This window comes from Mesorhizobium kowhaii (assembly GCF_003253745.1).
Classification (GTDB): Bacteria; Pseudomonadota; Alphaproteobacteria; order Rhizobiales; family Rhizobiaceae; genus Mesorhizobium; species Mesorhizobium kowhaii.
Genome location: NZ_MZXV01000013.1, coordinates 1177636 through 1234507, shown reverse-complemented (window position 1 = coordinate 1234507; position 56872 = coordinate 1177636). Strand labels below are relative to the sequence as shown.

General features: G+C 63.2%; 51 protein-coding genes, 1 other RNA gene and 1 pseudogene (1 of these 53 cut by a window edge). 16 read left to right on the top strand and 37 right to left on the bottom strand.

Going from position 1 to position 56872, the window contains the following annotated elements:
* Window positions 1-135 precede the first annotated feature (135 nt).
* Window positions 136-1980, top strand: coding sequence for an aminopeptidase P family protein (locus tag B5V02_RS08605; protein WP_111543675.1), 1845 nt, complete (start codon window positions 136-138; stop codon window positions 1978-1980).
* 42 nt (window positions 1981-2022) lie between these two features.
* Here the strand turns inward: B5V02_RS08605 and B5V02_RS08600 are convergent, their stop codons facing one another.
* On the bottom strand, window positions 2023-2319 hold the full coding sequence (locus B5V02_RS08600; protein ID WP_111543674.1) for an AzlD family protein: 297 nt from the start codon (window positions 2317-2319) through the stop codon (window positions 2023-2025).
* Entirely contained in the window at window positions 2316-3032 is a 717-nt protein-coding gene (locus B5V02_RS08595; protein WP_111543673.1) for an AzlC family ABC transporter permease, read from the bottom strand. Before B5V02_RS08595 ends, B5V02_RS08600 begins: the two co-directional genes overlap by 4 nt.
* 188 nt (window positions 3033-3220) lie before the next feature.
* Between B5V02_RS08595 and B5V02_RS08590 the strand changes: the two genes are divergently transcribed.
* On the top strand, window positions 3221-4063 hold the full coding sequence (locus B5V02_RS08590; RefSeq protein WP_167458403.1) for a VOC family protein: 843 nt from the start codon (window positions 3221-3223) through the stop codon (window positions 4061-4063).
* 83 nt (window positions 4064-4146) lie between these two features.
* Here B5V02_RS08590 and B5V02_RS08585 read toward each other — a convergent pair whose 3' ends face one another.
* The 3 genes from B5V02_RS08585 to recN all read right to left on the bottom strand — a co-directional run bounded on the left by B5V02_RS08585 (window position 4147) and on the right by recN (window position 8980).
* Window positions 4147-4839, bottom strand: a complete 693-nt coding sequence (locus tag B5V02_RS08585) for a DUF2461 domain-containing protein (protein ID WP_111543671.1) — start codon at window positions 4837-4839, stop codon at window positions 4147-4149.
* On the bottom strand, window positions 4839-7043 hold the full coding sequence (gene ligA, locus B5V02_RS08580) for an NAD-dependent DNA ligase LigA (protein WP_111543670.1): 2205 nt from the start codon (window positions 7041-7043) through the stop codon (window positions 4839-4841). Before ligA ends, B5V02_RS08585 begins: the two co-directional genes overlap by 1 nt.
* 263 nt (window positions 7044-7306) lie before the next feature.
* On the bottom strand, window positions 7307-8980 hold the full coding sequence (gene recN / locus B5V02_RS08575; RefSeq protein ID WP_111543669.1) for a DNA repair protein RecN: 1674 nt from the start codon (window positions 8978-8980) through the stop codon (window positions 7307-7309).
* 57 nt (window positions 8981-9037) lie between these two features.
* Here recN and B5V02_RS40495 point away from each other — a divergent pair, with 57 nt between their 5' ends.
* Window positions 9038-9181 (top strand): hypothetical protein, encoded by a 144-nt coding sequence (locus B5V02_RS40495; RefSeq protein ID WP_167458343.1) that lies wholly within the window; start codon window positions 9038-9040, stop codon window positions 9179-9181.
* Here B5V02_RS40495 and B5V02_RS08565 read toward each other — a convergent pair.
* The 18 genes from B5V02_RS08565 to mraZ form a co-directional block, all read right to left on the bottom strand.
* A complete protein-coding gene (locus B5V02_RS08565; protein ID WP_111543668.1) occupies window positions 9165-10037 on the bottom strand; it encodes an outer membrane protein assembly factor BamD in 873 nt (290 codons plus the stop codon). The two genes, B5V02_RS40495 and B5V02_RS08565, sit on opposite strands and share 17 nt — an antisense overlap.
* 263 nt (window positions 10038-10300) lie before the next feature.
* Window positions 10301-11251: a UDP-3-O-acyl-N-acetylglucosamine deacetylase gene (gene lpxC, locus B5V02_RS08560; protein WP_111543667.1), complete on the bottom strand. Its 951-nt coding sequence runs from the start codon at window positions 11249-11251 to the stop codon at window positions 10301-10303.
* Between the two features lie 282 nt (window positions 11252-11533).
* Entirely contained in the window at window positions 11534-13207 is a 1674-nt protein-coding gene (ftsZ, locus tag B5V02_RS08555; RefSeq protein ID WP_111543666.1) for a cell division protein FtsZ, read from the bottom strand.
* A 66-nt stretch (window positions 13208-13273) separates the two neighbouring features.
* Window positions 13274-14581 (bottom strand): cell division protein FtsA, encoded by a 1308-nt coding sequence (gene ftsA, locus B5V02_RS08550; RefSeq protein ID WP_111543665.1) that lies wholly within the window; start codon window positions 14579-14581, stop codon window positions 13274-13276.
* Window positions 14578-15519 carry a cell division protein FtsQ/DivIB gene (locus B5V02_RS08545; protein WP_111543664.1) on the bottom strand — a complete coding sequence of 314 codons (942 nt, stop codon included), beginning with the start codon at window positions 15517-15519 and terminating at the stop codon, window positions 14578-14580. Before B5V02_RS08545 ends, ftsA begins: the two co-directional genes overlap by 4 nt.
* Complete coding sequence (locus tag B5V02_RS08540; protein ID WP_111543663.1) at window positions 15507-16433, bottom strand: D-alanine--D-alanine ligase; 927 nt, start codon at window positions 16431-16433, stop codon at window positions 15507-15509. Before B5V02_RS08540 ends, B5V02_RS08545 begins: the two co-directional genes overlap by 13 nt.
* 303 nt (window positions 16434-16736) lie before the next feature.
* Window positions 16737-17702 (bottom strand): UDP-N-acetylmuramate dehydrogenase, encoded by a 966-nt coding sequence (gene murB / locus B5V02_RS08535; protein WP_111543662.1) that lies wholly within the window; start codon window positions 17700-17702, stop codon window positions 16737-16739.
* Complete coding sequence (gene murC / locus B5V02_RS08530) at window positions 17699-19105, bottom strand: UDP-N-acetylmuramate--L-alanine ligase (protein ID WP_111543661.1); 1407 nt, start codon at window positions 19103-19105, stop codon at window positions 17699-17701. Before murC ends, murB begins: the two co-directional genes overlap by 4 nt.
* Window positions 19102-20229, bottom strand: a complete 1128-nt coding sequence (gene murG, locus B5V02_RS08525; RefSeq protein ID WP_111543660.1) for an undecaprenyldiphospho-muramoylpentapeptide beta-N-acetylglucosaminyltransferase — start codon at window positions 20227-20229, stop codon at window positions 19102-19104. Before murG ends, murC begins: the two co-directional genes overlap by 4 nt.
* A gap of 1 nt (window position 20230) precedes the next feature.
* The gene (gene ftsW / locus B5V02_RS08520; RefSeq protein WP_111543659.1) at window positions 20231-21382 is read right to left on the bottom strand and encodes a putative lipid II flippase FtsW; all 1152 of its coding nucleotides are present in this window, start codon (window positions 21380-21382) and stop codon (window positions 20231-20233) included.
* Window positions 21382-22782 carry a UDP-N-acetylmuramoyl-L-alanine--D-glutamate ligase gene (murD, locus tag B5V02_RS08515; RefSeq protein WP_111543658.1) on the bottom strand — a complete coding sequence of 467 codons (1401 nt, stop codon included), beginning with the start codon at window positions 22780-22782 and terminating at the stop codon, window positions 21382-21384. The genes ftsW and murD overlap by 1 nt, the downstream gene beginning before the upstream one ends.
* Window positions 22783-22790: 8 nt before the next feature.
* A complete protein-coding gene (mraY, locus tag B5V02_RS08510) occupies window positions 22791-23873 on the bottom strand; it encodes a phospho-N-acetylmuramoyl-pentapeptide-transferase (RefSeq protein ID WP_023765130.1) in 1083 nt (360 codons plus the stop codon).
* A 20-nt stretch (window positions 23874-23893) separates the two neighbouring features.
* Window positions 23894-25351, bottom strand: a complete 1458-nt coding sequence (locus tag B5V02_RS08505; protein ID WP_111543657.1) for a UDP-N-acetylmuramoylalanyl-D-glutamyl-2,6-diaminopimelate--D-alanyl-D-alanine ligase — start codon at window positions 25349-25351, stop codon at window positions 23894-23896.
* On the bottom strand, window positions 25348-26796 hold the full coding sequence (locus tag B5V02_RS08500) for a UDP-N-acetylmuramoyl-L-alanyl-D-glutamate--2,6-diaminopimelate ligase (protein WP_111543656.1): 1449 nt from the start codon (window positions 26794-26796) through the stop codon (window positions 25348-25350). The genes B5V02_RS08505 and B5V02_RS08500 overlap by 4 nt, the downstream gene beginning before the upstream one ends.
* Before the next feature lie 54 nt (window positions 26797-26850).
* On the bottom strand, window positions 26851-28560 hold the full coding sequence (locus B5V02_RS08495; RefSeq protein ID WP_111543655.1) for a peptidoglycan D,D-transpeptidase FtsI family protein: 1710 nt from the start codon (window positions 28558-28560) through the stop codon (window positions 26851-26853).
* A complete protein-coding gene (gene ftsL, locus B5V02_RS08490) occupies window positions 28557-28952 on the bottom strand; it encodes a cell division protein FtsL (protein ID WP_111543654.1) in 396 nt (131 codons plus the stop codon). Before ftsL ends, B5V02_RS08495 begins: the two co-directional genes overlap by 4 nt.
* Before the next feature lie 4 nt (window positions 28953-28956).
* Window positions 28957-29973 carry a 16S rRNA (cytosine(1402)-N(4))-methyltransferase RsmH gene (gene rsmH, locus B5V02_RS08485; RefSeq protein WP_111543653.1) on the bottom strand — a complete coding sequence of 339 codons (1017 nt, stop codon included), beginning with the start codon at window positions 29971-29973 and terminating at the stop codon, window positions 28957-28959.
* Window positions 29970-30428: a division/cell wall cluster transcriptional repressor MraZ gene (gene mraZ / locus B5V02_RS08480; RefSeq protein ID WP_111543652.1), complete on the bottom strand. Its 459-nt coding sequence runs from the start codon at window positions 30426-30428 to the stop codon at window positions 29970-29972. Before mraZ ends, rsmH begins: the two co-directional genes overlap by 4 nt.
* A 409-nt stretch (window positions 30429-30837) precedes the next feature.
* Between mraZ and B5V02_RS08475 the strand changes: the two genes are divergently transcribed.
* A complete protein-coding gene (locus tag B5V02_RS08475; RefSeq protein ID WP_111543651.1) occupies window positions 30838-31953 on the top strand; it encodes a cystathionine gamma-lyase in 1116 nt (371 codons plus the stop codon).
* A 53-nt stretch (window positions 31954-32006) separates the two neighbouring features.
* Here the strand turns inward: B5V02_RS08475 and B5V02_RS42215 are convergent.
* The 7 genes and pseudogenes from B5V02_RS42215 to B5V02_RS08440 all read right to left on the bottom strand — a co-directional run.
* A pseudogene (locus B5V02_RS42215) lies at window positions 32007-32162 on the bottom strand (type II toxin-antitoxin system RelE/ParE family toxin); the annotation flags it as partial.
* A complete protein-coding gene (locus B5V02_RS08465; RefSeq protein ID WP_167458402.1) occupies window positions 32159-32443 on the bottom strand; it encodes a type II toxin-antitoxin system ParD family antitoxin in 285 nt (94 codons plus the stop codon). The gene B5V02_RS08465 and the pseudogene B5V02_RS42215, both read right to left, overlap by 4 nt.
* Before the next feature lie 174 nt (window positions 32444-32617).
* Window positions 32618-33015: RNase P RNA component class A (gene rnpB, locus B5V02_RS08460), an RNA gene on the bottom strand.
* A gap of 78 nt (window positions 33016-33093) precedes the next feature.
* Window positions 33094-33795: a lytic transglycosylase domain-containing protein gene (locus B5V02_RS08455; RefSeq protein ID WP_111543650.1), complete on the bottom strand. Its 702-nt coding sequence runs from the start codon at window positions 33793-33795 to the stop codon at window positions 33094-33096.
* Window positions 33796-34005: 210 nt separating this feature from the next.
* Entirely contained in the window at window positions 34006-34761 is a 756-nt protein-coding gene (locus tag B5V02_RS08450; protein WP_111543649.1) for an N-acetylmuramoyl-L-alanine amidase, read from the bottom strand.
* The gene (locus tag B5V02_RS08445; RefSeq protein ID WP_111543648.1) at window positions 34758-35477 is read right to left on the bottom strand and encodes a J domain-containing protein; all 720 of its coding nucleotides are present in this window, start codon (window positions 35475-35477) and stop codon (window positions 34758-34760) included. Before B5V02_RS08445 ends, B5V02_RS08450 begins: the two co-directional genes overlap by 4 nt.
* Before the next feature lie 140 nt (window positions 35478-35617).
* Window positions 35618-35878: a hypothetical protein gene (locus tag B5V02_RS08440; RefSeq protein WP_111543647.1), complete on the bottom strand. Its 261-nt coding sequence runs from the start codon at window positions 35876-35878 to the stop codon at window positions 35618-35620.
* A gap of 192 nt (window positions 35879-36070) precedes the next feature.
* Here B5V02_RS08440 and B5V02_RS08435 point away from each other — a divergent pair, with 192 nt between their 5' ends.
* Genes B5V02_RS08435 through B5V02_RS08425 form a run of 3 tightly spaced genes read left to right on the top strand, consistent with a single transcriptional unit; the run spans window position 36071 to window position 41719 of the window.
* Entirely contained in the window at window positions 36071-39718 is a 3648-nt protein-coding gene (locus B5V02_RS08435; RefSeq protein WP_111543646.1) for a hydantoinase B/oxoprolinase family protein, read from the top strand.
* 31 nt (window positions 39719-39749) lie between these two features.
* Window positions 39750-41048, top strand: a complete 1299-nt coding sequence (locus tag B5V02_RS08430) for a BtaA family protein (RefSeq protein WP_111543645.1) — start codon at window positions 39750-39752, stop codon at window positions 41046-41048.
* On the top strand, window positions 41045-41719 hold the full coding sequence (locus B5V02_RS08425; protein ID WP_111543644.1) for a class I SAM-dependent methyltransferase: 675 nt from the start codon (window positions 41045-41047) through the stop codon (window positions 41717-41719). The genes B5V02_RS08430 and B5V02_RS08425 overlap by 4 nt, the downstream gene beginning before the upstream one ends.
* 330 nt (window positions 41720-42049) lie before the next feature.
* Here B5V02_RS08425 and B5V02_RS08415 read toward each other — a convergent pair whose 3' ends face one another.
* On the bottom strand, window positions 42050-43429 hold the full coding sequence (locus B5V02_RS08415; protein WP_111543833.1) for a serine hydrolase domain-containing protein: 1380 nt from the start codon (window positions 43427-43429) through the stop codon (window positions 42050-42052).
* A gap of 220 nt (window positions 43430-43649) precedes the next feature.
* On the opposite strand from B5V02_RS08415, the gene B5V02_RS08410 reads away from it, so the two are divergent.
* From B5V02_RS08410 to B5V02_RS08400, 3 genes are all read left to right on the top strand, one after another.
* Window positions 43650-44453, top strand: coding sequence for a glycoside hydrolase family 25 protein (locus tag B5V02_RS08410; protein WP_111543642.1), 804 nt, complete (start codon window positions 43650-43652; stop codon window positions 44451-44453).
* Window positions 44454-44755: 302 nt separating this feature from the next.
* Window positions 44756-45934 carry a lytic murein transglycosylase gene (locus tag B5V02_RS08405; protein ID WP_111543641.1) on the top strand — a complete coding sequence of 393 codons (1179 nt, stop codon included), beginning with the start codon at window positions 44756-44758 and terminating at the stop codon, window positions 45932-45934.
* A 54-nt stretch (window positions 45935-45988) separates the two neighbouring features.
* Window positions 45989-46372: a hypothetical protein gene (locus B5V02_RS08400; RefSeq protein WP_111543640.1), complete on the top strand. Its 384-nt coding sequence runs from the start codon at window positions 45989-45991 to the stop codon at window positions 46370-46372.
* A 65-nt stretch (window positions 46373-46437) separates the two neighbouring features.
* On the opposite strand, the gene B5V02_RS08395 is transcribed toward B5V02_RS08400, so the two are convergent.
* Entirely contained in the window at window positions 46438-47331 is an 894-nt protein-coding gene (locus tag B5V02_RS08395; protein WP_111543639.1) for a LysR family transcriptional regulator, read from the bottom strand.
* Window positions 47332-47462: 131 nt separating this feature from the next.
* Between B5V02_RS08395 and B5V02_RS08390 the strand changes: the two genes are divergently transcribed.
* Window positions 47463-48194, top strand: coding sequence for an SDR family oxidoreductase (locus tag B5V02_RS08390; protein WP_111543638.1), 732 nt, complete (start codon window positions 47463-47465; stop codon window positions 48192-48194).
* On the opposite strand, the gene B5V02_RS08385 is transcribed toward B5V02_RS08390, so the two are convergent.
* Window positions 48191-49411 (bottom strand): alanine racemase, encoded by a 1221-nt coding sequence (locus B5V02_RS08385; protein WP_111543637.1) that lies wholly within the window; start codon window positions 49409-49411, stop codon window positions 48191-48193. The two genes, B5V02_RS08390 and B5V02_RS08385, sit on opposite strands and share 4 nt — an antisense overlap.
* Window positions 49412-49621: 210 nt before the next feature.
* On the opposite strand from B5V02_RS08385, the gene B5V02_RS08380 reads away from it, so the two are divergent.
* Complete coding sequence (locus B5V02_RS08380) at window positions 49622-50539, top strand: DMT family transporter (RefSeq protein ID WP_111543636.1); 918 nt, start codon at window positions 49622-49624, stop codon at window positions 50537-50539.
* 463 nt (window positions 50540-51002) lie between these two features.
* On the opposite strand, the gene metF is transcribed toward B5V02_RS08380, so the two are convergent.
* Both metF and B5V02_RS08370 read right to left on the bottom strand, forming a co-directional pair.
* Window positions 51003-51920: a methylenetetrahydrofolate reductase [NAD(P)H] gene (metF, locus tag B5V02_RS08375; protein ID WP_111543635.1), complete on the bottom strand. Its 918-nt coding sequence runs from the start codon at window positions 51918-51920 to the stop codon at window positions 51003-51005.
* Entirely contained in the window at window positions 51920-52927 is a 1008-nt protein-coding gene (locus B5V02_RS08370; RefSeq protein WP_111543634.1) for an ArsR/SmtB family transcription factor, read from the bottom strand. The genes metF and B5V02_RS08370 overlap by 1 nt, the downstream gene beginning before the upstream one ends.
* A gap of 131 nt (window positions 52928-53058) precedes the next feature.
* Between B5V02_RS08370 and tsaA the strand changes: the two genes are divergently transcribed.
* Together tsaA and B5V02_RS08360 are read left to right on the top strand one after the other, a co-directional pair.
* Complete coding sequence (gene tsaA / locus B5V02_RS08365; protein ID WP_111543633.1) at window positions 53059-53583, top strand: tRNA (N6-threonylcarbamoyladenosine(37)-N6)-methyltransferase TrmO; 525 nt, start codon at window positions 53059-53061, stop codon at window positions 53581-53583.
* A complete protein-coding gene (locus B5V02_RS08360) occupies window positions 53580-53894 on the top strand; it encodes a DUF2293 domain-containing protein (RefSeq protein WP_111543632.1) in 315 nt (104 codons plus the stop codon). Before tsaA ends, B5V02_RS08360 begins: the two co-directional genes overlap by 4 nt.
* Window positions 53895-53908: 14 nt before the next feature.
* On the opposite strand, the gene B5V02_RS08355 is transcribed toward B5V02_RS08360, so the two are convergent.
* Window positions 53909-54412 carry a hypothetical protein gene (locus B5V02_RS08355; protein WP_111543631.1) on the bottom strand — a complete coding sequence of 168 codons (504 nt, stop codon included), beginning with the start codon at window positions 54410-54412 and terminating at the stop codon, window positions 53909-53911.
* 156 nt (window positions 54413-54568) lie between these two features.
* Between B5V02_RS08355 and B5V02_RS08350 the strand changes: the two genes are divergently transcribed.
* Entirely contained in the window at window positions 54569-55531 is a 963-nt protein-coding gene (locus B5V02_RS08350; protein WP_111543630.1) for a D-amino acid aminotransferase, read from the top strand.
* Between the two features lie 133 nt (window positions 55532-55664).
* The gene (locus B5V02_RS08345) at window positions 55665-56504 is read left to right on the top strand and encodes an SDR family oxidoreductase (protein WP_111543629.1); all 840 of its coding nucleotides are present in this window, start codon (window positions 55665-55667) and stop codon (window positions 56502-56504) included.
* Window positions 56505-56581: 77 nt separating this feature from the next.
* Here B5V02_RS08345 and B5V02_RS08340 read toward each other — a convergent pair whose 3' ends face one another.
* Window positions 56582-56872: the final stretch of an MOSC domain-containing protein gene (locus B5V02_RS08340; RefSeq protein ID WP_111543832.1), read on the bottom strand. It continues 327 nt past the right edge of the window; the window shows 291 of its 618 coding nt (coding positions 328-618); its start codon lies off the right edge, out of view; its stop codon occupies window positions 56582-56584.

Genomic DNA, 56872 nt, shown 5'->3' with positions numbered 1-56872 from the left:
CGGCAACGACCCAGCTTGGACCAAAGCCAGCCGGTTGTCAGTCAAGCGACGCTGTAGCAGGTTGCGGCAGCTGGAAATCGATTCCGATTTTCAAGCTCATGCGCTACATCAGCGCCGAATTCAGGGAGGCCCAAAATGTTCCAGACCTTCGATTCCGCGGGCGACCCGGCAGTCGGTAAGCCGCGCGTTGCGCTGCTGCGCCAGTGGCTGGCGGCCAACGGGCTGGACGGCTTCATCGTGCCGCGCGCCGACGAACATCAGGGGGAATATGTCGCTGATCGCTCGGCGCGGCTGAAATGGCTGACCGGTTTCAGCGGCTCGGCCGGTGTTGCCATCGTGCTGCGCGACCGCGCCTTCGTCTTTGTCGACGGGCGCTACACGCTGCAGGTGCGCCACGAGGTCGATCTAGACATCTTTTCGATCGAAAGCCTGGTCGACAACCCGCCAGCCGCCTGGCTGAAGGACAATCTCGGCAAGGGAGCGCGGCTAGGCTTTGACCCGTGGCTGCACACGATCAGCGAGGTCAAGGCGCTGCAGGCCTCGGCCGACAAGACCGGCGCGGTGCTGGTGCCACTCGACAAGAACCCGATCGACATCATCTGGAAGGATCAGCCCGAGGCGCCGGTGGCGCCGGTCGAACTCCACCCGATCGGCTTTGCCGGCGAGCTCGCCAAGGACAAGCTGGCGCGGCTGGCAACGGCGATTGCCAAGGACGGCGCCACCCATGCGGTGCTGACCGACCCCTCCTCCATCGCCTGGGCCTTCAACATCCGTGGCGGCGACGTGCCGCACACACCGCTGGCGCTCGGCTTCGCCATCCTCGCTGCCGACGGATCGCACCAGCTTTTCATGGACCGGCGCAAGTTCTCGCGCCAGGTCGCGGCCTATCTCACGCAGCTCGCCGAGCCGCATGAACCCGGTGAATTCGAGGCGGCGATCGTGGCCCTTGCCAAGGGTGGCGCGAAGATCGCCCTCGACCCGGTGCTGGCGGCCGACAGGCTGCGCATGCTGGTCGAAGACAATGGCGGCACGGTGGTTGCCGCAGCCGACCCCGCCCGCATTCCGCGCGCCACCAAGAACCAGGCCGAGATCAACGGTTCGCGCGCCGCGCATCGCCGCGATGGCGCCGCGGTGGCGAAGCTTTTGTGCTGGCTGGAGCGCCAAAAACCCGGCTCGCTTGATGAGATCACCGTGGTGACCAAGCTGGAAGAGGCGCGGCGGCGGACCGGCGAGGAAACCCAGATGCCGCTGCGCGACATCTCATTCGACACCATTTCCGGCGCCGGCCCGAATGGCGCCATCATGCACTACCGCGTGTCACGCGCCACCAGCCGCAAGCTGCAGGCCGGCGAGCTGTTCCTGCTCGATTCCGGCGGCCAGTATCAGGACGGCACCACCGACATCACCCGCACGGTGCCGATCGGCCAGCCGACCGAGGAAATGCGCGAACGCTTCACGCTGGTGCTGAAAGGCATGATCGGCATCTCGACGCTGCGTTTCCCCGCCGGCACGCGCGGCTCGGAAATCGACGCCGTCGCCCGCATGGCGCTGTGGAAGCACGGCTGCGACTTCGCCCACGGCACCGGCCATGGCGTCGGCTCGTACCTGGCGGTGCATGAGGGCCCGCAACGCATCGCCCGCACCGGCACCGAAAAGCTGCTCGAAGGCATGATGCTGTCCAACGAACCCGGCTACTACAAGGAAGGCTCCTACGGCATCCGCATCGAGAACCTGATCCTGGTAACGCCGGCGGAAGAGGTCGAAGGCGGCGACATCGCCATGCACGGCTTCGAGACGCTGACGCTGGCGCCTATAGACAAGCGGCTGGTGCGCACCGACCTGCTGACACGCGATGAACTGCACTGGCTCGACACGTACCATGCCCGCGTGCTGGCCGAGATCGGGCCGATGCTCGACGGCGAAACGCTGGCCTGGCTGGAAAAGGCCACCGCGCCACTGCCGCACGATGCGAAGATCTGAAGACGTGCCGGCGTGGAGTCCGTGTCCGATAGGACGCGGCGCTTAACCGACCAGATGCCGGCCAATGATCAACACGGCTGCACCAACCAGAAACATTGGCAGAAGCCCACCGCGCAGCGATACTGCGCCGGCGAGCCCCAGCGCAGCCCATTCCACCGGCCCGGCCCCGAGCGCGGCCGGCGCCACCAGCGTTGTCAGCACTGCTGCTGGTACAGCGTTCAAACCCGCCTCGACGCGCGGATGCACATGTTCGAAACGCGAGAGCACGAGGTGCCCGCCTACGCGCGTGGCATAAGTGACCAATGCACCCGCGAGTATGATCCACAGTGTCGTGCTCACAGCGCCGCTCCACGCTTCGGCATTGCAGCGGCAAACACAATTCCAGCGGCGGCACCAATCGACACATGCCAGGGTGAGCCGACAAATTTGTAAGCCAGGATAGAGGCGGCAGCGCTTATCAGGACGACCGGCAACCAAAGCGGCCGGTCACGAAATTCGGTCACCAGTCCGAGAAAATAGATGGGTAGCAGGAAGTCGAGGCCGATCGCATGCGGGTTGGGTATCAAGCCGCCAAACGTCGCGCCCGCTGCTGACAGCGCCACCCAGAGAATGTAGATCGGCAGCGCCATGCCCATATACCAGACGAACGTCACTTCTTCACCGCGCTCGCTCTTGACCTCCGCCTCGGCATATTGCGGATCGACGAGGAAGAAGTAGGCAATCGCTTGCTTGATCGGCGGCCAATGCGCAAGACGCGGGCCAACCGACGCCGAATAAAGCACGTGCCTGAAGTTTACCGCGAAGATCGAAAGCACGATCAGCCAAGGCGCGACCTGATGGCCGAACAGCTCAATGCCGACCATTTGACTGGCGCCGCCATAGATCGTCGCACTCATCAGCGTCGCTTCAGTCACGGACATGCCATTGTCAACCGCGAGCGCACCAAAGAGCAACGCAAAGGGCGAAGCCGCAACCACGGTCGGAATGCTCGCCCGGACGCCAAGCCAAAAATCGCTGGCGGGAGAATTTTCGGTCAAGGCCTCTGCTGACATCTCACGTTCCTAGGTCGCGCCGACATGTAGGTGTCTGCGATTGAAAAGTCAGTCGAATTCGCTTGAGCCGATAAATCAGCGAAACTGATGTCATGGACCAACGCCCAGCATTGGCTCAAACAACCAGAAGCTGTATGATTCTTCGGTCGTTTGACCGGAACAAACCGTCGTCTGTTGAGGGCAGGCCCATGAACGGCATAAACCACCTCGTTTTGGCAGCTCACGATCTCGACGCGCTTCGTTCTGCCTACAGCGAACTCGGTTTTACTCTGACCCCGCGCGGTCAGCACCCATTCGGCACCGGCAATTCGATCATTCAGTTGCACGGCAACTATCTGGAACTTCTGTCAGTCACGATTCCGCAGGACGTTGTCGAGCATGGAGAAGGCAAATTCTCCTTCTCGGCTTTCAATCGCGACTATCTGGCCCGACATGAAGGATTCTCGATGACGGTGCTGGATACGTCGGATGCCGCCGCCGACAGAGCGGCCTGGATGGCAGAAGGGTTGCGGACATATCAGCCCTTCGAATTCTCCCGCATGGCAAAGATGCCGACCGGCGAGGACGTTCGCGTCGGCTTTTCGCTGGCTTTCCTGTCAACGCCGGCGGCACCGTGGTTCGGCCATTTCGCTTGCCAGCATTTCCGGCCGGAATATTACGCGCAGCCACAATATCTTGGGCACGCCAACTCGGCGCAGACGGTTCGCGACGTCTGGCTTTCGGGCAAAGATGCACTTGAGCTTGCTGAGCATATGCGGGCTTTTACGGGCGTGGCTGCAGAAAAGGGAAGCGCAGGCAGCATTGTCTTCAATACCCTCACAGGGGCCATCATTTTGGCCAGCCCGCAGGCTTTTGAAGATGCCTTCGGCATGTCACCTCCCCACCCTGATGACGGCCCCCATCTTGCCGGACTGACCATCAGGTGCCGAACGCTCGAAACCTTCATCGATCTCGGGCTGCCGTGGGCCGGCAGTCGGCTCGTCCTGTCGCCGACGCGGGGCTTCGGAACTGCGGTCGCCTTTTCGACTTAACACCGCCCTGCAAGCGGTATGACTCATCTGATCCGTCTCGGCATCAGCTGACGACGAGCGAAGAAATATGAAGTGTGAGTTGTCTATTTCTCGGGGACCTTGCCCTCGATCGCCCTGCCCCAGTCGAGCAGCGGCCTGGCGCGAACGGTAAAATCGACGAGTTCGTCGACCAGCTCCGCCATATGGATTCCCGCCGGGTCGATCACATGCTGGACGACAAAATGCCGGTTGCGGATGGCCTCTGCCAGATCGGGTTCGCTGATATGCTCGAAGCCGCGTGGCATACGCTTCATGCAGCCTTCCGTCTCGAGTTCAAGGCTGTTTTTCTTCAGTGCCTTTACCACGGCGCGAAACTTGTCAGGTTGCGTCGCGATGGTTTTGCGCATCGCCAGCAGCAGCGCCGGCTCCGGCTGCCACCAGGCGACGTCGGCAAAACAGCGCTCCAGCCCGATATGCACGTAGAACACGCCCTGCTCCATCTTGGTGCCGTCGGGCGACAGGATTGCCGACAAATGCCGGTTGTAGGGCCGCTTGTCCTTGGCGAAGCGCACATCGCGGTTGATGCGGAACAGCGACTTCTTGCGATCGCCGCGCAGACCGAGCCCTGCTGCCGCGAACCGCTCCGTGAGCGTTTCGACCAGATCGCCGAAGGGATCGCGCAACTCCTTTTCGAACAGGTCGCGGTTTTCCAGGAACCACTCCCGGCTCTGATGGAAATCCAACGCCTTCAGGAACGGAATGGCCTTTGGGCCGAAACCCTTGAATGCACCTTCCATCACGCCTTGCCGATCCGCACCAGCCAGGCGTCCTCGTCGATCACCTCGACGCCGAGTTCGCTGGCGAGCTTAAGCTTGGAGCCGGCACCCGGCCCGGCGACCACCAGATCCGTCTTCGCCGAAACCGAGCCTGCGACCTTCGCGCCGAGACGTTCGGCCATCGCCTTGGCTTCCGGACGCGTCATCTTCTCCAGCGTGCCTGTGAACACGATTGTCTTGCCCGCGACCGCGCTGTCGGCCGAGATGGTCACGACATATGGCTTCGGCTTGACCTGCTTGAGCAGCGCATCCAGCACGTCGTCATTACGCTCGTTGCCGAAGAAATCGCGAAGCGCGTCGATCACCGTGTCGCCGATGCCGTTGACCGATGGGAAAACGGTATGCGGATCGTCGGCCGCCGCTGTCTCCTTGCCGACGCGGATCAACTCCTCGATGGTCGAGAAGGTTTTGGCAAGCACAGCGGCCGTGGTTTCGCCGATATGGCGGATGCCGAGCGCGAAGATGAAACGGTCCAGTTCCGGTTCGCGGCGCGAGTCGATGGCAGCGAACAGCTTGTCGAGGCCTTCGTAATTGCGGTCCTCGACGCTGCGTACATTCTTGCGCGTCTTGCCCGATGCGGCCTCGCGCTGCCTGGCCTGCTCCTCACGCCGCTCGGCAAGCGCCTTGGTGACGGCAGGACGGCGATCCCTGAGCGTGAAGATATCGGCGGCTGTCTTGATCAATCCCGCGTTGAAGAAGGTGTCTATGTTTTCCGCGCCGAGGCCTTCGATGTCCAAGGCACCGCGAGACACGAAGTGGCGCAATCCTTCCACGGCCTGCGCGGGGCAGATCAGTTCGCCGGTGCAGCGGCGGCGGGAATCTTCCTTGCCGGTCTTCTCGTTGATCTCGCGCGTCGCCGGCGAGCCGCAGATCGGGCAGGTGTGCGGGAACTCGTATGGCACGGCATCGGGCGGACGCTTGTCGATGACGACGCTGACGATCTGCGGTATGACGTCCCCTGCCCGCTGGATCACCACCGTATCGCCGATACGCACGTCGATGCCGTCGCGGATCGGCTGGCCCGTGCTGTCCAGACCCTTGATGTAGTCCTCATTGTGCAGCGTGACATTTTCGACCACGACACCGCCAACCGTGACCGGCGCCAGCCGCGCAACCGGCGCCAGCGTGCCGGTGCGGCCGACCTGGATGTCGATCTTCTGCACGGTCGTCATCGCCTGTTCGGCGGGGAATTTATGCGCAACCGCCCAGCGCGGCTCGCCAGTGACGAAACCCCATCTGCGCTGCAGCTCAAGCTGGTCGACCTTGTAGACGACGCCGTCAATGTCGTAGCCCAACGAAGAGCGCTGCTCCTCGATCCGATGATAATGCGCGATCAGCTCCTCGGCCGACTTCGCCCGCACCATCAGCGGACTGATCGCGAAACCCCAATCCTTGAACTTCTGCACGGAGCCGTACTGGGTCGGAGCGGGATCCTCCGACGTATAGCCCCAGGCATAGGCGAAGAATTTAAGGTTGCGGCTGGCGGTGACGGACGGATCCTTCTGGCGCAAGGAACCGGCCGCCGTGTTGCGCGGATTGACATAATCCTGGCCGCCAACCGCCGCCGAGCGTTGCTTCAGCGCCTCGAATTCCGCGTAGGTCATGTAGACCTCGCCGCGTATCTCGATGACCTCTGGCCAGCCCGAGCCCTTCAGCTTCGCGGGAATGTCGGCGATCGTCCTGAGATTGGCGGTGATGTCCTCGCCGACGGCGCCGTCGCCACGCGTTGCGCCCTGCACGAACACGCCGCCCTCATAGCGCAGCGAAGCCGACAAACCGTCGATCTTCGGCTCGGCCGTGAAGGCGATGTCGAGATCCTTGTCGCGATCGAAGAACCGCCGGCCGCGTTCGATGAAATCGGCGACATCCTCGTCGGTATAGGCCTTGGCGAGGCTGAGCATCGGCACCGCATGGCGCACCTTGGCGAAGCCTTCCGCCGGCGCAGCGCCGACCCTGCGCGACGGCGAATCCTCGCGCACCAGCGCCGGAAAGCGCTGCTCGATGGCAAGGTTGCGCCGTGTCAGCGCATCATATTGCGCGTCGGTGATTATCGGCGCGTCCTCGGTATGGTAGCGCCGGTCATGCTCGGCGATCTCTTCCGCCAGGCGCTTCAGCTCGGCTTCGGCTTCGCTTTCTGTCAGGGCATCGGCTGGTTTTTCGGACATGGTTTCAGACCCGGCTCAACAGTGTATGTCGCCCAAAAGTGCGCAGCAGTTTTGGGACAACGACATGCATAGAAACAAAGACCTAAAGCGCGTCGCGTAAATCCGATTCGACGCGACGCGCTTTAGTGGTCCGCGACCATAGATCAGCTTTCGGATTCAAGGGAGCAAAATTCTGATAAAACCGCGCCGAAACAGCGGGATGGCGCCACAAGCTGACTCTGTTGCCAAGTCCGGATTTTGCCAGCCTGGCGAACCGTGCGCCGTCAGGACGCGGCGGTGTTCTCGCGCAGCAGCCGCTCGGCCGCCGCACGCGCCTCGTCGGTGATGGTGGCGCCGGCGAGCATGCGCGCGATCTCTTCCTGCCGCGCCGGACGGTCCATCTCGGCAATGCCAGTCGCGACGCGGTCGGCGCCGCCCGACTTGGAGATCAGGAAATGCGTCGCCGCGCGCGCCGCCACCTGCGGCGCATGCGTGACCGACAGCACCTGAACGCGCTTCGACAGCCGCGCCAGCCGCTGGCCGATGGCGTCGGCGACAGCGCCGCCCACGCCGGTGTCGATTTCATCGAAAACCAGCGTCGGCGCCGAACCACGGTCGGCCAGCGCCACCTTCAGCGCCAAAAGGAAGCGCGAAAGCTCGCCGCCGGAAGCCACTTTCATCATCGGCCCGGGCCGCGTGCCTGGATTGGTGCGCACCCAGAACTCGATCTGGTCGATACCCTCTTCCATGCGGCTCTCGGCCTCGCTCTCCATCTCGACGATGAAGGCGGCGCGTTCGAGCTTCAGCGCCGGCAATTCGGCCATGACGGCCTTGGTCAGACCGACCGCCGCCGCATGACGAAGCGAGGACAGCTGTGCGGCGGCAATGTCATAGGTCTCGCGCGCCGCGGCAGCCTGCTTTTCCAGCCCGTGCAAGCGTTCCTCGCCGGCATCGAGATCGGCGAGATCGGCCGACATCGTGTCGCGCAATTGCGCCAGGTCGTCGACGGCCACGGTGTGCTTGCGTGATGCGGCGCGCAGCGAAAACAACCGCTCCTCCGCCTTCTCCAGCCGCTGCGGATCATATTCGGTGGCGCGCAGTGCTGCCTCGACCCCCGATTGCGCGGCGTCGAGCGACAGCATCGCCTCGTCGAGCGACTTGACCACGTCGTCGAGCAGGCCCGGCGCTTCGGTCACCTTGCGTTGCAAGCGTCTGAGCAGGCTCGCCAGTTGCGGCAAGGGCGAGGACGGGCCGGACAGCACATCTTGCGCATCATGGATTTCGGAAGCGATCTTCTCCGCCCGCATCATCGATGCGCGCAGCTCGGCGAGATCGGTCTCCTCGCCCGGCTGCGGATCCAGCTTCGTCAGCTCCGCCACCGCCGCACGCAGATAGTCGGCCTCGCGCGCGGCCGCCGCCACCTTGGCGCGGTGACGCGACAGCTCCTGCTCGCAGGCGCGCCAGTGCCGCCATGCCTCGCCGGTCGAGCGAACCGCGCCGAGATGGCCACCGAAGGCGTCGAGTACATCGCGGTGCGCGCCGGGATCGACCAAGGCGCGTTCGTCGTGCTGGCCGTGGATTTCGACCAGCGCGCGGCCGACATCGCGCATCAGCGTGACGCTCGAGGGCTGATCGTTGACGAAGACGCGAGTACGGCCATCGGCCGTCTGCAGGCGGCGCAGGATGATGTCGCCGTCATCGTCGATGGCGTTTTCGGCGAGCAGTGTACGGGCCGGATGGTTGCGCGGCACGTCGAAGACGGCGATGACCTGGCCCTGCGCCGCGCCATGGCGCACCAGCGACGCGTCGCCGCGCGCGCCGAGCGCCAGCGACAGGGCATCGAGCAGGATGGATTTGCCGGCGCCGGTTTCGCCGGTCAGCACGGAAAGACCCGGCTGAAAGTCGATATCCAGCTTCTCGATCAGGACGATATCGCGGATCGACAGTCTGGAAAGCATCAGAACCCGGACCTATTGCATGTCGCCCAAAAGTGGACCCGGTTTTGGGAGAACGACATGCACAAAAACAAAAGACTTAAAGCGGCACGCGACCATCTGGAGTCGCAGCGCCGCACTATCTTTTTGTTTGAGCGCCGGATCAATCCGAAAAAGCGCTTCGCACGCTTCGGTCCAATGCTCTGGGTCAGGCGCCGCCGGTGATCATCTTCCCGGCCTTGGATATCCATGAGCCGGCATTCTCGCGCGGCGCAAGCCCATTGCTCTGCAGTAGCTTGTAGGAATCCTTGTACCACGGGCTGTCGGGGTAGTTGGTGCCGAGCACGGCGGCGGCGGTCTGCGCCTCCGAGGTCAGGCCCATCGCGTAATAGCTTTCGGTCAGGCGGGCCAGGGCTTCCTCGACATGGCGCGTGTTGGAGTAGTTCTCCACCACGGTGCGGAAGCGCTTGACGGCTGCGATGTACTCGCGGCGCTCGAGATAGTAGCGGCCGATCTGCATTTCCTTGCCGGCCAGCTGATCGTTGGCGAAGCGCATCTTTTCCTTGGCGTCGTCGACATATTCCGATGTCGGCCAGCGCGTCACCAGGTCCTGCATTGTCTGAAGGGTCTGGCGCGCTTCCTTCTGGTCCTGCGTCACATCCTTGATCTGGCGGTAGTAGCTCAAGCCGATGATGTACTGCGCGTAGGCCGCGTCATCGGTCGACGGATAAAGCGTGAGATAGCGCTTGGCCGAGCCGATCGCCTCGTCGTAATTGCCCTGGCGGTAGTCGGCGAAAGCACCCATCACCATCGATTTGCGGGCGAATTCCGAATAGGGATGCTGGCGGTCGACGGCATCGAATTTGCGGCTCGCCTCTTGCAGGCGTCCTGCATTCAGATTGGCAAGGCCCTGATTGTAGAGAACATCGGCCGGCTCGGTCTGGTCGACATAGGTCGACAGGTCGATATCTTTCTCCGACGACATGCAGGCCGACAGGAAGAGCGATGGAACAACCACCGAAAGCGCCAGGAAAACAGCCCGCTGCGGCGCTTTCGATTGACCAACTCGCTTGAAGAACATGATTGGATTCCGCCCTTTCGGCGTTATTTCAATGCGTGTTGCATGCCGTTGTCCCAAACTTGGTCCCCACTTTTGAGCGACATGCACTAATCGAAGGCAGCAGCCATAAACCATAACCGCCTTGCCCGGCAACGCTATCGCCGGCCAATCGCACATTTTTGTGGCGATCGGACGCTGCTTGAAAATCCGTGCAATTTCACCAACAGGTGGTGCATTCGTGCAACACCTCTACCCGCCATGGAATCCGAAAAAAGTTAAGAAAATCAAATCATCCAGGGCGCGTAGAGCGGCGCGTTGACGGCGTTCATCTCGGCGGAGCGGCCACGCTCGCGGCGCGTCGTCTCGACGATCTCGAATGCCGTGCGATCCGACAGCAGCCGGCGCAGCGCAGCGGCATTCATCCTGTGGCCACCGCGATAGGAGCGGAAGCAGCCGATGAAACGGGCGCCGGCCAGCGCCAGGTCGCCCATGGCATCAAGCGTCTTATGGCGGACGAACTCGTTGGGATAGCGCAGGCCGCCCATGTTGATGACGCGGTTGTCGTCACCGATCACCAGCGAATTCTCCAGCGACGAGCCGAGCGCGTAGCCGGCGGCCCACAGCCGCTCGACGTCCTTCATGAAGCCGAAGGTGCGGGCGCGCGCGAGGTCGCGGCGGAAAATATCGGCGTTGAGGTCGGACGCGAACAGCTGCCGGCCGATCGCCGGGCTTTCGAAGTCGATCTCGATCTCGAAACGGGTGCCGTCATAAGGCTTGAACTCCGCCCACGAGGCGCCGTTCTCGATGCGAACCGGCTTAATGACCCTGATATAGCGTCGCTTGACCGACAGCGTTTCAACGCCTGCCTGGTCGATGGCTTCGACGAACGCCATGGCGCTGCCATCGAAGATGGGAACCTCGGAACCGTCGATCTCGATGGCGACATTGTCGATGCCGAGCCCGAACAGTGCTGCCATGATGTGCTCGACCGTGGCGATGTGTTCGCCAGCGGGATCACCAAGCATGGTGCACAGGTCAGTGGCCCCGACTTCGGAAACCAGGGCGCGGAATTCACGGCCCTGCTCTGCGCCATTGAAGAGCTGGAAGACGATGCCGGTGTCGGCATCGGCCGGCATAAAGCTGACGGAAACTTCCTTGCCGCTGTGGACGCCGGTGCCGGTAAGCGACACGCGCGTCTTCACTGTCGTCTGATAGTCGTGCAAGACAATCCCCATAAGCCCGTAATGCCTAGGTCCGCTTCTCCAGCCCGAGGGCGCGGCTCTTGTTGAAATCGGCAGGCAGGGCGACTTTCCCCCGAAAACCCGGCAAACCGACCATGGTAGGCAGCGAAGATAGTGTCGAGGGAGGGAGACTCCAAATCACGGTTTCTTACTCTTTGTAACCGCGAACCGGATCCTGCACGTCTCTGTAAGTGATTGAAAACACAATACTAAAAACGTTAACAGGCAAGCAATTCCTTGCCTGCCTGTTAACAATCGTTAAAGCTCGTTTACCGATCAGTTGGCCTGGCGGCGCAGGAACGCCGGAATCTCCAACTGATCGTCATCCTGAGTCGGCCTGACCTGCGGAGTCAGGCGGCCCTGCTCGTCCAGTTGACCGCGGCGCGGCGCGTAGAGCTGCGCGTCTTGGCTGGCAAGTCGGCGCACTTCGGGCGCTGCCTGGCGCAGCTTGGGTTCGCGCGGCTGCGCCGGCTGCAGCCGTGCAGGCTCTTCCTCGCGACGGGTCAGGCCGTTGGTCAGGCGCTTCAGAAGGCCCATCGGTCCGCTGTTGTTCTCGTGGTCGACCGGGCGGCTCTTGGCATCCACCTCGGCCTTGACGACCGGCGGAAAGTCCTCGACGCGCGGCATCCGCTGCGGCGCCATCGCAACCGGCTGCGGAGCTTCACGCTGCAGCATTTCGCGCGGCTGCTGAGCCGGCTGCACCACTGGCTGCGGCATCGGCTGTGCTGGCGGCGCCTGGAAGATCTTGCTCTGCGGGCGGAAATCCTCTGCGTGGGTAACGGGAGCCGGACGAGCTTGCGCCATGGCTGCGGCATTTGCTTCGGCCAGTTGGATGGCCTCGGCGACCGGGTCGACGGCGCGCGGTTCGTAAGCTGCCTGCTGGACCGGCGCCGGGCGGCTTTCCACCGCGGCGACGGCCGGCCGGCTGACCGGCTTCGGAGGTGCGGTGCGGATCGAGATCGGCGCTGCGGCGATTTCAGCCGCCGACTTGTCGATGCCGGTGGCAACCACCGAGACGCGGATGACGCCTTCGAGTTCTTCGTCGAAGGTGGCGCCGAGGATGATGTTGGCATCCTGGTCGACTTCCTCGCGGATGCGGGTCGCCGCTTCGTCGACTTCGAACAGGGTCAGGTCGCGGCCGCCGGTGATCGAGATCAGCAGGCCCCTGGCGCCCTTCATCGAGGTCTCGTCGAGCAGCGGGTTGGCAATGGCAGCCTCAGCGGCGGCCATCGCGCGGCCCTCGCCCGAAGCCTCGCCGGTGCCCATCATCGCCTTGCCCATCTCGCGCATGACCGAGCGGACGTCGGCGAAGTCGAGATTGATCAGGCCTTCCTTGACCATCAGGTCGGTGATGCAGGCAACACCGGAATAGAGCACCTGGTCGGCCATGGCGAAGGCGTCGGCGAAGGTGGTCTTGTCATTGGCCAACCGGAACAGGTTCTGGTTGGGGATGACGATGAGGGTATCGACGCATTTCTGCAGCTCTTCGATGCCCAAATCCGCCGTCTTCATGCGGCGCTGGCCTTCGAAATGGAACGGCTTGGTGACGACACCGACGGTGAGGATGCCCTTTTCGCGGGCGGCACGCGCCACGACCGGAGCAGCACCGGTACCGGTGCCGCCGCCCATACCGGCGGTGACGAAGCACATATGGGTGTTGGACAGATGATCGATGATCTCGTCGATGCATTCTTCCGCCGCCGCGCGCCCGACTTCCGGCTGCGATCCGGCACCAAGGCCTTCGGTGACATGGGCGCCGAGCTGGATCAGCCGATCGGCCTTCGACATGGTCAGCGCCTGCGCGTCGGTGTTGGCCACCACGAACTCGACACCGCGCAGACCGGCGGTGATCATGTTGTTGACGGCATTGCCGCCGCCGCCGCCGACACCGAACACGGTGATGCGCGGCTTAAGCTCGGTGATGTCCGGCTTCTGCAGATTGATGGTCATTGTCTCCGTCCTTTGCCTTTCACGCCGCTTCGCCGCAGCGGCCGCCTATGGGGCTGTCCCCGTCAATTAGAAACTGTCTCTCAACCACTGACTCATGCGATGCAGTTTTCCGCCCGTTCCGGTCATCCTGAGACCGGAAATTCCTTTCGCCGGATGGCTCTCGAAGCTTGCCATCTGCGGATAGATCAGAAGCCCCACCGCGGCCGAGAAGGCCGGTCCCTTTGCCGCTTCCGGCAAGCCGGCCACGCCGAGCGGGCGGCCGATGCGCACATTGCGTCCGAGGATCCGGCGCGCCGCCTCCGGCAGGCCGGCAAGTTGGCTGGCGCCGCCGGTCAAGACAACACGCTTGCCCACCGCATTGCCGTAGCCGGATTTGTTCAGCCGGTCGCGCAGCAGTTCGAGCGTCTCGTCGATGCGCGCGCGCACGATGCGCGTCATCACCGAGCGCGGGATCTGCAGCGGCACGTCACCGTCGTCGCCGATCGGCTGGATCGAGACCAGGTCGCGGTCGTCGGCGCTGCCCGGCAATGCCGAGCCATGCATCACCTTCAGCCGCTCGGCAGCGTCGAGTGAGGTCGACAGGCCCTTGGCCATGTCCAGCGTGACATGGTTGCCGCCGATGGCAATGGCATCGCCATGGACGAACTTGCCTTCCGAAAACACCGAGATGGTCGTCGTGCCGCCGCCCATGTCGATGCAGGCCGCACCCATTTCGAGTTCGTCATCGACCAGGGCAGCCAGCCCGCTGGCATAGGGCGTCGCCACCATGCGCTCGACCGAAAGGTGCGAACGGTTGATGGAAAGCTCCAGATTGCGCATCGGCGCGGCGTCGCCGGTCAAGACATGCATGTCCACACCGAGTGCGTCGCCGACCATGCCGCGCGGATTACGCACGCCGCGCTCGGCATCGAGCGAGAAGCCGACGGGGAGCGAATGGATCACCTCGCGTTCGGCCTTGAGTGCCTGCTTGGCGCCGGCGCCGAGCACTCGCTTGATATCGGCCTCGTCTGCCTCGTGGCCGCCAAGGTTGATGGTGGCCGAGAAGGCTTCGCTCTTCAGCCGGCCGGCGGTCATGTTGACGATCAGCGAATCGACCGTCAGCCCAGCCATGCGCTCGGCCGCGTCGACGGACAGACGGATGGCATGCTCGGCGCGGTCGAGATCGACGACGACACCCGATTTCACGCCTTGCGACTTCTGATGGCCGATGCCGATCACCTGGATCCGGTGCGAACGGCCGCGCAACAGCTTGCCGTCATCGCTCGGCTTCAGCTTGGCCACCATGCAGCAGACCTTGCTCGAACCGACATCCAGCACCGTCAGGGTGCCGGACCGGCGCGACGAGGCATCGCCATGACCGCCAAGCCAGCTCATATCTTCGTCTCCGGCTTGCGCTTCAGGCTTTTTGGTTTTTCGTTGAGGGCGGCTTCGCGCTGCGTCGCCGCCTCGGGCGTCAGCTGCACGACCAGCCTGTCGGTCAGGCGCATGTCGACGGCAGCGATGTCGCGCGACAACAGCCCCTTGTCCTGGTCCATCTTGACGAGCTCGGCGATCGCCTGATCCTCGCCATCCTCGGGAAGCTTGACGGTGATGCCATTGTCCAGCTTGAGGTCCCAGCGCCGTTCGCCGACGCGGACATAGCCTTTGATCCGGTTCGCCAGATCTGGGTATTTTTCGACCTTGGCCAGGAAATCCGGCGCCTTGGCCGGCGCGCCGACGCCGATCAGCAAAGGCAACAGCACCTGCTTGCCGCCGGAGAACGGCGCGATCACGGCGCCATCCTTCTCGATGACCGAGAGCTCATCGCCTTGCTGCCAGAGTGCGAAGGCCTCGCGCTCCTCGACGCGCACTTCCAGCGTGTGCGGATAGACCTTGCGCACCGCCGCGACCTCGATCCACGGCAGGCCGGAAATCCGTTCGCGCGCCGCCTCTGCGTCGAAACCGATCAGCGAGGTCCAGCCGTCGAGTTCGAGCCTGTCGAGGATGTCGATCTCGGAGGTCTGGCGATTGCCGACTACCTTGACCTGATCGACGGCAAAGCCGGTGCGAGCAGTGATGCTCTGCACGATGCCGTCGACGTGGCCGCCGAGATAGGCGCCATAGGCACTGCTCGAGGCAAGCAGTACGGCAGACATCATGGCCGCGGAGAAGCGCGGCGCCTGGAATTCACCAACCCCCAGGCGCGCCAGAACGCGCACCGGGCGGCGAAGCACACGCGGCAGCACGAAATGGTCGAACGACAACGGCAGGCCGAACAGCGCCGGCCCGGCCGCGCCCTTCCCCTCACCTTGTCCCCATTTCAACGCAGACACGAAGCGTCCTCCACCATCCAACTCAACAAATCGCCAAACGAGTGCCCGGCCTGGGCGGCGATTTCAGGCACCAAGGACGTCGGCGTCATACCCGGCTGGGTGTTGACCTCGAGCCAGACAACCTCGCCGTTTTCGGAATGCCGATCGTCATAACGGAAGTCCGACCGGGAAACGCCCCGACAGCCGATCGCTTGGTGAGCCTTGAGCGCCAGTGTTTGTATTTTTTGGTAAATATTCGGTGAAACTTTTGCGGGGCATTCGTGCTTTGATCCCCCAGCGACATATTTTGAATCATAGTCGTAGAAGGAATGACCGGTCGGGATGATCTCGCAGACCCCCAGCGCCACATCGCCCATTACGGCGCAGGTCAGCTCGCGGCCGTGGATGTAGCGCTCGACCATGACGGTATCGCCATATTTCCACTCGGACGAGCCGATGATCTGCGGCGGATGCGACTGCCCCTCATGCACGATGACGACACCGAAGCTTGAGCCCTCATTGACAGGCTTGACCACATAGGGCGGCTTCATCGGGTGCTTGCTCTGGATGGCGAAGCGGCTGGCGACCTTCGATTCGGCAACAGGGACGCCGACCGACTTGGCAACCCGCTTGGCCTGTTCCTTGTTCATGGCCAGCGCCGAGGCGAGCACGCCGGAATGAGAATAGGGAATGCCGAGATATTCGAGGATGCCCTGGATGGTGCCATCCTCGCCAAACGGGCCGTGCAGCGCATTGAAGGCGACATCGGGCCGGAGTTCGGCAAGCACAGAGCCGACATCGCGCCCGACATCGACGCGCGTGACCTGGTAGCCTTCCTTCTCGAGCTCATCGGCACAAGCCTTTCCCGAGGACAGGGACACGGGCCGCTCGGACGAGATACCACCCAGCAGGACGGCCACATGCTTGCTTTTCATTCCCCGTCATCCCCTCTCACGGCGGACCAAAAACCAAGATTTCCGCAACATTGAGTCCGAGTCTCCCGGCAGGTTGCCCCCCCAGACGGAAAAACGCGGGTAACGCGTCGAACGACTCAAATCAGGAAACGCTTTGGAGCAGAGAATCAGAGAGTTGATTCACTGGCAAGTACTTACGATTCCGAGAGATTCACTTTCTGAGAAAATGGATGCGAAAACCGCATCGTTGAGTCTTTGCGGCAACGGTCACGGGCTATTTTCGGCCTCGTTGAAGTTCATGCATCACGTGAACTTCAACACACGCTAGAGGAGTTGCCCGAGAAACTCCTGGACCGCATGCCCGGGCCGGAAATTGCCGATGCGCTTGATTTCCCATTGCAGCCGGATGCCCGAATTCTCCAGCACCCGCGTGCGCACCGTCTCGCCGAGATATTCGAGGTCGTAGCCGGTCGCGGTTCCCGTGTTGATCATGAAGTTGCAATGCATCGGCGACATCTGTGCACCGCCGATCATCAGGCCGCGGCAGCCCGCCTTGTCGATCTCCTTCCAGGCTGACGTGCCTTCGGGATTCTTGAAGGTCGAGCCGCCGGTCTTCTCGCGGATCGGCTGCACGGTCTCGCGGTGGTTCTGCACCGCATCCATCGCCGCCTTGATTGCTGTCTTGTCTTCGGCAAAGCCCTCGAACACGGCCGAGGTGAAGATCAGCCCGGACGGTGCCGCCGAATGGCGATAGCCATAGCCCATCTCGACATTGCTCAGCGTTTGCACATTGCCCTTGCGGTCGAGCGCACGCACCTCGACGACGCGCTCGCGCGTCTCGACGCCATTGGCGCCGGCATTCATCCGCAGCGCGCCGCCGATGGCGCCCGGAATGCCGTGATAGAAATGGAAGCCGCCAATGCCGGCTTCGAGCGCCACAGCGGCGACGCGCTTGTCGGGCGTCGCTGCCCCCGCCTTGATTGTGGTCGGCGAAATAATTTCGGCCTCGCCAAACCCCTTGGCCGAAAGTCTGACAACAAAACCCGGAATGCCACCGTCCCGGACCAGAAGGTTCGAGCCGACGCCGACGATGGTCAGCGGGATCTCTTCGGGAACGGCTTTGAGGAACGCCGCGAGGTCGTCCTCGTCGGCCGGCTGGAACAGCACTTCGGCCAGCCCCCCGGCGCGAAACCAGGTGATCTTGTCCATCTCGGCATTCGGCGTCAGGCGGCCACGCAGGCCGGCAAGCCGGTCGCCAAGTCTGTCGATCAGGGCCTGGCCGTGCATCATGAGACCGTCCCGCCAAGCTCCTTGGGCAGCGCATAGGCCCATTGGGTGATGTTGCCGGCGCCGAGGAAAACGACGAAGTCGCCGGGCTTGGCCAGATCACGGATGATTGGCGCGATTGCTGCCGGACCTTCGATGTAGCGCGCGTCGCGATGGCCGCCGGCGCGAATGCGCGACACCAGCGCATCCGATGTCACGCCTTCGATCGGCTCTTCGCCGGCCGCGTAGACCGGCGCCACCATCACCGTGTCGGCGTCGTTGAAGCAGGTGGAAAACTCGTTGAACAGATCGTGTAGCCGGGTGAAGCGATGCGGCTGGGCAATGGCGATGACGCGGCCCTTGGTGGCGCTGCGCGCCGCCTTCAGCACCGCCGAGATCTCGACCGGGTGGTGACCGTAATCGTCGAACACATCGACGCCGTTCCACGAACCGGTATGGGTGAAGCGGCGCTTGACGCCGGCGAAGGACGACAGGCCCTTCTTGATCGCCTCGGCGGACAGGCCGAGCTCATGCGCGACAGCGATCGCCGCTGTCGCGTTGGAGACGTTGTGACGGCCGGGCATCGGCAGGCGCAGGCCGGCGATCGTCGTCTGGCCACCGCTCTTGCGGTTGCGGATCACCACGTCGAATTCCGAGATGGCACCCACCATCCGGTGGTTGGTGAAGCGCACATCGGCCTGAGCATTCTCGCCATAGGTGATGACGCGGCGATCCTCGATGCGACTGACCAGCGCCTGCACTTCCGGGTGATCGGTGCACATCACGCCAAAACCGTAGAACGGCACGTTCTCGACGAACTGCCGAAACGCCTCGCGCACCTTGTCGAAGCTGCCATAGTGGTCGAGATGCTCGGGATCGATGTTGGTGACGACGGCGATCTCGGCCGGCAGCTTGAGGAAGGTGCCGTCGCTCTCGTCGGCCTCGACCACCATCCACTCGCCGTCGCCCATGCGGGCATTGGTGCCATAGGCATTGATGATGCCGCCATTGATGACGGTCGGATCGAGCCCGCCGGCGTCGAGCAGCGTGGCAACCATGGAAGTCGTCGTCGTCTTGCCATGCGTGCCGCCGATCGCCACCGCCTGGCGAAAGCGCATCAGCTCGGCAAGCATCTCGGCACGGCGCACGATCGGCAGCAGCTTCTCGCGCGCGGCCTTCAGCTCGGGGTTGGTTTTCTTGATCGCCGTCGAGACGACGACAACCTCGGCATCGCCGAGATTTTCGGCCTTGTGGCCGACGAAACATTCGATGCCCTTGTCGCGCAGCCGCTGCACATTGGCGCTGTCGGCCTGGTCGGACCCCTGCACCCTGTAGCCGAGATTGTGCAGCACTTCGGCAATGCCGCTCATGCCGATGCCGCCAATACCGATGAAATGCACAAGGCCGATGGTCTGCGGCATCTTCATACGTGCGTCCCCTTCCTGAAGTCTGAAACGGTTTTTTGGGACGCAATAGCCTCTGTGAGATCGGCGAGCAACCGTGCCGCGTCGGGCCGGCCGGCCGATTTCGCTCCTGCCGCCATGGCCGCCAGGCGCTCAGGGCTGTCCATCAGCCCGCCGAGGAGGGTCGCGATGCGCTCGGGCGAAAGCGAGGATTGCGGGTGCACTTCGCCACCTCCGGCGGCGGCAAGGGCCGCCGCATTCGCCGCCTGGTCGTGGTCGAGCGCATAGGGATAGGGCACAAGCAGCGCCGGCCGACCGATGACAGCGATCTCCGAGACGGTCGAGGCGCCGGAGCGCGAGATCACCAGATGCGCCGTCGCCATGCGCTGCGCCATATCGGTGAAGAAGGGCGAGACTTCGGCGGCGACGCCAAGTGCGGCATAGGCCGCCTTCACCCGCGCAACGTCATCGGCGCGTGCCTGCTGGGTGATCACCAGCCGTTTGCGCTGCGCTTCGGACAGCATGGCGATGGCCGCCGGCACTGCATCGGAAAAGAACTGGGCTCCCTGGCTGCCGCCGAACACCAGCAGCTTGAACGGCTCCTCCCCGGTCGATGCCGCATAAGGCGTCTTGGCCGCTTCCAGCACGGGAGGCCGGACCGGATTGCCTGTCGTCACCGTCTTGGCGCCGGCTGCACTGGTGTCCTGCGGCAGGAACCCGCCGGCAATCGCGTCGACACGCCCGGCCAGCGCCCGGTTGGCGCGCCCCATCACCGCGTTCTGCTCATGGATCAGCGTCGGCACCTTGCGCCGCGTCGCCGCATAGAGCGGCGGCAAGGTCGGGTAGCCGCCAAAGCCGACGACGGCATCCGGCTTGATCCTGGCGATGACGGCGGAGGCCTGGCGTACGCCGCGCCAGATTTTCCAGAAGGCACCAAGCAGGGCGATGGGATTCTTCGAGCCCATCGTCGCCGACTGGATCGGATGGATGGCGGCCGCCGGGAAATGGGCAGCGAACCGCTCGGCGCGGTCGTCGGTGGCCAGATGCACCGTCCAGCCGCGCTCGTTCAGCTCGTGCGCCAGGGCTTCAGCCGGGAAGAGATGCCCCCCGGTTCCACCCGCAGCGAGAAGGATGACACCCCTCGCCATATCACTCCGCCGGCAGGGCGCGCTGCGAGAGGGCAAAGCCCATCTGCTTGCGCTTTTCGGGCCGCTTGCGCGTCAGCGCCAGCACCATGCCCATCGAGATGGCGATGGCGATCTGCGAGGAGCCGCCATAGGAGATGAAAGGCAGCGTCATGCCTTTGGCCGGCACCAGCTGTAGGTTGACGCACATGTTGATGACGGCCTGCAGGCCGAAAACCGTGACCAGCCCGCCGACCGCGTAGCGGGTGAAGTCGTCATGCTCCTTCAGTGCCGTGTTGAGGCCGCGCAGCACGATGAAGGCGAAGATCGACATGATGAAGAAGCACATGATCAACCCGAATTCCTCGCCGGCGACCGAAAAGACGAAGTCGGCATGGCTGTCCGGGATGACCCGCTTGACCGTGCCCTCGCCCGGCCCGACACCGAACCAGCCGCCATTGATCAGCGCCTCGCGGCCCATGTCGACCTGGAACGTGTCGCCTTCGCCGGTGAGGAACTTGTCGATGCGCAAGGCAACGTGGGGAAACACCGAATAGGCGGCGAACACGCCACCGACGCCTGCGCCACCAAGCGCGATGATCCACAGCCATGGCAGCCCGGCCATGAAGAACATCACACCCCAGGTGCCGGTGACCAGCATGGTCTGGCCGAGATCCGGCTGCGCGACCAGCAGCGAGACGACCAGCGCAAGCAGCAGCATGGCAAACAGATTGCCCGGAATGTCAGGCTGGCGCTTGTGTTCGGCGAACAGCCAGGCGCACATGATGACGAAGGCGGGCTTGAGGAATTCCGACGGCTGGATCGACAGGCCGGCAAGCGAGACCCAGCGCCGCGCGCCCTTCACCTCGACGCCGATATAGAGCACCGCCACCATCAGCACCAGCATCAGGCACAGCATGATCAGCGCCATGCGCCGGATCTGCCTGGATTCCAAGAAGGACACCGCCAGCATGACGCAGAGCGCCGGCACGGTGAAGATGATCTGCCTTGTGGCAAAGTGGAAACTGTCGAGGCCGATGCGCTCGGCCACCGCCGGGCTGGCGGCGAAGGACAGCACGATGCCGAGCCCCATCAGCGACAGGAACGCCGCCAAGAACCAGCGATCGATCGTCCACCACCAGGTCGCAACCGGACTTTTGTCGAGACGGCTCTGCATTATCGTGCCCCTCCGATGGGTTTCACACCCTCGATAGCATTCGCAGCTTGCCTGAAGGCTTCGCCGCGGACTTCGAAATTCTTGAACTGGTCGAAACTGGCGCAGGCCGGCGACAGCAGCACCACCACTTCGCTGCTGTCGTCTTGAGCCGCGTCATGCGCGGCATGTTCGACCGCAGCGGCCAGTGTGCCCGATATTTCGTAGGGCACGGCCTCGCCCAGGGTTGCCGAAAAGGCGGGCGCCGCCTCGCCGATCAGATAGGCCTTGGCGATGCGCGGGAAGAAGCCGCGCAACGGCTCGATGCCGCCCTCCTTGGGCAGGCCGCCGGCGATCCAGTAGATGCGCGGAAAGCTCGACAAAGCCGGTGCTGCCGCATCGGCATTGGTCGCTTTGGAATCGTTGACGAACAGCACATGGTCCTTGCGGCCGACCTGCTCCATGCGGTGCGCAAGGCCGGGAAAGCTTTCCAGTCCGGATTGGATTTCGCCAAGGTCCAGCCCGACCTTGAGGCAAGCAGCGACCGCCGCCAGCGCGTTTTGCGCATTGTGCTGGCCGCGCAGCGAGCCGATGCCTTGGAGGAAAGCGACGCGGCTGTAGCGGCCGTGCACCGCCTCCATCAGGTTGCTGCCGTCGGCGAAATAGCCGTCGGTGAGCGGCAGCCGTTTGGAAATGCGGATGACATGCCGCCCCGCCCGCTCCAGCCGCTCGGCGATCTGCGCGCACCAGGAATCGTCGATGCCGATGATCGCCGTCTCGCTGCCAGCCACCAGCCGCTCCTTGATCGAGGCGTAGTGCTGCATGGTGCCGTGGCGATCGAGATGGTCGGGCGTCAAATTGAGCAGGATGCCGGCCGTCGGGTTGATCGAGGGCGCGAGATCGATCTGGTACGACGAGCATTCGACGACATAATGCCGATTGGGCTCAGGCGGATCGAGCGTCATCACCGCGCGGCCGATATTGCCGCCCATCTGGGTGTCGCGTCCCGCCGCTTTCAGGATATGCGCGGTCAGCGCGGTCGTCGTCGACTTGCCGTTGGTGCCGGTGATGGCGATGAACGGTGCTGCCGGCGCGGCGAGCATCCGCTCACGACAGAAAAGCTCGATGTCGCCGATGATCTCGACGCCGGAACCACGCGCCAGCTCCACTGTCCAATGCGGCTTGGGATGCGTCAGCGGCACGCCCGGCGACAGCACGAAAGCCGAGAATTTCGCCCAGTCGGCACCACGCAAATCGCCGGTTGCAATGCCGGTAGCCGCCGCCTTGGCAACGCTGTCGGGATTGTCGTCCCAGGCCAGCACGTCCGCCCCGCCGGCGATCAGCGCGCGCGCCGTCGCGATCCCCGAGCCACCGAGCCCGAAGAGCGAAACGCGCTTGCCTGCGAAGGATGCGGCGGGGATCAAGCGGCCTCCTATCTCAACTTCAGGGTGGACAGGCCGACCAGCGCCAGGATGACGGCGATGATCCAGAAGCGGATCACAACCTGGCTTTCGGTCCAGCCCAGCTTTTCGAAATGATGATGGATCGGCGCCATCAGGAACACCCGCTTGCCGGTCATCTTGAAATAGCCGACCTGAATGATGACCGACAGGATTTCCACGACAAACAATCCGCCAACAATGACCAGCACGATCTCGTGCTTGGTGGCGACCGCGACCGTGCCGATCAGGCCGCCCATCGCCAGCGAGCCGGTGTCGCCCATGAAGATCGCGGCCGGCGGCGCGTTGAACCAGAGAAAGCCGAGGCCGGCGCCGATGACCGCGCCAAGCACGACCGCCAGTTCGCCGGTGCCGGGCACGAAATGGATCTGCAGATATTCGGCGAACACGGCGTTGCCGGAGAGATAGGCGATGACGCCGAAGGACGCCGCCGCGATCATGATCGGCACGATCGCCAGCCCGTCAAGCCCGTCGGTCAGGTTCACCGCATTGCCGGCTCCGACGATGACGAAGCAGGAGAACGGAATGAAGAACCAGCCGAGATTGATGATGAATTCCTTGGCGAAGGGGAATGTCAGCGACGACGAGAACGGCGCCTGGCCGTTGTGCATGATCACCCAGGCGGCGATGCCGGCAATGACGAATTCAAGCGCCAGCCGTGCCTTGCCGGAAAAGCCGAGATGCGACTGCTTGGTCACCTTGAGATAGTCGTCGTAAAAGCCGATCGAGCCGAAGCCGAGCGTCACCAGCAGCACCACCCAGACATAGATGCTCGACAGGTTCGCCCACAGCAGCGACGAACCGATGATGCCGGACAGGATCATCAGCCCGCCCATAGTCGGCGTGCCGGCCTTCTTGAAATGCGTCTGCGGCCCGTCGGCGCGGATCGGCTGGCCCTTGCCTTGCCGCAGCCGCAGCGAGTTGATGATGGTCGGTCCGAAGATGAAGACGATCAGCGCCGAGGTGATCAGCGCCCCGCCGGTGCGGAAGGTGATGTAGCGGAAGACATTGAAGACCGAGATCTTGTCCGCAAAATCGACGAGCAGTGTGAACATTGCGCTTATCGTCCCCCGACCTAGGTCTGTTTGCTGGTTGTCGTTTCAGCCGGGAACTTGCCCAGCAGCGCATCGACCAGTTTTGCAAAACCGATGCCCTTCGACGATTTGATCATCACCACGTCGCCTGGCTTCAGCGCGGCAAGCAGCACCGGCTTAAGCTCCTCGACACCGGCGCGGTATTCCGTCTTGATCTCGGCTGGCAGCCTCTCGGCCAATGCCCGCATTTCCGGGCCGCCCAGAAAGACGGTCTGCGTCCCGGTGCCGACGATGAGGTCGGCAAGGGCGGCGTGAAGCTTGGCCGAATGGTCGCCGAGTTCCAGCATGTCGCCGAGCACGGCGATGCGGCGGCCCTCGCCTGTCACCGGCGTCGCGTTGAGCAGCGCCATCGCTGCACCCATCGACGCAGGATTGGCGTTGTAGCTCTCGTCGATCAGCGTGATCGGCCCGCCGGGGTGGCTCGAAGTCGAGCCACCGGGGTGGCGCAGCACATGGCGCTTGCCGCGCCCGCGCTCAGCCGAAAGATCTGCCAGCGCCAGCGCCACTCTGTCGAGATCGGCGCCGACCAGATGCGCCGCGCCCAGCACCGCCAGCACGTTCTGCACCATGTGGCGCCCGGGCGCGCCGATCCGGGCAGTCACCTCATGGCCGCCGATCCTGGCGGTGATGTCGGAATGGTCGGCGTGAAGTTCGCATTTGACCAGCTTAAAGGTCGAGCGCGCATTCTCGCCGAAGCCGTATACGTGCTCGACCCCAGCGGCATGCGCCATCTTGTCCAGAAGCTTCCAGCGCGCGTCGTCGCGGTTGAGGATGGCCGCGCCGTCAGGTTCCAAGCCTTCGAAAATCTCGGCCTTGGCTCTGGCGATCTCGTCGAGATTGCGAAAGAAGCCGAGATGCGCCGCCGCGATCATGGTGACGATGGCGACATGCGGCCTCACCATTTTGACCAGCGGCCGAATCTCGTCTGGGTGATTCATGCCGATTTCGAACACGGCGTAATCGCAATCGACCGGCATGCGCGCCAGCGTCAGCGGCACGCCCCAGTGATTGTTGAAGGACTGCGCCGAGGCATGCACCTTGCCGACCGCCGACAGCACGTGGCGCAGCGCTTCCTTGGTGGTGGTCTTGCCGGCCGAACCGGTCACTGCGATGATCTTGGCCCCAGAGCGGGCGCGCGCCGCGACACCGAGCTTTTCAAGTGCGGCCAGCACGTCTTCGACGACGATGATCGGCGCCGTCAGCCGGCCGAGCGACGGCAGCTTGCCTTCCGCCACCACCAGCACGCCGGCGCCGGCCTTGATGGCGGCGGTGGCGAAGTCATGGCCGTCCATCGCCTCGCCCTTGATGGCGAAGAAGGCGTCGCCCGGCTGCAGGCTGCGGCTGTCGATCGAAATACCGGATATGCCTTCCGGCATCGGCCCGAGCGGCCGCCCGTCCATGGCGGTAACCAGCGCCTCGGAGGTCCACAGCAAGCTCATGCGGCACGCTCCCGCAGTGCGGCGCGAACTTCCTCATGATCGGAGAAATGCAGGGTTTCGGTGCCGATCGTCTGGCCTTCCTCGTGGCCCTTGCCGGCCACGATCAGCGTGTCGCCGGCATGCAGCATTGCGACCGCCTCGTGGATCGCCTGGCGACGGTCGCCGATCTCGATGGCGCCTGGCGCGGCGGCAAGGATGGCGGCGCGGATCGTTTCCGGCACTTCCGAGCGCGGATTGTCGTCGGTGACGATGACGACATCGGCAAGCCGGGTCGCGATCTCGCCCATGATCGGCCGCTTGCCGCGGTCACGGTCGCCGCCGCAGCCGAACACGACAATGACGCGGCCGGTGGTGAACGGGCGCACCGAGGCCAGCACGTTTTCCAGCGCATCGGGCTTATGGGCATAGTCGACATAGACCGGCGCACCGTTGGTCGTGGTGCCGACAAGGTCGAGCCGGCCCGGTGCGCCCTTCAGTTTCTCCAACGCCATCAAGGCTTTGGCGACAGGTGTTCCCGTGGAAATGGCAAGCCCCGCCGAAACCAGCGCGTTCGAAATCTGGAAATCGCCGGCCAGCGGCAGGTCGACCTCGTAGAGCACGCCGCCAGCCTCGACCTCGGCGCGCTGGCGATGGCGCTCGTGCTCAACCCGCTTCAGCCTGAGGAAATCGCCATGGCGGCCAACCGTCAGCACCTCGAGCCCGGCAGCCTGCGCCGCCTGGATCGTCGGCGCCGACCACGGATCGTCGGCGAAGATCACGGCCGGCGCGCCTTTCGGCAGCAGCGTGTCGAACAGGCGTAATTTGGCGCGGTGGTAGTCCTCGATGGTCGGATGATAGTCCATATGGTCGCGGCCGAGATTGGTGAAGCCGCCGGCTGCCAGCCTCACGCCGTCGAGGCGGCGCTGGTCGAGCCCATGGCTGGAGGCTTCCATCGAGGCGTGGGTGACGCCGGCATCCGCCAATTCCTTGAGCAACTGGTGCAAGGCGACCGGATCGGGCGTCGTCAGCGAGCCATAGTCGTTGCGGCCCGGCGCCACCACACCGGTGGTGCCGATCGAAGCGGCGGCATAGCCGGTCTGCTCCCAGATCTGCCTGGTGAAGGCGGCGACCGATGTCTTGCCGCTGGTGCCGGTCACCGCGACCATGGTCTCAGGTTGCCTGCCGAAATAGCGGGCCGCACTCAGCGCCAGCGCCAGACGCGGATCATCGACCGCCAATACCGGAACCGACAGCCCGGCGATGGCGCTGCCCGCGACGATTGCGGCGGCACCACGCCGGGCAGCGTCGGCAGCATAGGTCACGCCATCCGCCTTGGTACCGGCGAGCGCGAAGAAGACGACGCCCGATCTTACCTGGCGAGAATCCGACGAAATCCCGGTAACCTCCAGATCGGCGGAAGCTGTTCCTTCGACTGGCAGGATACCGGCTAGATCTCTGAGCTTCATCGAGTCCCGTTCACTGCAACAAAATAGCGCGCAGTTGCCGGCGCGCCCCAAGAATCACTGATAGGAAACCAGCGTTGCACCATTTTCATGGCTGAAATCTGGCTTCACGCCAAGCATGGCCGCGGAACGCCTGATGATATTACCGGCCATAACCCCCGCATTCGAGGCCGCGACGTCTGTCATGCCAGGCTTTTCCGGGTGCGGGGCGTCGGCAATCGTAAACACGAGGTATTGCGGATCGTCCATCGGGAAGGCGGCGACGAAGGTATTGAAATTCAATTCCTTCGAGTAGCGGCCATTGATGACCTTCTCGGCTGTCCCGGTCTTGCCGCCAACGCGGTAGCCGGGGACTCTGGCGTTTCTGGCCGAACCCTTCTCTGCGTTAAGCGTATAGAGGTAGCGCATGCCATCGACCGTCTTGTCGCCGACCACTTTCTTGGCCACCGCCATCGCTTCTGCCTGTGTGCGGATCAGGAAGGTAGGGTTCATCAGGAAGCCGCCATTCATCAGCGCCGCGCAGCCGACAGCTGCTTGTAGAGGCGTCGTCGACACGCCATGGCCGAAGGCGATGGTGAACGAATTGACCTGTTTCCAGACCTTCGGTTCAGTCGGGCGGGCGACTTCCGGCAGTTCGGTCTGCATCTTGTCCAAAATTCCAAGGCGATGCAGGAATGCGCGGTGCCCCTCGATGCCGACCATCTCGGCCTCCCTGGCCGACCCGATGTTGGACGAATAGAGGAACACCTCCGGTAACGACAGCACACGGTTCTTGCCGTGGAAATCGTGAATGGCTTGATGGCCGACCCGGATTGGATGCGAAGCGTCGAAGCGGCTCGCCATCGTCGCCTTGCCGGAATCGAGCGCCATGGCTGAGGTGAAGCTCTTGAAGGTCGAGCCCATCTCATAGAGACCGGCCGACATGCGGTTCAACCGGTCCTTGTCCTGTGCATTATAAGGATTGTTCGGATCGAAGTCCGGCACCGAGGCCATCGCCACCACTTCGCCGGTCTTGACGTTGAGCACAACGGCGCCAGCGCCCATGGCGCGATAGCGCTCCAGGCCGGCGGCGATCTCGTCGCGCACCACGTGCTGGACGCGCAGATCGATCGAAAGCTTCACCGGCTTCAGATCCTTGGCCACCGCCAGGCCTGATGCCTGCAGGTCGCTCAAGCCCTGCTCGTCGACATATTTCTCCATGCCGGAGATGCCCTGGTTGTCGATGTTGGTGAGCCCGACAATGTAGGACGAGGTTTCGCCGCTCGGATAGAAGCGGCGCTTCTCGGTGCGGAAGCCGAAGCCGGGAATGCCGAGCTGCATGATGTCGGACTGCTGCTTGGGCGTCAGCTGCCGCTGCAGCCAGACGAAGCCGGCGCCGCTCTTGAGCTTGTGGTAGGTCTGCTCATAGTCGATCTCGGGAAGCACCGTCGACAGCTTCTCGATCGCTTCGTCGGCGTCGACGATGCGGCGCGGCTCGGCGAACAGCGAGGCCGTCTTGATGTCCGTCGCCAGCACTTCGCCATTGCGGTCGACAATGTCGGGCCGCGATGCCGTCACCCGGCTCTGCGGGCCGCCCGACATGTCGGGGGTCTGGAAGCCGAGATAGACCAGCCGCCCGGAAATGGTCGCGAAGATGCCGAAGAACACCGCCATCGTCATGACGATGCGCGTCCGGCCCTTGCCGCCGGTCGCTTTGCGGGCGCCCTCGACCACGATCGTCCCGCCTTCGCCGGTCCTGGTGCTGCGCTTCAGCAGTTTGCCGATCATTGGGCGATGCCTCCGGTCACGACGGGATCCTTGTCGCCCGGAGGCGCCTTGTCGGAATTGTCGGCCATGCCGTCCTGGCGTCCTTTCAGGATGTCCTGAATGTCCAGGGCTTTGGCCGGCAGATCGCCGATGCCGACGATCTGGCGGGCGCTGACCGGCTGGAGTTCGAGCTGCGACTTGTAGAGGTCGGCCAGCTTCTGCAGCCGCGACGGCTGGGTGAGCAGGCTCCAGTCGGCCTTGAGCAGGTCGATCGTGTCCTCCTCATAGCGGATCTGTGCATGGATCTTCTGCACCGCCGCCAATTGTTCCTCGGCCTCGCGCTTGGTCTTGTAGGTAAGGGCCGCCGCCGAAACCATGACGGCGATCAGGACGATGTCGCTGGTACGAAACACGTGCTTACCTCTCCCCCGGCCGGTCGATGCCGGGAAGCTTTGGAAGGCCGAAAATCGAAAAATCGCTGCTGCGCGCCGGCGCGTCGGTGCGAATGGCAGCGCGCAGCCTGGCCGAACGGGCACGCGGATTGGCCGCGACCTCGGCGTCGCCGGCAGTCACGCCGCCACCCGCCTTGCGGAAGGTCGCGGTACGCGCCTGTGCCTCGGGCATATGGCGCGAGCCGGTCACGGCGTCGGCGCGATCGGCGATGAAGCGCTTGACGATGCGGTCTTCCAGCGAATGGAACGTCACCACGGCGAGCCGTCCGCCCGGCTTCAGCGCGCGTTCGGCGGCCAACAAGGCCTTGGCCAATTCGCCAAGCTCGTCATTGACGAAGATGCGCAATGCCTGGAAGACGCGCGTGGCCGGATGGATCTTGTCCTTCGGCGCGCGGCCGACGTGGGTCTCGATGGCGTCGGCGAGTTCCAGCGTGCGCTCGAACGGCCGCTTTTCACGGCGAGCCTCGATCATGCGGGCGATGCGTCCGGCATGACGCTCCTCGCCGAGGAAGCCGAAGATGCGGGCTAGATCGCCCGGCTTGAAGGAATTGACGACATCGGCGGCGCTGAGGCCCGCTTGCGCCATGCGCATGTCGAGCGGCCCGTCGGCGCGGAATGAAAACCCGCGCTCGGCCTGATCGAGCTGCATCGAGGATACGCCAATGTCGAGCACGACGCCGTCGGCGCTCTCGACATGTTCGTCCAGCGTCGAGAACGGCGCCTGCACCAGCCTCAATCGGCCGCCTGATTGCGCCTCGAGATCGCGCCCGGCCGCGATGGCATCCGGATCGCGATCGATCGCCACCACGGAAGCGCCCGTCGCCAGAATGGCCTTGGTGTAACCGCCGGCGCCGAACGTGCCGTCGATGATGATGTCGCCCTTCGCCGGCGCCAGTGCTTCGAGCACTTCGCCAAGGAGGACCGGAATGTGGCGGGCCGATCCGCCAACGGCGTGAAGGTCATCGCCGTGGCCCACCGTCATTCCGGTCGCTCCCCAGGCTTCGTCCCCTGCCGAAGCTGCAAAAGCCGGGCCCGCGCCTGCGCCCCATAGGCGGCTAGCCGTCCTGGCTCCCAAATCTGAAAGAAATTGCCACGCCCGACAAAGGCCACCTCCGCCGAAATGCCGGTGTGCTCGCGAATGAAATCGCTCATCGTGATGCGGCCGTCCTGATCGAGCTTCAGGAAGGCACCATCGCCATGGCAGAAGAATGACATGTCGTCCGCCGTCTGCAGGAAGGGATCTTCGAGCGCGATGCGCTGCTCGTAGCGGTCGAGCAGGTCGAGCCCGCCGACATCCATCGCCGGCTGGTCGAGGCAACGCAGCGCATAGAGTTCCGAATAGCCGCGCTTCTGCACGACGGCACGAAAATGCGCCGGAACGGAAACCCGCCCCTTGGCATCGATCCTGCTCACCGTGTTTGATAGAAACCGGTCCATTAAACGTCACAGCCGCTTGCGCCGCCGCACCCCTCTCCATCTTGTCGCACGCGCCGCCGCGGCGCGTCCCCTGACCCGAACCCACCTCGTCCATACGGGCAAAGACCGGCAAACGCGCAGCCGCCGCGGCTGCCCGATTGGCGTACGCTTTACCCTGACGCGGAACGAAGGCTTGAGTATCGAAATGGGATATCATGGGGCACTATGGGCGTCAACGGGAATGGCTTCACAAACATGCGCGCCGCGACCAATGAGAGCAGCCTTGACGGCACGTCTCCTCTTTATGGTCCATTAAGCCTAACGAAGCGTTTAGAGCCGCCTGGCCCAACCGGACGCGCCTTGCCGCCAGCCATTGCCCGGCATAGCGTCCCGCCGTATCCGGTCGGTCACCAAGAGGGTCTGAGAATCGATGTCTGAAACAGCGAACGCACGCGCTGCGGCACTTCCCCATCTGCGCGACAGTGGGCTCGCCAAGGGCGACCCGATTCCCCTGCCGCTGACCATGGCCGCGATCTATCACACGCCCGGCGACGCCAGCGGTTTCGATGAGTATGGCCGCTTCAGCAACCCGACCTGGGATGCGGTCGAGCATATGCTGGCGCATCTGGAAGGTGCACCCTGCGTCGCCTTTCCGTCCGGGATGGCTGCAATCTGTTCGCTGTTTTTCGCCCTGCTCAAGACCGGCGACCGTATCCTGCTGCCTTCGGATGGCTATCACACGACAAGAGCCCTGGCCGATCGCTTCTTGAAGCCATTTGGCGTCACCTATGATGTGAGGCCGACATCGACCTTCCTCGACGGCGGCTTCGAAGGTTACCGCCTTGCCTTTGTCGAAAGCCCCGCCAATCCGGGACTGGATATCTGCGATATCGCGGCCGTTGCAAAGGCCGCTCACATGGCCGGTGCGCTCCTTGCCGTCGACAACACGACGATGACGCCCTTCGGCCAGCGACCGCTCGACCATGGCGCCGATATCGTCGTTGCAGCTGACACCAAGGCGCCCAATGGCCATTCCGACGTGCTGTTCGGCCATGTCGCCAGCCGCAATGCCGATATCATCACCGCCGTGACTGGCTGGCGCGAAATCTCCGGCAGCATTCCCGGGCCGTTCGAGGCATGGCTGGTGCATCGCGGCCTCGAAACGCTGGATGTGCGCTTCGACCGTATGTGCTCTTCGGCGGAAGTGATCGCGCGGCGGCTGAAAAGCCACCGGGCAATCAGCGGCCTGCGTTTTCCCGGGCTGGAAAGCGACCCGTCGCACAACCTTGCCCGCGCCCAGATGGAGCGCTTCGGCTTTCTCATCTCTTTCGAACTCGCCTCTGAAGACAAGGCCGAGGATTTCATCAACAACTGCAAACTGATGCAGGCCGCAACATCCTTTGGCGGCGTCCACAGCTCCGCTGAACGCCGTTCAAAGAGAGGCGACGCGGTTCCCGTCGGTTTCGTTCGCCTCTCGGTCGGCTGCGAGCCGGTGGAAGAGCTCTGGAAGGCGATCGAGGCGTCGCTGGACAAGATCAGCGGCTGACCGGATCGATCATGAACCGAGGTCGTCGGCTTCGATCTTGGCGCAATATCGTCGCGCGGCGCGCCTGAGAAGGGATGCAAAGTCAGCAAATCCCACCGTCTTTCCAACGCACCCACGAGGCGGAAAGCTGCCCGTGGATCGTGGCCGGCAATGTAGTCACCGATATTTTCGAGGTCGACCACTGCTTGGGGAAGCAGGCGGTATTTCACTCCTGAAAGCTCTTGGTCTCTGCCAGTTTCAGATATTTGGCGCGCAATCGTTCCATGAGTGGCGGCCCATCCAATGCCGGCCCGCTGTCGATCCCCTCCTGCACCAGCTTGCGCAACTCCTCGACCGTGTAACCGTGGAGCTCGCGCCGGTCCTTCCATTGCCTGAGCGCATCGCGGATCACCTCGCTCGCCGAAGCGTATTCGCCGGCGGCGACCACATCGTCCACCGCCTGTGCCAGTTCCGGCGACAGCGTGATGCTGCGTTTGTCGACCTGTCCCATGTTAGGGCTCCTGATGCCACTCGCTATCCCATGGTACGATTTAATCGCACCAATTTCAAGCAATCGGTCGTCTCCCGCTGCGGCGGTAAATGGCTGAATGGCTTGAATCATCAGGTGCGCCCGAGGGCGCAACCTGCTGATCTCAAAAGACTTCTTTTCGATGTCGTGGAGAGAGTTGCCAGCTGGCCTGTAAGCCGGGTTCTGTATGGCCCTCGCCCCTTGGAGGCGAGAACGTGGCGGCCATTCATCTTGGGCGCATGTTGCCATGCGCCTCACGCAACCTACCCGGACGGTGAGCCGGAAACAGCCCTCGAGGGTTTCCCCTCGCACCGCCCCTATTCGGTCTTGCTCCCGGTGGGGTTTACCGTGCCGCTCCTGTTGCCAGTCGCGCGGTGGGCTCTTACCCCACCCTTTCACCCTTGCCACGGTAGACCATGGCGGTTTGCTTTCTGTGGCACTTTCCCTGGGGTCGCCCCCGCCGGCCATTAACCGGCACCGTGTTTCCATGGAGCCCGGACTTTCCTCACCCGCGGCCTTTCGGCTGTTGCGGGTGCGGCCGCCCGGCCAGCTGGCAAGGCGTATAAAGGGGTTCACGCTCGAAAACGCAAACGAAAAAGCCGGCCGCTCCGGCCGGCTCCACAGACAGTCGGCTACAGCGCCGCCATCTGCACCTTGACCTTGCTGCAATAGGCGGCCGACACCGGGTTCATTCGCGTTGCAGCGTGGCCTGCATTGTATTTCAGGATCGTGCCGCAGGTGGTGCCGCCGCCGAGATCCTGCGCCATGGCGAGGTACTTCATGCCGTATTTGATGTTGGTGTCGGGATCGAAGAGTCCCTTGGCCGAACCGTTGTAGCCCATCATCCGCGCCGTCGCCGGCTTGATTTGCATCAGGCCGATTTCGCCGGCGCCGCCGACCATGTTCGGCCGGTAGTTGCTCTCGACCCGGATGACGGCGTGAGCGAGCGAAACCGGTACACCATAGCTCGCGGCATAGCGCGCGACGATCGCCGAATACTGACCGCCACCGGCCACCGCAGCCGCCGCAGCCGCCGGCAGCGCAACGCCCCTTGGGCCGATCGATGCCGTTGTCATCTTGTCGACGGTCTTGCGGCCGCGCTTCGTCTGCCTTTTGGCGGTGGACTTCTTCGCCTTGGTCAAACTTGCCTTTTCCATTTTCGCGGGAGCCCGCTTCGTCGCCTTGGCGTCGTGGCCTGCCTTGCCGCTTTTGGCGGATACCGTGATGACCCCTTGATCCGCCCGCGGGCTGAGTGGCGCGGCATTCGCGGCACTGAAGGCAAAAGTCATTACGCCGGCAGCAAGAGCTGCCGTTAAAACGGTCAATTTCTGCATGTGATCCTGTTCTGTTTGAACTGCGCGAAGGTGTTCACGCAGCAACGCTTAATCAATATCGGAACATCCGGGGGGCTGGGGGTCCGACAACTTGCACGTCAGCCGTTTGAAGCTCGAATTGGTGCCAAACAAGGCCAGGCAAGTCACTTTGAGTGACAGCTTGTAATTTAAGGATTGGAAAGGATTTCTTGGGAGAGGCTTCCCTCTGGGTCAAGACCTTACGGAAGCAAGCAGCCCATGCAGCGTCCGCAGTGTCGAGCCATCGGCAACGCCATCCACCTTGCGCTGCCGGAAATGCCGCTGAAACGCTTCGACGACGATCTCCGTCTGGCGGTCGAAAATGCCTGATATCTCGACGCCATAGCCATAGAGCGCCAGCATCGACTGCAACGCCTCGACATCGGCGCCGGTGTCGCCGGCCTTGAGCGCGGCCCCTCGCCTGACCGGTGCGGCCGCCACGAGATGGCCGACACCGGCCGCAAACAGCGTCCGCCATGGAAACTTCTCGCCCGGGTCGATCTTGCGTCCCGGCGCCACGTCGGAATGCGCCAGCACCCGCTCGGCGGCAATCGAATGCCGACCTGCGATCCCGGAGCACAGGCCGATCACCGCATCGATCTGCCGCCTGGGAAAACCGGGATACCCCAGCGAATGTCCCGGATTGACGATCTCGATGCCGATCGAACAGGAATTGATATCGGCGCGTCCGAACCACGAACTCTTGCCGGCGTGCCAGGCGCGATCGCTTTCCCTGACCATCTGCACGATGTGGCCATTCTCATGCACGAGATAGTGCGACGAGACCTCGCTGGCCGGATCGCACAGCCACGCCTCGGCCCCGGCGCCTGTCGACATCCCGGTGTAATGCAGCACGATCATGTCGGGCCTGAGCGTGTCGCGCCGCGGACCGAAATTCGGCGATACCCTGACCTCGGCGCTGGGCTCGTCGGGCAGGAAGCCGCTCATGCGTGCCGCAGGCCCCGCTCGATCATCTCATAGGCGGCATTGATCGCCGCCACCCTGGTCGTTGCGATCTTGATGAATTCCTGCGGCAGGCCGCGCGCGATCAGCCGGTCCGGATGATTGTCAGAGACCAGCTTGCGATAACGCTTCCTGACCTCTTCGAACGACTTGCCGCGTTCGATGCCGAGCACGACATAGGGATCGCCGGCACCGAGATTGATGTGCCGAGCCATGATGCTTTCGTAATGTGCCTCGTCGATACGGAAAATCTCGGCGATACGGTGCAGGAAGTGGCCTTCGCGCTCATGCACCAGGCCATCGGCCTTGGCGATGTGGAACAGACCGTCGAGTATGTCTTCCAGCATCACGCAGTTGGAATGCCCCGAGCCGCACAGTTGCGCCATCCGCTCGGCATAGGTTTCGAAACCGGCCACGTCGCGCTGGGCGAGATCGAACAGCCGCGCCACATTGCGCGTCTCTTTCGGCGGCACCTCGAATATCTCCTGGAAGGCACGCACCTCATCCTGGGTCACGATGCCATCGGCCTTGGCCATCTTGGCCGACAGCGCGATCATCGCGACCGAGAAAGCGACCCGCCGGCGCAGATCAGCGTCGCCGGAGAAAACCGTGCGCACGGCCTCGACGACGTCGGCGACACCCGACGAGGCCGAGGATGAAACGCGTGTGATGAACTCGCCAAGGCGATCCCAAATCGACATGGCCTGCTTCTTAGTGCCACAGTCCCCCGCTATCAAGCCGGGACAGTGCCGCAGCCCCGGCGCAACCTACGGTGCGAGACAATATGAGAAAGGCCGGCGCATAGCCGGCCTTCCTCATTCATCACACGAGTACTGCTTTGCTACTGCGCGGGCGCAGGAGCTGGTGTTGCCGGAGCCGGCTCGACAGGCTTCTCGGGTGTGATGCTCTTCGTGGTCGAGTTATCGGTTGCCGGAGGTGTTGCGGCCGGCGGCGTGGCTTCCGGCGTCGCCGGCTTCATCGGCTCTTCGGCAGCCGGTGGATTGGTGCTCTGGGTGGTGGTGTTGTCCTTGCCGCTATCGCTGCAGGCTGCAACGCCAAGCAAGGCCAAGGCGGAAACGGATGCAAGAATGAGCTTTTTCATAAGATCTCTCCTTCAATACACGTTCACGTTACGGTGAACGGTCGAAGAGGAAATGCATCAGACAGCCATGAGTTTCGTAACGTTGCGTTTCCTCATGTAACATCGTCTGGCCCGTTTGCGATTGCCGGCCAGACAACGGCGAACTAACAGGATGCGTTGAACCGATCGAACTGAAACGTGCCGGGAGCTGCCATGACCGCGAAATGGGATTTCTGGATCGATCGCGGCGGTACCTTCACCGATGTCATCGGCCGCGACCCTCAAGGCGGGCTGCATCCGCGCAAGCTTCTCTCCGAAAATCCCGAAGCCTACGCCGATGCCGCCATCCAGGGCATTCGCGACCTTCTCGGCTTGTCCTCCGGCGGCGCGATCCCGCCCGGCCTGATCGGCGATATCAAGATGGGCACCACGGTCGCCACCAATGCGCTGCTGGAGCGCAAGGGCGACCGGGTCCTGCTGCTCATCACCAAGGGCTTTCGCGATGCGCTGAAGATCGCCTACCAGGCGCGCCCGGACATCTTCGCCAAGGAAATCATCCTTCCCGAACAGCTCTATGAGCGCGTCATCGAGATCGACGAGCGCGTGCGCGCCGATGGCCGCGTCGAGCAGTTGCTCGACATCGCCGCTTGCCGGCCGGCGATCGAGCAGGCGAAAGCGGATGGCATCGATGCCGTCGCAATCGTCTTCATGCACGCCTGGAAATATCCCGATCACGAGAAGGCGGTGGCAAAAGTCTGCCGGAAACTCGGTTTCAGCCAGGTTTCCGTCAGCCACGAGGTCTCGCCGCTGATCAAGCTGGTCGGCCGCGGCGACACCGCCGTGGTCGACGCTTATCTGTCGCCGATCCTGTCGAGATATGTGCAACGCGTGGCGGGGGAAATGGGCACCGCGCCAATCCGCCCCACAAGGGGGGAGATCGGCCAGTCCCCTCATCTCATGTTCATGATGTCCTCTGGCGGCCTTACCGCCGCCGATATGTTCCAGGGCAAGGACGCACTGCTATCCGGGCCGGCCGGCGGCGTTGTCGGCATGGTCGAGACGGCAAAGCTCGCCGGCTTCGACAAGGTCATCGGCTTCGACATGGGCGGCACCTCCACCGACGTCGCCCACTATGACGGCGAGTATGAGCGTGCCTTCGACACCGAGGTCGCCGGCGTGCGTATCCGCGCGCCGATGATGCGCATCCACACCGTCGCCGCCGGCGGCGGCTCGATCCTGCATTACGAGGCCGGCCGCTTCCGTGCCGGACCTGACTCGGCCGGAGCCAATCCTGGCCCGGCCGCTTACCGCCGCGGCGGGCCGCTGGCCGTCACTGACGCCAATGTCATGCTGGGCAAGCTGCAGCCCGATTTCTTCCCGGCCATTTTCGGACCCGCCCAGGACCAGCCGCTCGACGTCGAGACGGTGCGCGCAAAATTCACCGCACTGGCCGCCGAAATCGGCGATGGCCGCACGCCGGAGGCTGTCGCCGAAGGGTTCGTCACCATCGCCGTGGAAAACATGGCCAACGCCATCAAGAAGATTTCCGTCCAGCGCGGCTACGACGTTACCGAATATCTGCTCAATTGCTTCGGCGGCGCCGGCGGCCAGCATGCTTGCCTGGTTGCCGACGCACTCGGCATGGAAGCGGTGCTGATCCATCCCTTCTCCGGCCTGCTGTCGGCCTATGGCATTGGCCTGTCCTCAGTTTTCGCCTCGCGCCAGCAGGCGCTGCTGAAGCCGCTGGCGGAAGAGTCCAGAACCGAGATCGGCAACCTCATTGTCACCTTGAGAAAAGCCGTCATCGCCGAACTCGCAGTGCAAGGCATCTCCGAGGATATGGTTGCCGCGAAGCCTGTGCTGCACATTCGCTATGACGGCACCGACACGACACTGCCGGTGAATTTCGAGGAAGACTCGATTTTCCAGGCCAAGCGCGATTTCGAAATTGCCCACAAGGCGCAGTTCGGTTTCGTTTACGACAACAAGCCGATGATCGTCGAGACCGTCGGCGTCGAGGGCACAGACATCGGCGGCACGGGGCGCGACGAAAGCGATTCAGCACTCGAAGACATCGCCGCAAATCCTTCGGAGGTCCGAAAAATCTTTTCCGACGGCATCTGGCGCGACGCCGGCATCCTCCGCCGCGAAGGACTGAAGCCCGGGCACAGAATTGCCGGCCCTGCGCTGATCATCGAGCCGAACCAGACCATCGTCGTCGAGTCGGGCTGGCAGGCCGAGATCACCGCCAAGAACCATGTGCTGTTGCGCCGCATCGAGGAGAAGCAGCGGCAGGCAGCGCTCGGCACCGAGGCCGATCCGGTAATGCTGGAGGTCTTCAACAATTTGTTCATGTCGATCGCCGAGCAGATGGGCGTGACGCTGCAGAACACCGCCTATTCCGTCAACATCAAGGAGCGGCTCGATTTCTCCTGCGCGGTGTTCGACCACAGCGGCGCCCTGGTCGCCAATGCGCCGCATATGCCGGTGCATCTGGGCTCCATGGATCGTTCGGTCGAAACCATCATCCGGCTGAATTCCGGCGACATCCACCCCGGCGACGTCTTTGCCCTCAACGCCCCCTACAATGGCGGCACGCATCTGCCCGATATCACCGTGGTGACGCCTGTTTTCGACGATATCAAGCAGAAAATCCTCTTTTGGGCTGCCTCGCGCGGCCACCACGCCGATATTGGTGGCACGGCGCCTGGCTCGATGACACCGCTTGCCACCACGGTCGACGAGGAAGGCGTGCTGTTCGACAATTTCCGCATCGTCGATCGTGGGAAGTTCCGCGAGAAGGAACTGCATACGCTGCTCACCGACCACCTCTACCCGGCGCGCAATCCGCACCAGAACATCGCTGACCTCAAGGCGCAGATCGCCGCCAACGAAAAGGGCGTGGCAGAGCTCCGCAAGATGGTCGCGCATTTCGGCCTCGATGTCGTCGAAGCCTACATGGGCCATGTCCAGGACAATGCCGCCGAGAGCGTACGCCGCGTGCTGGAGCGGCTGCCGGATAGTTCTGAGTACGAATATCCGACCGACACCGGGCAGCTCATTAAGGTGAAGATCACAGTCGATCGGCAAAAGCGCGAGGCGACGGTCGACTTCACCGGCACGTCGCCGGTCATGAAGAACAATTTCAATGCGCCAGAGCCGGTCGCCCGCGCGGCAGTCCTTTATGCCTTCCGTGTGATGGTCGAGGACATGATCCCGATGAATGCCGGGTGTCTGCGGCCAATCAACATCATCATTCCCGATGGCTGCATGCTCAAGCCCGCTTACCCCGCCGCCGTCGTCGCCGGCAATGTCGAGACCTCGCAGCACGTCACCAACGCGCTGTTCGGCGCAATGGGCGCCATGGCCAATGCGCAAGGCACCATGAACAACCTGACCTTCGGCAACAAGACATACCAGTATTACGAGACGATCTGTTCCGGCTCACCCGCAGGCCAAATGAACTCCGGCCGCGGCTTTGCCGGCACCTCCGGCGTCCACACCCACATGACCAATTCGCGCCTCACCGACCCGGAAGTGCTGGAACTGCGTTTTCCCGTGCTGCTCGAGGACTTCCACATTCGGCAAAATTCCGGCGGCAAGGGCAGATGGAGCGCCGGCGACGGCACCAAGCGCACCATCCGCTTCCTCGAAAAGATGGAATGCGCGATCCTGTCCTCGCATCGCAACCGCCCGCCGCAAGGATTGGACGGTGGCGGCGACGGCGAGGTCGGCTCGACCAAGGTCCGCCGCAAGGACGGCACGATCGAAATGCTGAAAGCGTGCGACCAGACCGTGCTTCAAGCGGGCGACGCCGTTATCCTGACGACGCCGACGCCGGGCGGATTTGGCAAGGCCTGAACTTACGTCAACAGGCTGTCACCGGCCTGTCATGACCCTGCGCTACCCGCTTGCGGCAAAGCAAATGGGGAATCACCTTGCCATGACGGACGTTTCCGCAGATCTGGTTTTTCGCCGCGGCAAGGAAGTTGGAAAGGCCGTGTACCAGAACCGCCCGCTGTCGAAAGCCGGCATCTCGGAGCGGCTGTTCGCCTTCCTGTTTTCCGGCCTCGTCTATCCGCAGATCTGGGAGGACCCCGATGTCGACATGGAGGCGATGCAGCTTGGCCAGGGCCACCGCGTCGTCACCATCGCCTCGGGCGGCTGCAACATCCTCGCCTACCTGACCCGTTCGCCGGCACAAATTGACGCCGTCGACCTCAACGCCGCGCATATCGCGTTGAACCGCATGAAGCTGGAGGCCGTGCGCCACCTGCCGTCGCAGGGCGACCTGTTCCGCTTCTTCGGCGCCTCCGACACCAGCCACAATTCGGAAGCCTACGATCGTTTCATCGCGCCGCATCTCGATCCGGTCAGCCGTCACTACTGGGAGCGCCGCAACTGGCGCGGCCGCCGGCGCATCGCCGTCTTCGATCGCAATTTCTACCAGACCGGCCTGCTCGGCCTGTTCATCGCCATGGGCCATCGCACGGCAAAGTTCTTCGGCGTCAATCCAGCCCGTATGATGGAAGCCAAGAACATCGGCGAACAGCGCCGCTTCTTCAATGAGGAATTGGCGCCGGTCTTCGACAAGCCACTGCTGAAATGGGCGACATCGCGCAAGGCCTCGCTGTTCGGCCTCGGCATTCCGCCGGCGCAGTATGATTCGCTAATCACTTCGGGTGACGGCACCATGGCCAGTGTGCTCAAGGCCCGGCTGGAAAAGCTCGCTTGCGATTTTCCGCTGGAGAACAACTATTTCGCCTGGCAGGCTTTTGCCCGCCGCTATCCGAACCCCGGCGAGGCCGCCCTGCCCGCCTATCTCGAAAAACAGAATTACGAGACCATCCGCGGCAATGTCGACCGCGTCGCCATCCACCATGCCAATCTGATCGAGTTTCTTGCCGGCAAGGATGCAGGCGCGGTCGACCGCTTCATCCTGCTCGATGCGCAGGACTGGATGACCGATGACCAGCTCAACGCGCTGTGGTCGGAAATCACCCGCACCGCCTCAGTCGGCGCCCGCGTCATCTTCCGCACGGCCGCCGAGCCCAGCCTGTTGCCCGGCCGGGTTTCCAGCTCGTTGCTCGATCAATGGACCTATCAGGACGAGGCTTCGCGCGAATTCTCGGCCCGCGACCGCTCGGCCATCTATGGCGGCTTCCACCTCTATGTGAAGCGTGCGGCATGAGCACGACCGAGCTGCAGGCCAACCATGCCGAACTGATGGACGGCGTCTACCGCTGGCAGCGCCACATCTACGACCTGACGCGCAAATACTACCTGCTCGGCCGCGACCAGATGATCTCCGGGCTGGACGTACCGGCCGGCGGCACCGTGCTTGAACTCGGCTGCGGCACCGGCCGCAACATCATCCTGGCCGCCCGTCGCTATCCCGACGCACGCTTCTTCGGCCTCGATATTTCGGCCGAAATGCTGGAGACAGCCGGGACCGCGATTGCCCGCGACGGCATATCCGCACGCGTCATGCTGGCGAGGGGCGACGCCACCGATTTCGACGCGGGCGCGCTTTATGGCATCGAACGGTTCGACCGCATCTTCGTGTCCTATTCTCTGTCGATGATCCCTGGCTGGGAAAAGACGGTGTCGGCGGCACTTGCTGCCCTCGCCCCCAGTGGCTCCCTTCATGTCGTCGATTTCGGCCAGCAGGAAGGCCTGCCTGGCTGGTTCCGGACTTTGCTGCGCGGCTGGCTCAAAAAATTCCACGTCGCGCCGCGTGAATCGCTGCGCGAGGTCCTGGAATCGGAATCTCGGCGAACCGGCGCAAGCTTCCGTTTCCGCACGCTTTATCGCGGCTATGCCTGGCTGGCCGTGGTCGGGCGACCTGTCAGCACACCGTAAGTTGCTTCAAACGAGCCTCGGTCAGATCGAGGAGATCCTCCATACGACGGCCCTGGCAATCGGCCAATCCCTCACGCTTCCATTGAGCCTGACGTGTGTATTTGGCTGCAGCATCACGAAATGCGGTTAGCTCGTCGAAGGACAATACGGACCGGTCAGCGTGGTTGTACCCGTGATCAAAGCTTGTCCTAAGCTCGACCAAGTAGGGCTTTTCGCCGGTAGTGCTGATTGCGTACTGGATCACGGACTAAATTATTCGCCTTCCGCCGTTCCAGACCGGTAGCTCATCACTCAAACTCAGAACGCCCAACCGTACACCCCCTATAGCGATCACTTCAGCGCCGTCATCAGCGCCCCCACCATCGTCTGCGGGCGGTAGCCGAGCTTGGCTGGCGTCAGCCCGAGCCGCACCACCACCAGCTGCTCCGAGGGAATGATGGTGACCGTCTGCCCATCATGGCCTTCCATCCAGTAGGTGTCCTTGGGCAGGCCCGCCGCCACGCCGGCGCCGGGGTTTTTCTCGTCGCCCGGTGCCTCGATCCACAACTGGCCTTTGCCGTAGACTTTCGAGGCGGGTGCCGGCTCACGCATCCAGTCGACGAAGCCGGCTGGCAAGACCTGGTTGCCGTTCCACACCCCGCCTTGCAGCAGGAACTGACCGAAGCGCGCCCAGTCGTGCGCGGTGGCATAGAGATAGGACGAGCCGACGAAAGTGCCCTGCTCGTCGGTTTCCAGCACGGCGCTGTGCATGCCGAGCGGCTCGAACAGCGCGGTGCGCGGCCACGTCAGCGCCTTGGCCTTGTCGCCGATCGCGTCTTGCCAGAGGCGCGACAGCATCACCGCCGTGCCGCTCGAATAGGAGAACGCCTTGCCGACCTCGCCGGTCAGCGGCTTGGCTTCGGCGAAGCCCGCCATGTCGGGTTCGAGATAGAGCATGCGCGTCACGTCGGCGACGTCGCCATAGTCCTCGTTGAACTCCAGCCCGCTCGACATCGCCATCATGTCGGCAAGGGTGATCGCGGCGCGGCCATCCACCTTCCACGGCGCGAACAGGCCTTTGTTGTCGACCGCCATCTTGCCGTCCTTGACCAGCGTGCCGATGATGGCGGCATTCACCGTCTTGGTCATCGACCAGCCGAGCAGCGGCGTCTTTGCCGAAAAGCCCGCGCCATAGCGCTCGGCGACGACGCGGCCGTTCTTGACCACCACCACCGCGCGCATGCCGGTGCCAGTCAGCGCCGCATCGTCGAGCAGCTTGGCAATCACCGGATCCTGTGATGCCTCGACCCGTTCGCCTTCCGGCCACAACGCGTCCTGGCTGACCGCCGACGGCTCGGCATAGATCGCCGTCCGCCGTGCTTTGCCGACATCGCCATCGGGAACCGAGGCGCAGCCCAGCCCGTCACGGGCTACGGCAAGGCTCTTGCCGAGGAAACCAAGCAGACCCGCCGAGACCGTTCCCCGGTTCTTGTCCACCGAGACCCGCATCAACCGCAGCAGCGGGCGCCCGGGCGCCTGCACGTCGACGGCGAGCACCTCATTGGCGTCGCGACCGGCGATGAAGACGTTCGAGCAGACGATCTTGGCCGAATAGCCCGAGCCGACGCGGATCAATTCGGGCGGCGCGATGTAAAGCCAGGCAAACAGCGCGGCGATCGCCAGCACGACCAGGCCAAGCAGCCATTTGACGATCTTGACGACGATCCGCATTTTTCCTCCCAGGCCTCTGCCTGACGCTATGTCATCGATTTGCCGCCATTGCTTCCGCAAATCGCAGTGCTTGTCGAGCGCCGTCAACCTGATATCAACCATGTTCGGCGATCACAGGGGGAACGGGCGATGCTGTGGGGCTATCGCTCGTAGGGGGCCACCGCCGGCCATCAGTGCACAGACCCATCAGCGACCGGCTGAATCCGGCTCGGGAGTTGCGATGCGCCGTCTTGCGGCCCTTTTCATGCTGACGCTGCTTGGCGCCTGCTCGACTGTGGACGATCTTTCGCCACTGGCGCCATCCGCGTCGAGCAGCCCGACGACGGTTGCCGTGCGCGCGCCGCGCTTTGCCGATTCCAAGCCGCATGAATGGGACAGCGGCGCGCCGTGGAACTACGCCGTTCACGGCACCGACGTCTCCAAATACCAGACCTCGGTCGACTGGCCGTCGGCCAAGGCCAGCGGCATCTCCTTCGCCTTCATCAAGGCGACCGAGGGCGGCGATCGCTTCGATGAATATTTCAACGAGCATTGGGCCCGCACGAAAGCCGCCGGCGTTCCGCGCGCGGCCTATCATTTCTTCTATTTCTGCACGCCGGCCGCTCAGCAGGCGCGCTGGTTCATCCAGAATGTCCCGGTCGATCGCTCGGCGATGCCGCCGGTCCTCGACATGGAGTGGAACCCGAAATCGCCGACCTGCAGGCTGCGTCCCGATGCGGCCACAGTGCGCGCAGAGATGACCACCTTCCTGGAAATCGTCGAACGGCACTATGGCAAGAAGCCGATCATCTACACCTCGGTCGACTTCTTCGACGACAACGGGCTGTCGACCTTCCGCGGCTATCCCTACTGGCTGCGCTCCGTCGCCGGCCATCCGCGCGAAAAATACGGCAGCCACCCCTTCACCTTCTGGCAATACACCGGAACCGGCATCGTTCCGGGCATGACCGGCAAGTCCGACATCAACGTCTTCAACGGCAGTGAAGCCGCATGGAACAAGTGGCTACGGCAGAACACCCGTTGACACCGGATCAACGGCAGCGAAGCCGCCTGGAACAAGGGGCTGCGGCAGAACACCGTTGACACCGGTTCAACGGCAACGAAGTCGCCCGGAACAAGGGGCTGCGGCAGAACACCCGTTGACACCGGTTCAACGGCAACGAAGTCGCCCGGAACAAGGGGCTGCGGCAGAACACCGTTGACACCGGGCCTGCCGCCTGCTTTTCGACACAGCCAGCGGCAAAGAGTGCAACCGCCGGTAATCCAGGGCATTGGGCTTCCGAGAGGGGCACGACAAAGGCCCTCATTCGTTTCGAAAGGAAGCTGATGCGACTGCGTTCCCAAGCCCTCGCGGCGCTATTCTTGTGCGCCACGGCTTTGCCGGCGATGGCGCAGGAATGTGGCGACGACTTCGAAGCCTGGAAGCAGGGCGTGGCGGCGGAAGCCAAGGCAGCCGGTGTCGGTGCCGTGGGTCTCGACGCGCTGGAGGATGCCACCATCGACGACAAGGTCCTGGCGCGCGACCGCGCCCAGGGCGTCTTCACCCAGACCTTCGTCGAATTTTCCAACCGCATGATCTCGGCCTACCGGCTGAAGCAGGGCGCGGCAAACCTGAAGAAATACGCCGATGTCTTCGCCCGTGCCGACCAGCAGTTCGGCGTCCAGGCACCGATCATCGCCGCCTTCTGGGCGCTGGAGACCGATTTCGGCGCCGTGCAGGGCGATTTCCGCACGCTGAGCGCCCTGCTGACGCTTTCCCATGATTGCCGCCGCCCGCAACTGTTCCGGCCTCAGCTGGTGCCACTTCTGGAATTGATCGATCGCGGCGTCGTACCGGCCGACGTCAGGGGTGCCTGGGCCGGAGAGATCGGCCAGACGCAGATCCTGCCTTCCGACTATCTGGCGCGCGGCGTCGACGGCGACGGCGACGGCAAGGTCGACCTGCGCGGCAGCGTGCCGGATGTGATCATGACCACCGCCAACAAGGTGCTGTCGCGTGGCTGGAAACGCGACGAGCCCTGGATCGAGGAAGTCCGCCTGCCCGACGACATGCCGTGGGACCAGACCGGGCGCACCAACAAGCTGCCGCTGACGCAATGGGCGCAATGGGGCGTCACCTACCCCAGCGGCGCACCGCTGGTCGACAATGGCCTGAAAGCGGGCCTGGCGCTGCCCATGGGCCGCAAGGGGCCTGCCTTCCTCACCTACGACAATTTCGACGTCTATCTCGAATGGAACCAGTCCTTCACCTACGCGCTGACCGCTGCCAACCTCGCCGCCAGGCTGGCGGGCGCGCCACAGTTCGATCCGCGCAATCCCGAGACCGGCCTCAACAACGAGCAGCTGAAGGAGTTGCAGACCAGGCTGGAAGCCAGGGGCTACGATGTCGGCACGGTCGACGGCATCCTCGGCACCAACACCCGCGAAGCGATCCGCAAGGAGCAGATGCGCCTTGGCCTGCCTGTGGATGGCTGGCCGACGCCAGAGCTTTTGGCGAAACTGTAAATTGCCGGTATGACTTTCGAAGCTTGTTGGCACCAAACATTGTGGACGTCAGGCATGAGCCTCTACGACCCAAAGAATAACTACACGCCTAGGCTTGTCCCATCGCAACCATGGGACAGCATAGAGGCGTTCTACGTCTCGCTGACCAACGAAGCTTTCGACCAGCAGCACGCGGTCGATCTCATTCGTCACATCCGGTCTGCTTATGCGGAGAACAGATTTTACGCATTCACCTCGATGCATACGCTAATTATCAGCGTCAACAATCCCATCGAGTTCAATCGCGACAACCTGCGAATTGACTATCATTCCAGCGACGAGACTTGGGCATTCAATTATCTGTCAAAGCCTTTCAAGCCGGCTGAATTCGTCAGGCGCTACCCGGCGGCGCTGGGGATCGAAAAGTTCGACAGTTTCGTACAGATGATCGGCTGGTAGGACCGCGGCTGCGTGGTGACGCATCGGAATCGTCACATCGAGAAACCATTATCTCTCATGAGCATTCATGACCTCTCCCGCACAAAATCAATGAATGCTCGCAAGGCTGGCGGCACGTGGCGTGCGCTTGGGTGGTATAGATAAAAACCTGGAAAGCTTGGTGACCAAGCCTCGAGAAAACGGACCAGCTTGCCCTTCTCGATCCATGGCCGAACCTGGTAATCGATCATGTAGGCAATGCCCGCGCCATCCAGCGCGGCGTTGAGCATCAGGTCGGTTTCGTTGACGGTCAGGCTACCCTCGACAGCGATCTCCAGGGCCCGTTTGCCGCGCGAAAACTCCCATCGGTAAATATTGCCGCCGCTGGGCCACTGGAATTTGATGCAACGATGCTGGTGCAGATCCTGCGGATGGCGCGGGATGGCCCGGTTCTCGAAATAGGCGGGGGCAGCCACCGCAGCCATCTGCAGGTCCTCACTCAATTTGACCGCCACCATGTCCTTTTCCAGCCGCTCGCCAAGCCGGATGCCGGCATCGAACCGCCCTTCAACGATGTCGGTCAGCATGTCGTCGACGATCACCGTCAGCGCGATATCGGGATAGGCGCGCTGGAACTCGCCAAGGATCGGCGCGATGAACCGCACTGCGGCGACGCGTGGCACGTTGATACGCAGCGAGCCCGCTGGCCGATCCCGCGCGGCACGAATGTCGGCGACGGCACCGTCGAGTTCGCCGAACGCGACCGCAAGACGGGCGAACAGCGTATCGCCGGCGGCAGTTGGTGAAACGCTGCGCGTCGTGCGATTGAGCAATCTGACGCCAACGCGGGCCTCCAGCTGGCGGATCGACTGACTGAGTGCCGGCGGCGACACCCGCAGCCTGGCGGCCGCACGAACGAAACTCCCCTCTTCCACGATCGCCGAAAATGCCTTGAGCTCGGTGAATTCGGAGCCGCGCATTGTATATTCCTGGATTAATAAGCTGATCAGATAATAGGCTATTAACTGATCAATTGCATGCCGCTATTTCTCAATCATCGGCGTCGTCAAACAGACCGGCGCGACTTCTGAATGGTTGAAGGGAATTGATCATGTCTCAGTCTTTGCAAGGCAAAACAGCAGTTGTCACCGGTAGTTCGCGCGGCATCGGCCGCGCAATCGCTGAGGGGCTCGCGGCCAATGGCGCTGCGGTCGCTGTCAACTATGTCGGCAACAAGAAAGCCGCCGACGACGTGGTGGCCGCCATCGCCAGCAAGGGCGGAAAGGCGGTCGCCATCCAGGCCGACATTTCCGTCGTTGACGATGTCCACCGCCTGTTCGACCAGACCGAAAACCAGCTGGGCGCGATCGATATTGTCGTTGCGAATGTAGGCATCGCCGTCATCAAGCCGCTGATCGAGGCCACCGAAGCCGATTTCGACCTGGTCTTCGGGACTAACGCCAGGGGCACTTTCTTCACGCTTCAGGAAGCGGCGCGCCGCGTGCGCGACGGTGGCCGCATCATCGCCGTCTCTACTGGCGGAACCAGGATGTTCTTCACGCAGACGGCGCTCTATCTCGGCAGCAAGGGCGCGGTCGAACAATTCGTGCGCGTGCTCTCGCGTGAACTTGGGCCGCGCGGCGTCACCGTGAATGCGTTGTCGCCGGGCTTCACCGACACGGACCTGCTTCCCGAGCGCGATCGCGCCCTGGCGGCCGGCATGTCGCCGTTCGGCAGGATCGGCGCGCCGCGCGAGGTTGCCGACGTCGCGGTCTTCCTGGCCAGCGATGAGGCTCGCTGGCTGACCGGCGAGAATATCCAGGCCGGGGGTGGGGTGGCCTAATCCGCCATCGTCTCCAGGCTGGCAAATCCTTGCGGCGCGTCGCCTTCGTCGAACGGCGTCGTCACCTCGACGAAGGTGTCGGGATAAAAGCCGTTGAAGCGGGTCCTGAGCGACAGCGAATAGGCGCCGATATGGCCGATCTCGATCCAGTCGCCGGTGTCGACCGTTTCAGGCAGCCAGAACGGTCGCGACAGGATGTCGACGGAATCGCAGGTCGCACCGCAGACCTTGAACGGCACGATGTTCTTTTCCTCGCCATTGCGCGAGCGGATTGCCGGATCGGGAATGAAACGCGCCGGCAGCGTGATCTTGCCTGTCCATGAATCCGACAGCGATGCCCAGATGCCGTCATTGATGTAGAGCCGTTTGCCCTTGCGCAGCAGCACGCGCACGATCAGCGACAGGCAGCGCGCCACGATCACCCGGCCGGGCTCGGCCACCAGCGGTATCTGGTCGAACTGGTATTCCTTGAGGTCGCCCGACAGCCTCGACATGATCTGGCCGAGCGACGGCATCTCGATCTGCTTGCGGTTCGGGTCGTGGCCATATTCGGCCGGAAAGCCGCCGCCGACGTCGAGCCCGGCAATGTCGAAGGTCAGCCGGTTGCGCACCCAGTCGGCCGAGGCCAGCGCCCGCTCATAGGTGTCGGGATCCTCGATCTGACTGCCGACATGGAAACACAGGCCAACCTTGTAGCCGGTGCGATTCAGCCGCTCCGCCAGTTCGACGGCATAGGCCGGCCCGGCGCCAAACTTCTTCGACAGTTCGTAGGCGGCCGATCCTTTCGTCTGGATGCGCACGAACACGCTGATCGCGCCCGGATCGATGTCGAGTGCCCGCACCACCCGGGTCAGCTTGGTGATCTCGTCCTCATGGTCGAGCGAAATGACCCGGATGGCGTACTTCTCCAGCGCCAGCTTGATGTCCGACTGCGCCTTGACCGGATGCATGTAGAGCATCTCGGCATCAGGCGAGACCGCGCGCACGGCAGCGAACTCGCCGGGCGAAGCGACGTCGAAAGCGGTGACGCCGGCCTCGACCAGCGCCTTGAGTACGATCGGCTCGCCATTGGTCTTGACCGCATAAGCGGTCTTGCCGGGGAACATGCCCATGAACTGCCTGGCATCAGCCATCAGCACCTGCGGGCGGAAGCAATAGATCGGATCGTCCGGGCGAAGCGCCAGTGCCGCCTCGCGGGCATTCTCGAATCGCTGCATGGACGAATCCTTACCTCGGCTGCGCACAATTAATCCAAGCTAGCGGCTAATGAAAACAATTCTGTGTCTCGTGCACCTGACGCAGCGGCGCTAGGTCCTTGGCGGCAGCGTTTGCCATCAGTCAGGTTTCGGGTGGCCCTTGTCGCCGGACCCGATATGCGTTCTGCCTGACCGGCTGGCATTCAGGCCGTCTGGGGGAGGACGATTGACATGGCAATGACCGCGACATCCGCGCCACGCGGGCCGATGGTGCTCAAGGACTGGGGACAGCTTCTGCTGCTCGGTGCGATCTGGGGCGGCTCGTTCTTCTTTGCCCGCATCGCGGTGGCGGAACTTCATCCGCTGGTGCTGGTGCTGTTTCGCGTCGCCATCGCGGCGATCGCGCTGCAGTTGTATCTCGCCATTCGCGGACCATCCTTCCGCCTCGCGCTTCCCCATGCCAGCCTGTTCTTCCTGCTGGCGCTCACCAACAATGTCATCCCCTTCTCGCTGATCTTCGCCGGCCAGACCCAGCTTGGCGCCGGCGTTGCCTCGGTGCTCAACGCAACGACGCCGTTCTGGACGCTGATCCTCGCCAACGCGCTGACATCAGACGAAAAGCTCTCCTGGAATAAGCTCGCCGGCATTGCGCTTGGCATCGCCGGCACGGCGGTGATGATCGGTCCCGGCCTGCTTGCCGGGCTCGGCGGCCCGGTCTGGGCCAAATTCGCGCTGATCGGCGCCTCGCTGTCCTATGGCGTGGCGCTGATGGTCGCCCGCCGCTTCAAGGGCGTGCCCTCGCCGGTCATCGCCACCGGACAATTGACCGCCTCGACCATCATCATGATCCCGATCGTGCTCTTCACCTATGGTCCGGCGGGCCCGTTCTCGGCCTCGCCCCCTGTCTGGGCGGCAGTGCTGGCGCTGGCGCTTTTGTCCACCGCCTTCGCCTACATCCTCTATTTCAACCTCGTCGCCTCGGCCGGCGCCACCAACGCTTCGCTGGTCACGCTCATCGTGCCGGCCAGCGCCATGCTGCTCGGCTTCCTGTTCCTCGGTGAGCGGCTCGAACTGTTCGAAATCGGCGGCGTGGTGCTGATCGCACTTGGCCTCGTCACGATCGACGGACGATTGTTCGGAAGGCGTTAGGACCGACACGGTAGCGCTGCCATGACATGGCAATGACACACCGCCGCCATAATTTATTCACAGGTCTGAAGCGGGTTTTTGCCGAAGAGTTTCAATGCCTAACGGCAAAAGGCGGGTCGCAAATCTAGCAATCACGTCGCAATGCAGCACATTTTCCGCTTGCCTGTGGCACAAATGAACCTAGACTCTCAGACATAGCTCTTTAAGAGGAGGCTATGTCATGGGACTTACGAGGCCTATCAACGCATTGATGATCTGTGCTGCATTCGCCTTCATCGGAGCCCTCATTATGGGCTTTCTTCCCTGACCCGCCAAAGACGGGGAAGACCGGCACCACATAGTCCAAAACATTGAAAAGGCCGGGTACTTGCCCGGCCTTTTTGCATTTCGGAAGCTCTTTTGAATCTCTTTGTTTAACGCAATTCCGGACGGAAAACCGTTTAACACTTTTCCTGGAATTGCTCTAAGCCGCAGCGGAACCCGCCGCCTCGGCTTCGTGTGAGCGGATGCCGATCATGTGGCAGATGGCAAAAACCAGATCGGCCCGGTTCATCGTGTAGAAATGGAAATCGCCGACCCCGCGCTCGACCAGGTCCATGACTTGTTCGGCCGCCACCGCCGACGCCACCAGCGCATGCGTCTGCGGGTCCCGGTCAAGCCCCTCGAACCGCTCCGCCAGCCAGCCAGGCACATGCGCGCCCGCCCTCGCGGAAAAGTTCGCGACCTGCTTGAAACTATGAACCGGCTGGATGCCCGGCACGATGGGGATGTAGATGCCGGCGCGGCGGACGCGCTCGACATAGCGCTCGTAGAGATCATTGTCGAAGAAGAACTGGGTGATGGCGCGCGTCGCGCCATTGTCGACCTTGCGTTTCAGCATCTCGATGTCGGTGGCGAAATCCGGGCTTTGCGGATGCTTTTCCGGGTAAGCCGCTACGGAGATGTCAAAATCCGAGATTTTCTTAAGCCCGGCGACCAGTTCCGCGCCATTCTCGTAGCCGCCTGAATGCGGGCGATAGGGTTCGCCGACACCGGAAGCCGGGTCGCCGCGCAGCGCCACGAATCGGTTGATGCCGATCGACTTGTAATCCTGGATGACCGCGTCGACCTCTTCGCGCGTTGCACCGACGCAGGTCAGATGCGCCGCAGCCGGAATACCGGTTTCCGTCAGGATGCGCTTTACGGTGCGTGCGGTGCGCTCACGCGTCGAGCCGCCGGCGCCATAGGTCACCGAGACGAATTTCGGCTTCAACGGCTCCAACCTCGTGACCGTGTCCCACAGCCTTGCCTCCATCTCGTCGGTCTTCGGCGGGAAGAATTCAAAGGAAACCCGGACCTTGTCACCAATGTCGGGGCGGCGGGAAAAGCGGAACTGGTTCATCAGGCAACTTCCCTTATCTGCCTTGTGTCGTTGGAAGGATCAGCGATCAGCAGGCGCCGGTCGCGGCCGAGCCAGAGTTTTACGGTGAGCCTGGCTTCGTTGCCGCCGCGTGGCTCGAACTCCTGGCTGTCTTCGAGATCGAGGCCGGCTTCTGCGAACCAGTCGGCGATCTGCCGGTCGGAAAAGCCGAGCCGCATATGCGCGTGCTCGTCACGCAGGAATTCCAGCGTGTGCGGCGCGAAGTCGACGATGACCAGCCGCCCGGCCGGGCGCAAAAGCCGCGCCGCCTCGTGGATGGCGCGGGCTGGATCGTCGAGATAGTGCAGCACCTGGTGGATGGTGACGAGATCGAAGGCATCGCGCTCGACGGGCGGCGCGAAGATGTCGCCCTGCCGCACCTGCGCATTCGAAACGCCGGCCTTGTCGAGATTGGCGCGCGCCACGGTCAGCATCTCGCGCGACATGTCGATGCCGACGCCGCGCCGGTAGAGCGGCGAGAAGATTTCGAGCAGCCGCCCGGTGCCGGTGCCCAGATCGAGCATCGACTGGAACGGCCGCTTGCCGACCAGTTTCAGCATAGCGGCTTCGACGGCGCGGTCCGGCACATGCAGCGAGCGGATATGGTCCCAGCTTGCCGCATTCACGGAAAAATACTCGGCTGCCCGGTCCTGCCGCTTGCGTTTGACCGCGCCCAGCCGCTCGAGATCGCGCTCGACCTGTGGATCGGCACCGCGAATGCCGGAAACCAGCCCCATGACGAAGTCACGCGCGGAATCCGCGTCAGACAGGCGGAAGAAGGCCCACGACCCTTCCTGGTAGCGGCCGATCAGCCCGGCCTCCAGCAGCAACTTGAGGTGCCGCGAAACGCGTGGCTGCGACTGGCCGAGAATTTCGGTAAGATCGGAAACGGTGAGGTCGCCGCGCGACAACAGTGCCAATATGCGCAGGCGGCTGGATTCGGCCGCCGCCTTCAATGTGTCCACCATGGTGTCGAGCGAGACATGCATCAGCGTATTCTCTTTGAAAAAGATATAAACATATGTTTATGTCGATTTTCGACACCTTGCAAGGGCTATGTCGCTTCCGGACAAGAAAATGCCGCTTGCGTGATCCCGACCAAAAAGATGCGAGGGCGGAAATGACCGGACCGCGTGAGATGTTCGAGGCGCGCGACGGCGAGCAGAAATTGGAAAACGATCCGGCGCTGATGCCAGCCGACGGCGGCATCGTCTTCATCGGCCGCATCACCTCGCCATGGACGACACGGGAGACCTGCCCCAAGAACATGCGCACCGCGCGCGCGACCGGGCAGCCGGCGGTGCTGACCATCGACGCGCCCTTTCGCCCTGGCCTGCAGGGGCTGGAGCGCGCCAGCCACGTCATCATCCTGTCCTGGCTGCACCATGCACCGCGGACTTTGATTGTGCAGAAACCCCGCCATGCGGCTGAAGCCAAAGGCGTATTTTCGCTGCGCTCCCCTGCCCGGCCGAACCCAGTCGGCCTGCATGTGGCCAGGCTGGTCGGGCTCGACATCGGCACTGGGCGCCTCGATCTCGACGCCATCGATGCGCTCGATGGCACGCCGGTCATCGACATCAAGCCTTATTTCGCCTCGACTGACGCCATCGCCGATGCGACCGTCGAAGGGCGCGACGAGCGATGAAAGCGCCGACCGGACGCCGCCGTGCCATCGCCAAGGCACTGACAGCACTTCTGCCGCTGGCGCCCTATGCCGACATGGAGAAGATCCGTGCGGATGCCGGCTCGGTTCACATGAAAACCCTGCCGCCGACCATCGCCGTGTGGCTGGCGACCATTGCCCACATCCGCCACGTGCACACCGATTACGAAAAGCTGCTGGGCGAAGGCTATGACCGCGACTCGGCGCGGTTCTTCGTCATCGAGCAGACCAACATCGTGCTGACCCGCTGGCGCGCCACACGACTGCTCGATGCCGACGACGAGGAGGAATGAGGCAGCAAGTCCGCTTATTGCCGCGTCAGCACGGCGACCGCATTGTAGGGCTGGTCGTCGGCCTGGCCGGTCCACGTCCAGGACAGATTTCCCTTGAAAAACCGGACGGTGATGTTGCCGCCGTCGATGCACTTGTCCTGACCGTAGGTGATGCTCTCATGGTATTCAGCCGACGTGTCGTCCCTGGACGTCTGCGACAGCGATCCGCCGCAACCGAGCGAAGGATAATCGATCGACGCACCGCCGTCATTGATCGTCATGGCGATCGACCAGTCGGCGCCGGTGGCCCCAGCCGGGCTTTGATGGCCGCTGCCGACCCAGGTGCCGCTCAGCGTCGGTACATTCACCACGCAAGGCACGTTCTGGAAGATCGGCGTCAATTCGCTGCCGGTTTTCTCGCAGCGATAGGTCTGGCCGCTCTGGCACAACTCCTCGCCTTCGCGCGCGCATTGGGCACTGGCTTGACCAGCGGCGGCGAAAATCATCATGGCTGCGATGACAGTCCCAAACCTGCCCATGTCCCCTCCCGGTCAGAGCCCGCAACGTAAGACAATTCCCTTCTAATGTATCGTCCAGATCGTCATCGAGGACGAACAGCGCCGGGCGGCTGGCTCTATGCCTTCCGCGTGGCGCCGATAGCCTGCCGATCCCGCCTTGTGCGAGAGGACGCCCCGATGAGCCAGACGATGGCAACCAAGGATGCCAAGCCACTGCCGACGGTCAGCGACCGTTACATCGACCCGCATTCCTATCCCGACGGCATCGCCTTCCTCGACGGCCAGTACCTGCCGATGTCGCAAGCGAAGATCTCGGTGCTGGATTGGGGTTTTCTGCATTCAGACGCAACTTACGACACCGTGCATGTCTGGAACGGCCGCTTCTTCCGCCTCGACCTGCATCTCGACCGCTTTTTCGGCGGGCTGGAGAAGCTGCGCATGACGATCCCGTTCCACCGTGAAGGCGTGACCGAAATCCTGCACAATTGCGTCGCGTTGTCCGGCCATCGCGCCGCCTATGTCGAAATGCTGTGCACGCGCGGCGTCTCGCCGACCTTCAGCCGCGACCCGCGCCAGGCGGTCAACCGCTTCATGGCGTTCGCGGTGCCGTTCGGCTCGGTCGCCAATGCCGAGCAGTTGCAGCGCGGCCTGCGTGTCGCCATCAGCGACAAGGTGCGCATTCCGCCGGCCTCGATCGACCCGGCGATCAAGAACTACCACTGGCTCGATCTGGTGCGCGGTCTCTACGATGCCTATGACCGCGGCGCCGAGACCGCGCTGATTCTCGATTTCAACGGCAATGTCGCCGAGGGTCCGGGCTTCAACGTCTTCTGCGTCACGGACGGCAAACTGTCGACGCCGGCCAATGGCGTGTTGCCCGGCATCACCCGGCGCACCGTCTTCGACCTCTGCGCCGGAGAAGGTCTTGCCGCCGCCACCAACGATGTCGGTGTCGCCGCTTTGCGCGAGGCTGACGAGGTCTTCATCACCTCGACCGCCGGCGGCATCATGCCGGTGAAGGAGATCGACGGCGCCCGGATCGCGAACGGCAAGGTCGGGCCGATCACCAGCCGCCTGATGGCGCTTTATTGGCAAAAGCACGACGACCCGGCATGGTCGAGCCCGGTGCAATATCCCTGATCATCAAGGCGGCTTGTTCAAAAAAGATTTCCCCCGCCTCTGGAAAAGCACGGGATGCACCGTATATGCCCGAAAGCGGAGAAGCCTCCGCTTTCACTCGAAATCACGCCCGCAGGGGCAAGGACTCCACATCATGACAAACAAGGTTTGGTTCATCACCGGATCGTCGAAGGGCTTTGGCCGCGTCTGGGCCGAGGCAGCACTCGCCCGTGGCGACCGCGTCGCGGCAACCGCCCGCGATGCCAGCACGCTCGCCGATCTCGTCGAGAAGTACGGCGATAATATTGCCGCGATAAAGCTCGACGTCACCGACAAGAAAGCCGTCAATGCCGCGATCGCCGAGGCGCACAAGCGCTTTGGCCGGCTCGACGTCGTCATCAACAATGCCGGCTATGGCCATTTCGGCGCCATCGAGGAAGTCAGCGAACAGGAAGCTCGCGACCAGATCGAAACCAATGTCCTCGGCGCTCTCTGGGTCACCCAGGCCGCGCTGCCGATCATGCGGGCACAGCGTTCCGGCCACATCATCCAGATTTCGTCGATCGGCGGCGTCAATGCCTTTGCTTCGCTCGGCCTTTACCACGCCTCGAAATGGGCGCTGGAAGCCTTCAGCCAGTCGCTCGGCATCGAGGTCGCGGAATTCGGCATCCATGTGACGCTGGTCGAGCCGGGCGGTTTCTCCACCGATTGGGCCGGCCCGTCGGCCAAGGTTTCCAAGCCGATCGAAGCCTACGCGCCCGCCCGCGCCAAGATGGCCGAGCGCCGCGCCAATTCCGTCGCCGGCGATCCCGAGGCCACCGGAGCGGCGATGTTGGCCATTGTCGACGCCGCCGAGCCGCCGCTGCGCGTGTTCTTCGGCGATGGAGGCCTGCCGATGATCAAGCAGGAATACGCCAACCGCATCGCCACCTGGGAAAAGTGGGACGACGTTTCCATCATGGCGCAGGGCGCGAAAAAGAACCGCAGGGCCTAAGGCAAGCGCTTTTTGCTACGCCGCCCCCGGCGGCGTAGCCCCCATGCGGAAATACCTATTCCGATGCGGGCGAGAGTCTAGCTTTGATAGATCCACTGCTCAGGCACCCGCACCGAGATCTCCTCGCCGGCCTTGATCGTTCCCGGCTTCTCGACCCAGGCGACAAGGCCGCGCAGCCGCTTCGCCGATTTCGGGAACAGCAGCGCGCCAGCTTCAACGTCGGCCATCCCTGCATGTTCGGCGATCGATCGGCCGGCGAGGCGGCAAGGTCCGTTCTGTGCGTCGACCTTGATGGTCACGCCGTCCTTGAAGAACAGCAACGTGCCGGCCGGCAGCATGGACAAATGCGGCACACCCTCGATCAAAAG

Bases quoted from the DNA above. Each gene is read 5' to 3' on its own strand.
- B5V02_RS08605 (WP_111543675.1), top strand. From the start codon at position 136: ATGTTCCAGACCTTCGATTCCGCGGGCGACCCGGCAGTCGGTAAGCCG.
- B5V02_RS08595 (WP_111543673.1), bottom strand. From the start codon at position 3,032: ATGTCAGCAGAGGCCTTGACCGAAAATTCTCCCGCCAGCGATTTTTGG.
- B5V02_RS08590 (WP_167458403.1), top strand. From the start codon at position 3,221: ATGAACGGCATAAACCACCTCGTTTTGGCAGCTCACGATCTCGACGCG.
- B5V02_RS08585 (WP_111543671.1), bottom strand. From the start codon at position 4,839: ATGGAAGGTGCATTCAAGGGTTTCGGCCCAAAGGCCATTCCGTTCCTG.
- ligA (WP_111543670.1), bottom strand. From the start codon at position 7,043: ATGTCCGAAAAACCAGCCGATGCCCTGACAGAAAGCGAAGCCGAAGCC.
- recN (WP_111543669.1), bottom strand. From the start codon at position 8,980: ATGCTTTCCAGACTGTCGATCCGCGATATCGTCCTGATCGAGAAGCTG.
- B5V02_RS40495 (WP_167458343.1), top strand. From the start codon at position 9,038: ATGCACAAAAACAAAAGACTTAAAGCGGCACGCGACCATCTGGAGTCG.
- B5V02_RS08565 (WP_111543668.1), bottom strand. From the start codon at position 10,037: ATGTTCTTCAAGCGAGTTGGTCAATCGAAAGCGCCGCAGCGGGCTGTT.
- lpxC (WP_111543667.1), bottom strand. From the start codon at position 11,251: ATGGGGATTGTCTTGCACGACTATCAGACGACAGTGAAGACGCGCGTG.
- ftsZ (WP_111543666.1), bottom strand. From the start codon at position 13,207: ATGACCATCAATCTGCAGAAGCCGGACATCACCGAGCTTAAGCCGCGC.
- ftsA (WP_111543665.1), bottom strand. From the start codon at position 14,581: ATGAGCTGGCTTGGCGGTCATGGCGATGCCTCGTCGCGCCGGTCCGGC.
- B5V02_RS08540 (WP_111543663.1), bottom strand. From the start codon at position 16,433: ATGAAAAGCAAGCATGTGGCCGTCCTGCTGGGTGGTATCTCGTCCGAG.
- murB (WP_111543662.1), bottom strand. From the start codon at position 17,702: ATGATGCACGGCCAGGCCCTGATCGACAGACTTGGCGACCGGCTTGCC.
- murC (WP_111543661.1), bottom strand. From the start codon at position 19,105: ATGAAGATGCCGCAGACCATCGGCCTTGTGCATTTCATCGGTATTGGC.
- murG (WP_111543660.1), bottom strand. From the start codon at position 20,229: ATGGCGAGGGGTGTCATCCTTCTCGCTGCGGGTGGAACCGGGGGGCAT.
- ftsW (WP_111543659.1), bottom strand. From the start codon at position 21,382: ATGCAGAGCCGTCTCGACAAAAGTCCGGTTGCGACCTGGTGGTGGACG.
- mraY (WP_023765130.1), bottom strand. From the start codon at position 23,873: ATGTTCACACTGCTCGTCGATTTTGCGGACAAGATCTCGGTCTTCAAT.
- B5V02_RS08505 (WP_111543657.1), bottom strand. From the start codon at position 25,351: ATGAGCTTGCTGTGGACCTCCGAGGCGCTGGTTACCGCCATGGACGGG.
- B5V02_RS08500 (WP_111543656.1), bottom strand. From the start codon at position 26,796: ATGAAGCTCAGAGATCTAGCCGGTATCCTGCCAGTCGAAGGAACAGCT.
- B5V02_RS08495 (WP_111543655.1), bottom strand. From the start codon at position 28,560: ATGATCGGCAAACTGCTGAAGCGCAGCACCAGGACCGGCGAAGGCGGG.
- rsmH (WP_111543653.1), bottom strand. From the start codon at position 29,973: ATGACGGTGGGCCACGGCGATGACCTTCACGCCGTTGGCGGATCGGCC.
- mraZ (WP_111543652.1), bottom strand. From the start codon at position 30,428: ATGGACCGGTTTCTATCAAACACGGTGAGCAGGATCGATGCCAAGGGG.
- B5V02_RS08475 (WP_111543651.1), top strand. From the start codon at position 30,838: ATGTCTGAAACAGCGAACGCACGCGCTGCGGCACTTCCCCATCTGCGC.
- B5V02_RS08465 (WP_167458402.1), bottom strand. From the start codon at position 32,443: ATGGGACAGGTCGACAAACGCAGCATCACGCTGTCGCCGGAACTGGCA.
- B5V02_RS08455 (WP_111543650.1), bottom strand. From the start codon at position 33,795: ATGCAGAAATTGACCGTTTTAACGGCAGCTCTTGCTGCCGGCGTAATG.
- B5V02_RS08450 (WP_111543649.1), bottom strand. From the start codon at position 34,761: ATGAGCGGCTTCCTGCCCGACGAGCCCAGCGCCGAGGTCAGGGTATCG.
- B5V02_RS08445 (WP_111543648.1), bottom strand. From the start codon at position 35,477: ATGTCGATTTGGGATCGCCTTGGCGAGTTCATCACACGCGTTTCATCC.
- B5V02_RS08440 (WP_111543647.1), bottom strand. From the start codon at position 35,878: ATGAAAAAGCTCATTCTTGCATCCGTTTCCGCCTTGGCCTTGCTTGGC.
- B5V02_RS08435 (WP_111543646.1), top strand. From the start codon at position 36,071: ATGACCGCGAAATGGGATTTCTGGATCGATCGCGGCGGTACCTTCACC.
- B5V02_RS08430 (WP_111543645.1), top strand. From the start codon at position 39,750: ATGACCCTGCGCTACCCGCTTGCGGCAAAGCAAATGGGGAATCACCTT.
- B5V02_RS08425 (WP_111543644.1), top strand. From the start codon at position 41,045: ATGAGCACGACCGAGCTGCAGGCCAACCATGCCGAACTGATGGACGGC.
- B5V02_RS08415 (WP_111543833.1), bottom strand. From the start codon at position 43,429: ATGCGGATCGTCGTCAAGATCGTCAAATGGCTGCTTGGCCTGGTCGTG.
- B5V02_RS08410 (WP_111543642.1), top strand. From the start codon at position 43,650: ATGCGCCGTCTTGCGGCCCTTTTCATGCTGACGCTGCTTGGCGCCTGC.
- B5V02_RS08405 (WP_111543641.1), top strand. From the start codon at position 44,756: ATGCGACTGCGTTCCCAAGCCCTCGCGGCGCTATTCTTGTGCGCCACG.
- B5V02_RS08400 (WP_111543640.1), top strand. From the start codon at position 45,989: ATGAGCCTCTACGACCCAAAGAATAACTACACGCCTAGGCTTGTCCCA.
- B5V02_RS08395 (WP_111543639.1), bottom strand. From the start codon at position 47,331: ATGCGCGGCTCCGAATTCACCGAGCTCAAGGCATTTTCGGCGATCGTG.
- B5V02_RS08390 (WP_111543638.1), top strand. From the start codon at position 47,463: ATGTCTCAGTCTTTGCAAGGCAAAACAGCAGTTGTCACCGGTAGTTCG.
- B5V02_RS08385 (WP_111543637.1), bottom strand. From the start codon at position 49,411: ATGCAGCGATTCGAGAATGCCCGCGAGGCGGCACTGGCGCTTCGCCCG.
- B5V02_RS08380 (WP_111543636.1), top strand. From the start codon at position 49,622: ATGGCAATGACCGCGACATCCGCGCCACGCGGGCCGATGGTGCTCAAG.
- metF (WP_111543635.1), bottom strand. From the start codon at position 51,920: ATGAACCAGTTCCGCTTTTCCCGCCGCCCCGACATTGGTGACAAGGTC.
- B5V02_RS08370 (WP_111543634.1), bottom strand. From the start codon at position 52,927: ATGCATGTCTCGCTCGACACCATGGTGGACACATTGAAGGCGGCGGCC.
- tsaA (WP_111543633.1), top strand. From the start codon at position 53,059: ATGACCGGACCGCGTGAGATGTTCGAGGCGCGCGACGGCGAGCAGAAA.
- B5V02_RS08360 (WP_111543632.1), top strand. From the start codon at position 53,580: ATGAAAGCGCCGACCGGACGCCGCCGTGCCATCGCCAAGGCACTGACA.
- B5V02_RS08355 (WP_111543631.1), bottom strand. From the start codon at position 54,412: ATGGGCAGGTTTGGGACTGTCATCGCAGCCATGATGATTTTCGCCGCC.
- B5V02_RS08350 (WP_111543630.1), top strand. From the start codon at position 54,569: ATGAGCCAGACGATGGCAACCAAGGATGCCAAGCCACTGCCGACGGTC.
- B5V02_RS08345 (WP_111543629.1), top strand. From the start codon at position 55,665: ATGACAAACAAGGTTTGGTTCATCACCGGATCGTCGAAGGGCTTTGGC.